The sequence below is a fragment of the Pedobacter sp. B4-66 genome, assembly GCF_018492665.1.
Classification (GTDB): domain Bacteria; phylum Bacteroidota; class Bacteroidia; order Sphingobacteriales; family Sphingobacteriaceae; genus Pedobacter.
The window spans coordinates 288358-346028 of the sequence record NZ_JAFVME010000005.1 but is presented as its reverse complement, the minus strand read 5'-3'; the positions used below and the strand labels follow the sequence as shown (position 1 = coordinate 346028).

The window sequence follows — 57671 nt, the reverse complement described above, 5'->3', positions numbered from 1 at the left end:
AGGCAGCATAAGCAGCCAAAGCACCCGCTGCTTGTCCCGCGATAACACTTTCCATCTGCGGGCTTAGCACCACAAGATTCTCTTGGTTCGGAATAAGCAAATCGCTCACAAAGAGCAGGTTAGAAGAAACGTTTTGGACTTGTTGCCCCGCAGCAATACTTGTTCTATACAGGTTGTTATCGTAAGTAAGCGCACGCCAGGGTTTGTTTACGTTTTGCACCATTATGGCCTCACTAACCTTTCCTGACCTATCTGCATTTATTAAAGCAGTAGCTTTCACCGTCCTGCCATCACTTAGCTGAACACTCCAACCACTGCCTGATCTCTTCAGCTTTAACCAGCTTGCATTCTTTATTATAGTTAAATTTTTAAGGGTGTCTGTCCACGACTTTATTGCTGAACTGACTTTCGCTTTATCACCAAAAGCCTTTTCCTGAACTTCTTTACTTTGATCTGAAACCTTTAACCTCTTGATCAGGTCGGCCTCTATTCCGGAAGATAAATTTCCACTAGGTAGTGTTGCGTCAAAGTCTTGTCCGGGTAGCAACAGAACCGTTTTTGCACCGGAAACACTGGATTGAATACTTGCCCCTACCGCATTACTTCCATCACCAATAATCAAAACGCCGGTCTTGATGGTTTGGGCATTCCCCAATTGAAGAAATAATATTGTAACGAGTGCAGTAAAGAATCCCCTTTTCATTTTGTATATTTATTTTACATGTGCAATATCCCTTAAATGAATCTATTTTCAATACAATAGCACTTAAGGATAATTAATTTAACCTATTTTAACAATTTTAGGCCGGTTTGGCAAGCTAACATGACTCAAACTATCACCTCTGTTTTTAATGCCCAGCAAGCGCATAAATATACGCTTAGGACAAGCAATGCCGCGCAAAGAATTAATAAATTAAAAGCATTAAAGCGTGGTATAGAAAAGTATGAAACTGAAGTTTATGCCGCGCTACAACAGGATCTGCGCAAAAGTCAGTTTGAAGCTGCCGTTACCGAACTGATATTTACTTACGCTGAAATTGATTTTGCAATTAGGCATTTGGGAAAATGGATGAGGCCAAGGCATGTTGGCAAAACAATAACTAACCTTTTCGCGAAAAACAGACTTTACTATGAGCCAAAGGGCGTTTGCCTGATCATTTCGCCATGGAATTACCCTTTTCAATTGCTAATGGCTCCTTTAATATCGGCAATTGCCGCCGGAAATTGCGCCATATTAAAGCCATCAGAGCTTAGTCCTGCAACTAGTGCAATTATTGCTCGGATCATTACCGAATGCTTTGAAGAACAGGAAATTTGCTGCTTTGAAGGGAATGCATCGGTTTCTACAGCGCTGCTGGAACTACCATTTGATCATATTTTCTTTACCGGCAGTACTGCTATCGGAAAAGTAGTAATGGAAGCCGCAGCGAGGAACCTGACCTCGGTAACATTGGAATTGGGAGGCAAGTCGCCCACCATAATTGACACTACTGCCAACTTAAGGAATGCAGCAGAAAAGATTGTATGGGGGAAATTGATGAATGCCGGACAAACCTGTATCGCTCCTGATTATGTTTTTATTCCTGAAACGCTGCAAACAGAGTTTATTGAGCATTACAAAGACCATGTAAACAAGATGTTTTGCAATGGAAACAATACCATCGACCATTCGGTTTACGCCAAAATCATAAACGACAGGCACTTTAAAAGACTTACCGGACTGATTGCAGATGCAACAAATAAAGGTGCTAATGTAGCCTTAGGTGGTGAAACCGACGAGGGGAATCAAACGATCAACCCTACCCTTCTTACGGGGCTAAAGGATGATTCCAGCATCATGAATGAAGAAATTTTTGGCCCGGTATTGCCGATTATCACTTATAAAAACTTAGATGAGGTAATTGATCGCATCAATAAAAAAAGTAAGCCATTAGCTTTATATATTTTTAGCGACAGCAAAGAAAACATCAGAAAAATTATAGCAAATACCAGTGCGGGAGGCACTTGTGTTAATGACGTGCTAATTCACATCTCAAACCCTAAACTTCCTTTTGGGGGTGTAAATGGAAGCGGCATGGGCAGTTGCCATGGAGAGTTTGGCTTTAAGTCATTTAGTCATGAAAGAGCCGTTGTTTTTCAATCTAAACTGGATATGACCGGAATGATTTACCCTCCATATCATGGCAAGGATTGGGTATTAAAGTGGCTGAAAAAGCTAATGTAGCTAGCCTACTTTAACGGAAGTCATTGTTAATGAGCCACCAACAGCTTTATCATTAAATAAGGAAATTTCCTCGTTGTCATTTTTTAGACCTAAGGTGTACATTAAAGGCAGGTAATGCTCTGGAGTAGGGATTGCAAGCATTGCCTCTTTGCCCAAGGACTGATAGTTCATTAATGGCTGATGTTCGTTGTTTAATATCAGGCTTTTAAACTTGTCGTTCATTTGTAAAGCCCAATCGTAGCCTCCACCATTGATCATTGCCCAACTCATCATTCTAAGATTGTGCACCATATTTCCGCTTCCAAGAATTAAAACACCTTTTTTTCTTAAAAGCTGTAATTCTTTGGCTAGTTCATAGTGATAGCGGGCATCTTTGGTATAATCGATACTCAATTGCAACACCGGGATATTTGCCTCCGGATACATTCGCCTTACAACAGTCCATGCGCCATGGTCGAGTCCCCAATCGTGATCTAAACCCACATGAGTGCTTTGTATAAGACTTGCGGTTTCGGTAGCGAGTTCCGGATTTCCAGCTGCTGGGTAATCTACATCAAAAAGCTCTTGGGGAAACCCTCCAAAATCATGAATGGTTTTAGGGAAATCCATTGCGGTAATGTGTGTGCCTTTGGTAAACCAATGGGCAGAAACTACCAACACAGCGGTTGGCAGTGGTATATTTTGAGCCATAGAGGCCCATTTAGCACTAAACTCATTGTCCTCAATCCCATTCATTGGAGATCCGTGACCTACAAATAGAACAGGCATAACGTTTTCCTGAATTGGCAACCCGCTTGTAAATGTTTTGAATTGAGATAAGTTTGTCATGATGATTAAGAATTAAACAGCCGGCCTGATTAATGCACTCGCACTAATCAGGCTGGCTTTAATTAACTATTTAGCCTGAGCAAATTCCAGGTTCAAGCCTATTTTAACGTCTTTACCAACGCCCATTCCTGTTGGATCATATTTGATGTTATAGTCTAAACGATTGATGGTTGTGGTTGCAGAAAATCCTGCTTTGGTATTTCCTTGCTGATCTTTAGCAGTTCCACCATATACAACACTGAACTTTACATCTTTAGTTACATCACGGATTGTTAATTTTCCGCTCAACTCATAGTTGTTACCTTTCAATTTTTTAAATGAAGTACTTTCGAAAGTCATGTATGGAAAAGTTTCAGCATTAAAAAAATCATCTGATTTTAAGTGCTTATCGCGAGGCTCAACACTAGTAGAAATGCTATTTACATCAACAGAAAAGCTGATTTTAGCATCAGTTAAATCCGCTTTAGCAGCTGTAACAGCACCATCAAATTTTTTGAATGATCCATCCACAAAAGAGATTCCCATGTGTTTAACTGAGAAATTCACAAATGAGTGCATTGGATCTACTGTCCACTTTGTTTGTGCGAAAGACGCAACACTGATTGAAATAGCAACCAGGAATAAAAATACCTTTTTCATAATTTTTTTAAGTTATTAATTTTACAAAACTACATCCCTTTGGCTGAACCACTCTTGATGTATGATAAGAAAGGTAATGAATAAAATTGAAATGAAGCTCATTTCAATAAAGCCATTTTTAACTTACCTTAGCTCCAAAAACGTATTCATATTAATGAACAGAATTCTTACCTTGCTACTGTGTTTAGGTGCTTTAAGTGCCTTTGCCGCAAAGCCAAAACATCAATACATAAAGATTAAAACAGATATGGGCGAATGCATAATTATGCTTTACAATGAAACGCCTCAACACCGTGACAACATGATATCTCTGGTTAAAAAAGGCGTTTATGAGGGCACTTTGTTTCATCGGATTATTAAAGATTTCATGATTCAGGGTGGTGATCCCGATTCAAAAACTGCGAAACAGGGAGATTTGCTAGGGGAGGGAACCGTTGGCTACACCGTTCCTGCTGAGTTTAGAGATAGTTTATTTCACAAAAAAGGTGCATTAGGGGCTGCAAGAGATAATAATCCAGAAAAAGCTTCTAGCGGTTCTCAATTTTACATTGTTCAGGGTAAGAAATTTAATGATCAGGAGTTGGATGCTTTAGAAGCAAATCGTCTTAATTTTAAAATACCGGTTTGGCAGAGAGAAATCTACAAAACTTTAGGCGGCACTCCTCACTTAGACAGAAACTATACCGTTTTTGGAGAGGTAGTTCAGGGTTTAGATATGGTAGATAAAATTGCCGCTGTCGATAAAGATTCAAACGATCGCCCTGTTACCGATGTGAAGATGACGGTTTCCATTTTAAAGAAACGCGCAGCAAAAAAGCTAGAAAAAGAATTGACCAAATCGATTAAAAACGACTCATTTACAATTAATTAATTCAGTACCAATATATATTTTATGAAGATTATCTCTTACAATGTTAACGGCATTCGCTCTGCATCAACTAAAAACTTTTTTGGTTGGTTGCAGTCAACTGATGCAGATATGGTTTGCTTGCAGGAAGTTAAGGCATTGCCTTCGCAGATTCCGGAAATCCTGGTTCTAATTGAGCAATTGGGGTATCACCATTACTGGTTTCCAGCAGAGAAAAAAGGCTATAGCGGAGTTGCCATCTTAACTAAAATAAAGCCAAACCATGTTGAGTATGGTTGCGGAGAAGAATGGATAGACAAAGAAGGCCGCATTTTGAGGGCTGATTTTGACGACTTCTCTTTAATGAGCCTCTACATGCCGTCAGGGTCAAGTGGAGACGACAGACAGGTTAAAAAGTATGAATTCATGCGTTTCTTTGACACATATATCGGTGAACTACGAAAAGAGTATCCTAATTTGATAATTTCTGGCGATTATAACATTTGCCATACTGCCATTGATATCCATAACCCAAAATCAAACGCAAACTCTTCAGGTTTCTTACCGGAAGAACGCGAATGGATGGAGTTGTTTTTAAATAATGGGTTCATTGATACTTTTAGGCACTTCAATAAGGATCCACATCATTATACCTGGTGGAGTTTTAGAGCAAATTCAAGAGCAAAGAACCTTGGGTGGCGTATCGATTACCACTTAGCGACTCAGCCTCTTTTGAATAAGCTGAAAAACGTCAGTATACTTCCTGACGCTGTTCATTCAGACCATTGTCCTGTTTTATTGGAACTAAATCCATAATCTATGTCAGCCCTCTTAATAACAGATATTGGCTCGCTTGTTGGCATTCACCCTAAAAACATTTCTGTTTTAAAGGGCAGTAGAATGAATACCTTGCCTGCAATAAACAATGCCTGGATATTATGTGAGGATGGATTAATAGCTGATTTTGGGAGTATGGATAACCTTGCGGCCAACTTACCTACATCATTAACCTCCATTTCTGCTAAGGGAGGTTATGTTTTCCCCTCTTGGTGCGACTCACATACGCATATTGTGTTTGCAGCATCCAGAGAGGAAGAATTTGTAATGAAGATTCAAGGCAGAAGCTATGAAGAAATAGCCGCCGTAGGGGGAGGTATTTTAAATTCTTCAAGGAAACTTCAAAACGAAACCGAGGATCATCTGTTTGAAAGTGCTTCCATGCGCTTAAAAGACATGATTAAGCAGGGAACCGGTGCTGTTGAAATTAAGAGCGGATATGGCTTAACCTTGGATAGTGAATTAAAAATGCTCAGGGTTATCAAACGACTTAAAGAGGCTTTTAAAATTCCAATTAAAGCGTCATTCCTTGCTGCACACACTTACCCCGAAGACTACAAAAACGACCATAACGGATACATTAAGCTCATTATAGACAAAATGCTTCCTAAAATAGCAGATGAAGGGTTAGCTGATTATATTGATGTTTTTTGCGAAAAGGGCTTTTTCTCAGTTGATGAGACTGAGAAATTGTTAGAAGCGGGAGCAAAATATAGCCTGCCTCCTAAAATACATGCGAATCAACTATCCATTTCGGGTGCCGTTCAGGTGGGCGTAAAACACAATGCGATCTCAGTAGATCATTTGGAGGTGACAGATGAAGATGTGATTAGCAGCTTAAGCAGTAGCAATACCATCGCGACACTACTCCCATCCTGCTCTTTGTACCTTGGTATTCCCTTTGCAAATGCCCGTGGACTAATCAATGCTGATATCCCTGTTGCTTTAGCCTCAGATTTTAATCCCGGCTCTACTCCATCAGGGAACATGAATTTGGTAGTTTCTTTAGGCTGTATTAAATTAAAGATGCTACCAGAAGAGGCAATTAATGCAGCTACTTTAAATGGTGCTGCAGCAATGCAGCTATCCGACACTATAGGAAGCATTACCGTTGGAAAAAGGGCAAATCTGTTCATCACCAGACCAATGAGTTCTTTAGCTTACCTGCCCTATAGTTTTGGGCAGACTCAAATAGAAAAAGTAGTTTTAAACGGAGAAATAGACTAATGGATGGCCTTAGAATTTACAGCAATGATGATGTTCTTAAATTGGTTAATGTTAGAACTGGAGAAACAAAGTTAGGAGAACGCGCTGGGACTGTTTCTTCTTTAGAAGATCTTAATAATTCAGAGGCTCGTTTTGTTCTGCTTGGAATTCCTGAAGATATCGGAGTAAGAGCTAATTATGGTCTGCCGGGGGCATCAACGGCCTGGAATCCTACTCTAAAGGCATTCCTAAATACACAAAGTAACCGTTTCTTAGATGGATCCGAATTAATCATTCTTGGTCATTTTGAGTTTACTGACCCAAAAAATGATAGTATTGAAGGGCGGCAGCAAAAAGTATCTGAAATAGATGAGGCGGTTTCTGCATGCATCGTTAAAATTGTATCAGCAGGTAAAATCCCTATTATAATTGGAGGAGGGCACAATAATGCTTACCCCATAATAAAGGCACTCTCAATAGCTAAAAAGCAAGCAGTTGACATCATCAATATAGACGCCCATGCTGACTTAAGAGAGCCAAACGGCAGACATAGCGGCAACAGCTTCAGTTACGCCTTAAAAGATGGTTATATGACCAAATACGGTGTCTTTGGACTACACCAGAGCTACAACAATGCGGCTATCCTAAAAGAAATAGAAACAAATGAAAAAATACGGGCTGTCTTCTTTGATGACATTCTTCTTAAGGACTCGCTTTTAAGTGCTTGGGATCAACTAATAAATGATTTTGAGACTCCAGGCTTAGAAATCGATCTAGATAGCATAGAAAACGTCCTTTCCAGCGCAGCTACACCATCAGGATTTAGCCTAAACGAGATTAGAAGACTCATTTTAGGATCATCAAAACGATTTGCTTATTTGCACATCTGCGAAGGAGCCGCTGAGATGGCCGATGGAAGAACAAGCTCGCTTACAGGTAAAAGCATTGCTTACCTAATCACTGATTTTCTGAAATCATATACTTTATGAGCCGTAATGCATAGATCCAATTGGATATCATGCTCATTAACATCCTCGATATTATCTGCAGGTTCAAAAAAGGAAATCCCCATTTTTAAAGTTGTTAATCCTTCTAAAAACCGGTCATAAAAGCCTTTCCCGTAGCCAACTCTGTAGCCTCGTTCATCAAATGCAAGCAACGGAACAAGAACCATTTCAACATCCCCATTATGTAGCTCTGCTTTTTGAGGTTCAAGAATGTTATATAAGTTTTTTTGAAGATCTTCCCTACCAGAGTAAACATAATTGCTCATTAAAGCCGTTTCAAAGTCTGCCTTTGGGACAATAATCTTAATATCAGGATGGTTGTTTCTGAGCCAATCAATGAAAAGAAATGTATCAGGTTCATTTTTCTCTGCAATAGGCAAAAAAACATGTATCGTCTTTACTCCTGAAAAATCCAGCTTAGAGAAATGAGATAACAATTGGAGGGAAAGTTCTGATACGACTGAGGAAGAGAGTGATTTTCTCTGGTTCAGTGCGATTTTTCTAAGTTCTGCCTTTTTCATCTCCTTTAATTTGCCTTTATTTCACCGAGACGCATCTTTTAAATAGCGGAAAATGCCTTCTCATTAAAAACAAAGATAAAAAAAGATGGCTTCGGGAACCACTCCGAAGCCACAATCAACCTAAACCTAAAACTAAACTATGAAAATTCTTATTTTACTCTTTCAACATAGTCACCAGTACGTGTATCAACCTTAACTTTATCGCCCTGATTGATAAACATTGGGACTTTTATTTCAACTCCGGTCTCTACAGTTGCATATTTTAATGCGTTTGTAGATGTATCACCTTTAACTGCAGGCTCAGAGTATGTTATTTCTAATTCAACATGCGAAGGTGCTTGCGCCATAATTGGCTCTTCACTTTCAAATGCGACAATTACATTCGTTCCTTCTTTTAAGAAGCGAAGGCTTTTACCAAATAACGCCTTTGGTATGTTAAATTGCTCGTAAGTAGTATTATCCATTACTACTAGTGCCTCACCATCTTCATACAAATACTGGTAATCGCTGGTTTCAACACGGCAAATCTCAACATCCTCATCAACTCGGAACCTATATTCTACAAGTTTCCCTGTTTTTACGTTCCTCATTTTGGCTTGATAAAAAGCTCGTAAGTTACCTGGTGTACGGTGTAGAAACTCTTCCACTTGCACTAATTCTCCGTTAAAACGAAGGATATTACCATTTTTTACTTCTGATGCCTTTGCCATTTTATTCTGAAATTTTGCCTATACTATCGGCTCTTTTTCGTGCCGCAAAGGTATAAACTATTTATTAATTCTACAATAGTAATTTAAAAATTTATTTTTATCGTTCTTTAACGCTCAAATCGACCGCTTTTAGCCTCTACACAAATATAATTTTTGTTATTTATAATCTGTGATTTGAACAAAATGGTTACAAAAAGAATATTCTGCTTCCTGATTAGAGCCCACAATTACAAGCCTGTTGTCTGTAAAGCGCTCTATTAACTCATGATACCATGAAACCCCTTGCTTATCCAGATTTGAGGTGGGTTCATCCAATAAAAGTATTGGTGTTTCCGTGCAACAGGCAAGAACAAGCTTAGTCCTCTGTTTCATTCCTGATGAGAAGTGCTTTAAAGCCTTGTCTTGCGACTTCTTTAGTCCAAGCAGCTCCAACACCATTTCTTCATCAAAATCCTTGTGAAGCTGCTTAAACTTGAAATGGAAATCTATAGTTTCCTGTAGTGTGAATTCTTCAATCAGATCTAAGTAAGGAGCGGCAAAACTAACATGTTGATATATTTTCTCTACCGCTATACTCTTTTCTTGATCATAAGTAATAATACCTTCAGATGGGGATAAATTACCTAATATAACACTCAATAACGTGGATTTTCCAGAACCATTTGGGCCTAAAATTGCGTATTTACCGCCAGAATTGAATTGATAGTTTATTCCTTTAAAAATCCACTCCTGGTTAAATCTTCGCCCAATGTCCTGTAAAGTAATGGTCATTGATGATCAATTAGCTCCCAGAGCCAAAGCCCTTCATCACACCTCTATTAGAGTTTCTGATAAAATCTACAATTTCGTCACGGATTTCTGTAGGCTTAAATTCTGCTTCAATCATATCTAACGCTTTTGTAACGTTATTATGTTTCACAAATAATACCCTGTAAATCTCCTGTATTTCATTAATTTTTTCAGAAGAGAAACCTCTTCTTCTTAAACCAACAGAGTTAATACCTGCGTACGAAAGTGGCTCTCTTGCTGCTTTAACGTAAGGAGGAACATCTTTTCTTACCAATGAACCACCGGTAACAAAGGCATGAGCGCCAACTTTTACAAATTGATGAATAGCTACCAATCCTGCTAACACAACATAATTACCAATTGTGATGTGACCTGCAAGGGTTGTACTGTTCGAAAAAATGCAATAATCCCCTACTTCGCAGTCATGGGCTATATGTGAATATGCTTGTATAAGACAGTTACTGCCGATTACAGTCTTCCATTTATCTTTTGTTCCTCTGTTAATGGTAACACACTCTCTGATGGTAGTATTATCTCCAATTTCAGCTGTAGTTACCTCTCCTGCAAACTTTAAGTCCTGAGGAACTCCGGAGATTACAGAGCCAGGAAAAACCCGGCAATTCTTTCCAATACGAGCGCCATCCATGATGACAACGTTAGATCCGATCCAGGTTCCTTCACCGATCTCAACATCCTTATGTATTACTGCAAAAGGTTCAATTACCACATTATCGGCAATTTTTGCCTGTGGGTGTATATACGCTAGGGGTTGTATCATGCTACGGGTTCGCTATCTTTTACTTTTACAATTTGTGCCATCATCTCTGCTTCCACAACTACTTTGCCTCCAACCATTCCGACGCCTTTCATCTGGGCAATTCCCCTTCTGATCGGTTCCATCAAATCGCATCTGAAAACAATAGTATCGCCTGGCGATACCTGAGCCCTAAAGCGGACGTTATCTATTTTTAAAAACAAAGTAAGGTAATTTCTTGGATCTGGAACTGTACTCAATACCAAAATACCTCCGGTTTGAGCCATTGCCTCAATCTGAATTACACCTGGAAAAACTGGTGCTCCAGGAAAATGTCCTTTAAAAAACTCTTCGTTCATTGTTACATTCTTAACACCAACTACGTGTGTTTTAGAAAGTTCCAATATTTTATCGATAAACAAAAAGGGTTGTCTATGTGGTAAAATATCCATAATCTGAACCACATCATAAAGTGGTTTTACCGATGGATCATAAACGTGCTGTACCTTTTTATTTTTTTCTTTTTTGATTGCTGCTTTGATCTTTTTAGCAAATGCAACATTTGCTGCGTGACCAGGACGAGCTGCCATAATATGACCTTTCAAGTGTACCCCGACAAGCGCTAAATCACCAATCATATCTAATAATTTATGTCTGGCAGGCTCGTTTTGATACCTTAACTCCATATTGTTTAATATCCCTTGTGGAGCAACTTCAATTGCTTTTCTATTAAATATTGTAGCTAAATGATCAAGTTCTTCTTTCGTAACTTCCTTATCTACAATAACAATAGCATTATTTAAATCACCACCTTTAATCAGGTTATTTTGCAATTGATATTCAAGTTCATGTAAGAAACAAAAAGTTCTGCATGAAGCAATTTCTTTTTTAAATTCAGCAATGCTTGAAATGCCAGCATGCTGACTCCCCAAAACTGGTGAATTATAATCGATCATACAGGTAAACCTATAATCATCAAGAGGCATAGCAACAATCTCTACTTTTCTATCAGGTTCAGCATATGTTATGTTGTGTGGTATTTGGAAATACTCACGATCTACATCCTGTTGCTGTATTCCTGCGGCTTCAAGTGCATCCAAAAACAGGATTGCACTCCCGTCCATAATTGGCGTTTCAGGACCGTCCACCTTCATAAGGACGTTATCCAGATCCATACCAACAAGTGAGGCCATAACGTGCTCAACGGTACTTACACTAGCTCCATTCTGAGAAATAGTTGTTCCTCTGGCTGTGTCAGTAACATTATCACAATCTGCATCAACTATTGGGCTTCCGGGTAAATCAATTCTTTGGAATTTAAATCCATGATTTTCAGGCGCCGGACAAAAAGTTAATGTAACATTTGCTCCAGTATGCAGGCCTACCCCTTTTACGGAAACTTCGTTTTTTATGGTCTTTTGTTTAACGTTCATTATTATCTTGTATTGTACTTTTTTGTTCAATTAAGGCTCTTAATTGCGAAATAGTTGTTTCTAAAGCTGCTATTCTTTTTTCGACAGAAGGCAGTTGCTTAAATATTACTGATGCACGCATCCAGTCCCTTAATGGCTGAGCAGGACTGCCATGCCATTGTTTATTTTCTTCCGTTGTGCTAAAATTAATTCCTGCCTGAGCACCTATCTGCGTCCCTTTTGCCAGGGAAAGATGCCCTGCGATACCAACCTGGCCACCAACTACCGACTTTTCGCCGAGTTTAGTACTTCCAGAAATACCTGTTTGTGCAGCTACAACACTATGTTCGCCAACATCAACGTTGTGCGCAATTTGAATTAGATTGTCAAGCTTAACCCCTTTTCTTATAAAAGTTGAGCCCATTGTTGCCCTATCAATTGTTGTATTAGCGCCAATTTCTACATCATCTTCAATAACAACATTACCAATTTGGGCAATTTTTGAATATGTTCCGTCTGGTTGTGGAGCAAACCCAAAACCATCACTTCCTACGACGGTATTCGCATGTATAAAAACACGATCACCAATAACAGTTCTATTATAAATCTTTACCCCAGGAAAAATAGTACATCCGGTTCCAATTTTGGTATCCGGGCCTACATAAACCTGAGCTAATATTTTCGAATTATCTCCTATTTCAACGTTCTCTGCGATATAAGAAAAAGCGGCAACAAAAACATTCTTGCCTAGTTTTGCGGTGGGATGAACGAAAGACGGCTGCTCAATTCCTGAAGAATCACCCAACTGACTAATTACCTCATTATATCGATCTAACAGGACAGAAAATGCACTATAGGGGTCTGCAACCTTAATCAAGGTACTTTTCACTGCCTGTGATGGCATGAAATCTTGACTAACAATGACTACAGAAGCATTGGTAGAATATAAATAATTCTCATATTTAGGATTAGACAAAAAGCACAAAGATCCAGGCTTACCATCTTCTATTTTAGAAAGCTCTTCGACTTTTGCATTTTCGTCGCCCTCAATGGTGCCATTTATAAATTCGCTTATCTGCTTGGCAGTAAATTGCATTTTACAAAGTTATATGTTAAATTGATATGAACAAATAAACCTATTTAGGTTATTATAATTCCCTCTTAGATTTAAGAAACTAAAAACGGGATTAAAAATTAATTATTTTGTTAAAGTATGCTAAATTATCCTTGGATAGCATAATATGTGCTTTTTCACTGTTTTGTCTAAAGATTCTAAGTTAGATAAATCTGATGCTTTTGCAATATCAATTATGATATTGTTTTTCAATAGTATATTAATATTGCTGTGTCCTGCATCATAAGCCCTGTTTCTCACTACGTCTGTAAAGACAAAATAAGACACTTCATCCTCAGTAAGCTTTAAAAATTCTGCAGTGTTTTCCTTAAGTACATCTACTCTGGACTGATCAGGAGCATCGTTTGTAATCTCTACTTTATAGAGATTTCTATTGGTAAGCATTTTACATAACTGTGCCAATATCCTGTCAGGATGGTCACGCCAAACTTTTATTGAAGCAAATATGTCCTGATCGTCAAGCTGAGTAAACATGGATAAATGAATGTCCGCAGAAAAGAAATCCTCTTCAGTAACATCATTCTTTAAAAAATGCTGAAGAGCTGGGGTAGCAAAAAGAGTTTCCCCTTTAACTGCCAGTTCCTTTGCGCGTTTTAAAATTTTAACCAGCACCATCTCTCCTGCAATAACAGTTTTATGCAAATAAACCTGCCAATACATCAGTCTTCTGGATATCAAGAAATTCTCAATAGAATAAATACCCTTTTCCTCAATTACCAGGTTGTCATCCAGCACATTAAACATCTTAATGATCCGGTCAAAACTAATTACCCCTTCACTTACCCCTGTAAAAAAGCTATCCCTGTTCAGATAATCCATTCTGTCCAGATCTAACTGACCAGAAACAAGTTGAGCAAGAAAATTCTTATGATATTTCCCTTTAAAAATATTAATTGCAGGGGTTAACCGGCCATCAAACTCGGCGTTTAGCTTCTCCATAATTAACATGGAAATATCCTCATGCTTTATTCCATGAACCAGCGAATATTCGAGTGCATGTGAAAAAGGACCATGTCCGATGTCATGTAGTAAGATTGCAATTGTGGCAGCCTCTTCTTCTTCCCTGTTAATCTCATGCCCCTTGCTTCTCAGAATTTCAATAGCCAATCCCATCAGATGCATTGCTCCTAAAGCATGGTGAAAACGGGTGTGTAATGCTCCCGGATATACCAAATGGGTCATTCCCAATTGCTTTATATACCTCAACCGTTGAAAATACGGATGAGATATCAGATCAAATACTATTTCTGAAGGAATGTTTATGAATCCATATACCGGATCATTTATTATTTTCTTTTTGTTCAATCCTTAAAAATAAATTATACGGTACAAAAATTGCTATTTTTATCCATAGTAAGAAAGACGCGCTCTCTTTTTGACAAATTAAATTCACATTATATAAATACGATAATGCAGGAAACCAAGATTCTATGGGCCGACGATGAGATAAACTTATTAAAACCACATATATTACTTTTAAACGAAAAAGGATATCACGTTACCACTTACACCAATGGTAATGATGCCCTTGAAGCATTTGGTAAAGAACACTTTGACCTTGTTTTTCTTGATGAAAACATGCCTGGAATGAGCGGTCTTGAAACGCTTACAGCAATAAAAAATATTAGAAACGATGTCCCTGTTGTACTAATTACCAAAAGTGAAGAAGAAAACTTAATGGAGGATGCTATTGGGTCTAAAATAGATGATTACCTTATTAAGCCGGTTAACCCTAAGCAGGTTTTATTAACCATAAAGAAAATAATAGACAACAAGCGCCTGGTAAGTGAGAGGACATCTATGGCCTATCAACAAGACTTCAGACGTTTAGGCATGACATTGAATGACAAACTGAGCTATGAAGAATGGGTAGATGTTTATAAAAAACTAGTATTCTGGGAGCTTGAGCTAGAAAAACTTGATGACCCACAGATGCATGAAATTCTAACCATGCAAAAGTCAGAAGCCAACATGCAGTTCTCAAAATTCATCGAAGATCATTATCTGGGTTGGGTTAACGGAAAAGGTAAAGCTCCGTTGTTATCAAATGAACTCTTAAAGAAAAAAGCGTTCCCTCTGCTAAGCAACAATGTACCTGTCTTTTTTATCCTTATTGATAACTTACGTTATGATCAATGGAGAATTATCAATCCCCTAATTACTGAGCACTTCCGTTTGGATGAAGAGGATACCTATTCAAGTATATTGCCTACAGCAACTCAATATGCACGTAATTCTATATTTTCAGGCTTAATGCCTTTAGAGATGGAAAAACGTTTCCCCGGGTTATGGCAAAATGATGATGATGAGGGCGGAAAAAACATGCATGAAGGCGCCTTTTTAGCTGACCAAATTAAACGCAGTCTACGTAAAGATTGTAAGTTCAGCTATAACAAGATACTAACTTATGATGACGGAAAAGCATTAAACGAGCAGGTTAACAACTTGCTTCAAAACGAATTTAACGCCATTGTATATAACTTCGTTGATATGCTATCACATGCCCGTACAGATATGCAGATGATTCGTGAGTTAGCTAACGACGACGCGGCTTACAGGTCACTAACCTTGTCATGGTTTGAACATTCACCACTAATGGATCTTTTGAAAAAAATAGCCCAGAAGAACGTTAAGGTAGTCATTACAACAGATCACGGAACCATTAGAGTAAAGCACCCAAGCAAAGTTATTGGCGATAGAAACACGAATACAAATCTTCGCTACAAGCAAGGGCGTAATCTTAACTTCAATGCAAAAGAGGTTTTTCTAATTAAAAACCCTCATGAAGCTCAATTACCAAAAATCAACATCAGTTCAAATTATATCTTTGCTAAAGAAGACCGTTATTTTGTTTACCAAAATAACTATAACCAGTTTGTAAACTATTATAATGAAACCTTCCAACACGGAGGTATTTCTTTAGAAGAGATGATCATACCAATTGCCACATACAGTTCAAAATAACAATGAATATTAATGTAAACAGCTTGTCTGATTTAGATCAAGCCGCTATTTCCCTTTTAGATTTTGCCGGAGCTGAAAAGATATTTGTTTTCGAAGGAGATATGGGGGCTGGAAAAACTACTTTTATTAAGGTTTTAGCTAAAGCCTTAGGTATAAAGGAACTGGTTTCCAGCCCAACCTTCTCTATTGTAAACGAATATGAAGGAGAAGGCAATACTTTTTACCATTTCGATTTCTATCGCATTAAAAACCTTCAGGAAGCATACGACATTGGATACGAAGAATACTTTTATTCTGGAAACATCTGCTTTATTGAATGGCCTGAAAAAGTTGAGGAGTTATTGCCAGAGCATTACATAAAAATTGAGATCAAAATGTTAAGCGAAAACGAGAGGCTACTGTCCATCAATAAAATATAAAATGGCAAACCCTAGTTTTTAGGTTATTTTTCTTAATTTCAAGCTAAAATATCACATAACAAATATGGCTACAGGATTACGCGAAGGTATGGCCTCCATTGCTCAAAAAGGGCTTTTACAACCCAAAGAAACAATGTCAGAAACCAGTCAGAAAAGCAATAGTTTGTATATTGGCATTCCAAAAGAAATCTCATTTCAGGAAAACCGAATTGCCCTAACCCCATTATCCGTGGCCCTTTTGGTCAACAATGGCCATAAGGTTGTTATAGAAACCGGCGCCGGGGTAGGGTCAAACTTTTCCGATAACGACTATAGCGAGCAGGGCGCAATCATCGCTTTTAACAAAAAAGATGTTTTTAATGCTGATATCCTGGTAAAAATAGCTCCACCAACTTTAGAGGAAGTTGCCCTAATGCATAAAGGGCAAACTTTAATATCCGCACTTCAAATGGGCGGATTAAAAGAAACCTATCTCAAGGCCCTTCTTAATAAGAAAATCAATGCCATTTGCTTCGAGAACCTAAGGGATGAAGGAAACATTCTAAGCGTAGTACGTGCAATGAGCGAAATTGTTGGTGCAACTTCAATTTTTATTGCTGCAGAATACCTCAGTAACGTAACAGGAGGAAAAGGCCTCATGCTTGGTGGCTTTACCGGTGTACCGCCAACTGAGATTGTAATTCTTGGAGCAGGAACCGTCGGCGAATATGCTGCACGTACAGCCCTTGCACTAGGCGCAGAAGTAAAAGTGTTCGACAGCTCTATTTATCGTCTTAGAAGGCTCCAAAACAACCTGGGAAGTCGGGTTTTCACTTCAGTTATGCAACCAATTGTTCTTGGAAAAGCAATTACCACTTGTGATGTTGTCATTGGAGCAATCAGAGCAAAGCATGGAAGAAGCCCTTGCATAGTAATGGAAGAAATGGTAACCAGAATGAAGCCCAATTCCGTTGTAATCGACGTAAGCATTGATCAGGGCGGGTGTTTTGAAACATCTGAAGTAACTAATCATAAAGATCCGGTATTTAGAAAACATGATGTAATCCATTATTGTGTCCCTAATATTGCTTCACGTGTACCTAGAACAGCCTCTTATGCCCTTACAAATATATTTACCCCAATTCTTGTGGACATAGGCGATATGGGTGGATTAATGAATGTAGTATGGAGTAAACCCGGCATCAGAGAAGCACTATACATCTATCAAGGTCATTTAACGAACAAAGATCTTGCAAACATGTACAACCTTCCATACAAAGACATTGAACTGCTAGTGGTCTCAAATCAATAGCCCAGAGAATGAAAAAATACCTGTGTCTATTGCTGCTCATCCCATTATTTACATCGGCACAAAAAACAACTGGCAATCCTTATGGGCTACAGGTGATCAATTCCTATGAAGATTATCGCTCATCGTATATCGATGATCCTAATAATCAGCTCATAGAAATCAAAAAGGCAATACCAAATATTGCACTCGATATCAGGTATGCTACCAGAAATAATTTCATGAATCAGGTAATGTACAGAGAGGCTCGCGCCTTTGCCAGAAAACCTGTTGTAGCGCAACTAAAGAGAGTACAATCAGCCCTTAACAAAAAGGGCTACGGGTTGAAAATATTCGATGGATACCGTCCTTACACCATTACGCAAGCCTTCTACAAAAAAGCTAAGAATAAAAATTTTGTAGCAAATCCTAAAAAAGGCTCTAAACACAATCGTGGTTGCGCTATAGACCTAACGCTAATCAATTTAAAAACCGGGAAGGAACTACAAATGCCTACGCCATACGATAGCTTTGCTCCTGAAGCCTCCCCATCCTACTCAAATCTGCCGCCTGCCGTAATAAAAAACAGAGCCTTACTGATAACCACAATGCAATCTTACGGATTCCGAGTGCTAAGTAACGAATGGTGGCATTTTGATTTCATTGGATGGAAAAAATATCCACTAATGGACATCCCTTTTGAAAAGCTATAACCTAATAATTCTCATGAATATAGCTAATAATTTTACCCATTTCATTTCTTACCGCAGTTGCAGATGAGACAAAATTATTATTCATAAAAGAGAACAAATACACTTTATTTTTCTTGGTTACAACATATCCACTCTGACAATGAATGTTTGATAGGGTTCCTGTTTTTCCAAAAACAAAAGGTTCATTCGTTTTGGGGTAAGCATTTTTCAAGGTCCCGCTCTTCCCTCCTGCCGGAAGCATTGCAAACAACCTCTTTTGGTCATTCACCTCTTTATAAATTAGCCTGAGAAGCGTTATAATGTCCCTAGGCGTAACCAAATTATACCTCGACAGCCCAGAACCATCAATCCACACTGGCTTATCCTGTAGCTCTTTTAAATAGTTCTCTTTGATGTATTCAATTGCCTTTTCAGCACTCAAACCTCCACCAATCTGATTACAATAAACCAGAAGTAACTGCTCTGCTATAAAATTATCACTCGGCACCATCATCTCTTTAAAAACTGAGTCGGCTTTTAAAGAATATACTGTCTTGGCATTTATTGGCATTTTCATACTAATTAACCCAACCTCTTTATTAAGTGTATCAGACAATAAGGCTAGTGTTGTAGACAAGCTAACTTTATACGGAACCTCTTGTGTATAACCCTCTGGCACTTTTATAGCGGGATAATTAAATCTGTTTGTATTGAAATCCCTTTTTATAAAAAAGGAGGTCTCTTTTGCTGAAGAATCCGGTGTAACACAATCGGCAAACAACCGAGGCGAAACAGTCAGCACACCCTTCTTTTCCTTAGTCTCAAGCAAGTTTCCCATTATTGGAAACTCATTAATCTCTGACTGATAATAATCATTGTAATCGTCCCATTGCCAGCCTTTTCCATAGAAATCACCAGAATATCTTCCCGGCGCAAAATAAAGTTGCTTATTTGTTGTCTTTAAAAAACCAAAAGCTCTTGTTCCCTTAAATTTTGCATATAAAAAAGAGGGGTCTCCTGTCCCCCAAAATATAAGGGAGTCTCCCCGTTCAATATACCGCAAAGCAGGAATTGAATCGGGTGTCATTTTTAATCCTCCATAAAAGGTAAATAATTTGGTATTTGATGCCGGGGTAAAGTACTTATCTGCATTATTTTCAAACACCATTCTATCAGTAGACATATCGTATAAAGCAAACCCCACATAGTGCTTCTTTAACACCTCAGACTCTTTAAAAAGGCCATTTACCTTTCTTGACATACGACGATCAACAGCGCAACTACTTAAAAAAAGGCCAGCAGAAACAGCTAATAAAAGAAATAAGCCATTAATTTTAAATTGAGATCTACACATACTGACTACTAATTTATTAAATTAGTTCAATGAATCCGCTTATGCGTGCTGTTAATTTCTTTTTCTTAAAAGTTATTCTAATTCCCATAACAATTGGAATTTGCACTCCATATGCTTCAAAAGCCCAGCAATTTAGCTTTAATGGTTCCAGAACAAAAAGTGCCGTTAACTTTACCCTCATTCGCAACCTAATTATCATCCCTTTGTACATCAATAACAAGGGACCTTATAATTTCATTTTGGATACCGGTGTTGGCCCTTTAGTGATTACAGATACAACTATTGTTAAAGAATTAAATCTTAAAGATCTTCGCCCAATCAAAATAAGCGGACTTGGAAAAGGAATGGAAATAGATGCATTTCTTTCCAACCAAATTTCTGCCCAGATTGGCAAAGCAAGCATCGATCATATACCAACGGCGATACTAAAATCCGATATTTTAGGCCTCTCAAATTACATGGGAACCAGAATTTATGGCCTTTTAGGTTATTACTTCTTCAATAGCTTTACTGTCGAAATAAATTACTCTTCCAAAAGGGTAATTTTTAATTTACCAGGAACCAAAAAGAAAATAAAGGGAGAAATCATTCCTTTGCAAATCATCAACAGCAAACCATACATAAACGTCGAGTTAGATATTAAAGAACTAGGCTCCATCAACGCAAAAGTTGTTGTTGATAATGGGGCTAGCCATGCCATTTCATTAGAAACCCTAGACGAAAAGCCTTTCCCCATACCTCCCAATGCCATCCCTGCAAATCTTGGAATCGGGCTAGGCGGGCCAATTAGCGGAAATGTAGGTCGTGTCCCTAAAATGAGGATCGGAAATTTTGAATTAAACGATGTCATTTCCTCTTACCCAATATATGATGATGTAGCTGCGAAAACGCTTATTTTAAATAGAAATGGGAACCTGGGCGCTGAAATCCTAAGTAGGTTCAACACTACATTCGACTATACAAATGAAATCATGTACCTTAAAAGAAATCAGTTCTTTACTCGCCCATTTGAACACGATATGTCGGGTATTGAAGTCTATGTCGAAGAAGAACCGGAAAAGCGTTACTTTATCAGCAGAATTGAGCCTAATTCTCCCGCCCAATCGGCCGATATCCACGAAGGTGATGAAATTATATCCATCAATTTCACTAATACCAAAACATTAAATCTTAACGATATTACAAAAACATTACGCTCTGGAGATGGCCGTGGTATTTTCCTCTCTATCAACAGGAACGGAGAACTACTCATCAAGCTTATAAAATTGAAGAAACGGATATAAATATTTATTTTTACCCTTTCCATATGGATAAGAAACATCTTCTTTTAGCAAATGAAGCCCCAATTTATATATCAGGAACAAGTACCAATATGATAAAGATACCCCATTTAACAACACTACTAAGCTTAATCCTACTCCTTACATCTTACGGCTGCAATACCCCTAAAGAAGAGAAAAAAGTCATAAAAAAACTCTCCTTTGATTCGATCATCGGCATTCGATATCAGGAAGTAAAACGCCGGTTTAGCAATGGTCTTTCCTTTAATGAAATGGGGTTTCAACAAGAACCGTCATGGATTATTCAGTTCAAATCAAACGATACCGTGATGGCCTATAGCCCTCAAAAGAAAAAGATGCAACCCTTTTTCCTTATGTTTGATCATGGTGACGTGTATAATTTCGCAAATGAATATTTTCGTATAAAAAAGATAAGTAAGGATAGTCTTGTATTTCAAAGGCTTCACCTTCAAAAAAAGGAGATTTCGAAAGACATAAGATCTGATGTCAACATCACCTACTACTCGGATAATTACCTGAAAAATGTATTAAAAACTACTGCTGAAGAGTTACAAAAACCATCAAAAGCTGACACCATTTACGTCCAATGGCTCTCTGCTCGTTCCAACCGTAATCCGCAAAATTTAGATAGTGCTTTTGCAGGCAGACAACCCGTAGAATTTACACCTGTGAGCAAGCTCATCAAGGTAAAAAAAATAACGACAATTGATCCTTTTATGGGTAGAACGTTATCCTACGATTATTTATTTCCATACTATCGTATCGACATTGACAAGGCTTACAAGGACTTCGCTTATGAATTTAATGTCTTAGTAAATGCTAATGGAAAAATGTATTTAACTACATTCGGTAATGTTCTACCCGAACACAAAGAGGCACGAAAAAAGTCGTTAGAAGCAATTATTAGTGTTTATCTTCAAAATCTACTGGCAGTTACGCCAGGCAAAACACTTGGAATACCCCATTCTAGCGAAATTAAATTGGTTGTTCAGGGAAAAAAGACCAATAAATGATGCTTTTCTCATTTTTTATACGTCAAAAAACAAATCATTTGCATTTTAATAAAAAAATAATATGTACATTGCACACTTAATTTTTTAATAAATAATACAATGCAAGAAGGAACAGTAAAATTTTTTAATGTAACTAAAGGTTTCGGATTCATCATTCCAGCAAACGGAGATAGCGAAATTTTTGTACATTCAACAGGCCTTATCGATGAAATTCGTGAAAACGACAAAGTTGAATACGATGTTGAAAGCGGTAAAAAAGGGTTGAATGCGATTAATGTTAAAGTAATCTAGATTATTAAAAACATAAATTGTACAGCATCGCAGATAACCTGCGATGCTTTTTTGTTTTTATAGCAATTATTTATTCTCTGATTTAATAGTCTCAAAAGCCAATTCAGGCTCGTTTGTGGTAATAAACTCTACCTTATTTTTAAGCAGCCATTTTATGTCATCAGCATTATTAACTGTCCAGGCATTGATAGTTAAACCCAACTCTTTAGCTTTTACAAACCATTCCCCTTTTTGGTAAACACTATAGTGATAATCAGCTCCATAAAATCCATCTGCTTTAAGTTTTTCTAGTGAAACATCTCCGTTTAAATAAGCCACTTTAGCTTTAGAATCCAACACCAAAATACGCTTCAAAATATCATAACTAAAACTAATATAATCAACCCATTCTTTAGCTTTTAATTTCTTAACCATAGCAACCACATGATCAGTCATTTCCAGATCTCTTTTTGGATCTGCCTTCGAAGGCTTTATCTCCAGAATCAACTTCATTTTCTTCTGTTTTATCCCCTCTTTTAAATATGCCTCTAGAGTAGGGATATGCTCCCCATTAGGGTGCTGCTTGGTTAAAAGCTCCTTGTATGTCACTTCCGCAATGTGAAGCCCGTAAAAGTCAGCATCATGGTTAATTACCAAAACACTATCAGAGGTCATATGAACATCAAACTCAGAACCAAAGCATCCTAATCTAGCCGCTTCTTTAAGTGAAGCAATAGAATTCTCAGGCAAATTATTCTTTTTCCAGGCTCCTCGATGAGCAATAACAGGGTTCTTATTCCAGGAAGACCCTTTAATATTTGTTTTGGGTTGAGGATCAAAACTTTTCGTAAATAACGTCATAAGAGTGATGACTAAAATTGATGATTTCATAAAAATACTTTTTCTAAAAATACTCGTTAAATGTTTATGTAAACGTTTTCTTAAAGTTATTTTCTAACTTTATTACCCATTCCACTGTTTTAATGAATAATAATTACGACATTTTAATAGCTAAAGTTAATGAGTTTACGCAAAAGTTTTATCTAAACAAGCTTTTACGGGGATGCATTTATGCCCTTACGCTACTCCTCATATTCTATCTTTTTCTCTTTCTCTTTGTTTACTATACAAACCCGGGGGTAGCCACAAAAACCACACTTTTCTTCTCCTTTTTAGCCCTTTCTGCAGCTGTAATATCATTTCTTATCATAAAACCCGCACTTTCATATTTCAAACTAAGTAAGAACTTAAGTATTGAAGAAGCAGCTACATTAATTGGTGATCACTTTTTTAATGTAAAAGATAAGTTACTAAATACCCTTCAATTACAAGCCCTTGCCAATCAACATCCAAATAACAATCAATTAATTTTAGCAGGTATAGATCAGAAAATAACTGAACTTAGACCGATTCCATTTGCCAGCGCAATCAAGCTTAAAGACAATAAAAAATACATTAAATATGTTTTCATCCCGCTTTCAATCATTTTTCTTATCGGCATAATTGCCCCAGCAATTATAAAGGAGGGAACTAGCAGCTTTGTTCAATACAATAAAGAAATTCTGCCTAAGGCTCCTTTTAATTTTGTAATGCTAAACAAGAGCTTAATAGTTCCGCAGGGCGATGATTTAACCATAAATCTTAAAATAACAGGAAATCAACTCCCTCAGGAAGTATATGTTTCAGATGCGGCCAATACCTACAAACTAGAAAAAGAAAGCGCTGGCCGCTTTATATACACCTTCAAAAACCTTCAAAAGAACAAAACAATCCAGTTCTCTGGAGGAGGCTTCAATTCCCTCTCCTACACAATAGAAGTTAAACCTCGTCCTTCGGTATTAAATATCACAGCTAAACTCCAATACCCGGCCTATCTGAACAAAAAGGAAGAGATTATACAAAATGCAGGAGATTTACTTTTACCGGAGGGAACCACGGTAACCTGGTCATTAAATACAGAGAACAGTAATAATCTGAGCTTTATTATTGGCAACAAACAATACCCGCTAACCTCAGAGAACAACAGCTTTAGCTTCACTAAAAAATTGCAGGAAAATACCGGATATCAAATTGTCCCTAAAAACAGCTTTATAAACAGCAAAGACTCCCTATCCCATCAAATAAACATTATTAAAGATGAATTCCCTAATATCTCAATCGTAGAAACCCCGGACTCTATAAGCAGTAAGGCGCTGTATTTTTCAGGAAACATATCAGATGATCACGGATTTAGTGCTTTAAAATTCCAATACAACATCAAAGAAAATGGTGTACTAAAAAGCACTGTAACCAAATCCTTGCCCCTCAAGAAAAACCAACTTGAAAATGCTTTTTTCTTTCTTTGGAATTTAAATGAAACCCCTCTAAAACCAGGACAAGCCCTCGAATATTATTTTGAGGTAGCAGATAATGATGCCGTTAACGGCCCTAAAAAAACGAAATCAGCTATAAAGATATTCGCAGTCCCTACACAACAACAAGTTGCAGAAAAGCTAAATCAGGGGAGTACAGAACTTAAACAGAAAATGGAAAAAGCCATTAAACTGGCTTCTGAGGTTGAAAAAGAAAGTAAAAAGCTCGGTGAAACCCTTTTAGATAAAAAACAACTCAATTTCGACGATAAAAAACAGATTGAGCAGCTATTAGATAAGCAGCAGCAGCTCGAAAAGGCGGTAGACGAGGTCAAGTCCTTAAATGAAAAGAACACGCTTCAGAAAGAAGAAAACAACGCTCTGAAGGACGAATTAATTGAGAAACAGAAGAAAATAGATGATCTGTTTAATAATGTTCTTAATGAAAAAACCAAAGAGTTGCTCCAAAAGCTTCAAAGCCTAATGGAGGAAAACAACAAGGATCAAACCCAAAACGAACTGTCCAAAATGCAAATGGACAATAAGTCATTAAAGAATGAACTTGATAGAATTCTGGAGCTCTATAAACAGCTCGAATTTGAACAGAATTTAAAAAACAATACTGATAGGCTAAATGATCTTGCTAAAGAACAAAAGGAGCTGTCTAAGAAAAGTTCTGAAAAAGACGCCTCATCTGATAAATTAAATGAAGAGCAGAAAATGCTATCTAACGAATTTGATGACATAAAAAAAGAGCTTAAAAAGCTAGATGATAAAAATCAGCAAATGGAGCGCCCTAATCCATTTAAAAATCCAGAAAAAGAAACATCAGAGATTAAGCAACAACAAAAAGATAGCGAGAACAAATTAGACCAGAATAACAAAAAAGACGCCTCTAAGAGCCAACAAAAGGCTGCTGAGCAAATGGAGAAGTTAGCGAAGGAGATGGAAGAGATGCAGCAGGAATCAGCAGAAATGGAAAGCAACCTAAACATTCAAGAACTGCGTCAGCTATTAAAAAACCTACTAAACACTTCTTTTGACCAGGAAAAGGTAATGCTGAATCTAAAAAGCATGAACAGCAATGATCCTCTTTATACGCAAAACGTTCAGAAACAACGCAGTATTAAAGACAACATGAAGACCATTGCCGATAGTTTATTCTCCCTCAGCAAAAGAGTGCCACAGATCGAAACTGCTGTTAACGAAGAGATGCAAAAGATCAATTTCAACATTGATAAGAGTCTCGAAAACCTTGGTGAAAGAAATACAGGTCTCGCCAACAAAAACCAGCAATACACCATGACTTCAATCAATAACCTTACGCTAATGCTAAATGAAGCGCTCGATCAGGTGCAAAACATGAAGAAAAATGGAAAATCTAGTGGGAGCGGAAAATCTAGCGGAAAGGGCAGTATGCAACAACTTCAGCAGATGCAAAAACAGCTTAATAACAGCATGCAAAAGGCTCGAGAGGAACTCCAAAAGAATGGAAACAAAGGCACCGTACCTAAAGGACAAATGAGCCAAGAGTTTGCTAAAATGGCGCAGCAACAGCAAATGATCAGAGAAGCTCTTCAAAAGATAAATCAAGACCAGAATAAAGACGGTAAAAACGGCCTTGGAAACCTCAATCAAATGATTCAGGACATGAAGGCGACTGAAAGTGATTTAGTGAATAAAAAAATAGAGCAGGAAACCCTTAATCGTCAAAAAAGCATCCTTACAAAATTACTTGATGCAGAAAATGCCGAGCGCGAGCAAGACCAAGATTCAAAAAGAGAAGCGAAATCAGCTAAAGACTTCCCTCCATCCTACAAACAAATGCTCGAGAAATTTAAAAAAACTCAGCAATCAGAAACAGAATGGCTTCAGAAACTACCCCCTGATTTAAACTTCTTTTACAAAAAGAAAATAACTGAGTATTTTAAATTGCTAAATTTGCCCCAATAATTTATGATCTGATGAGCAAAGCGAGCGTTAATTTTTTTACTGAAGACACCAATTATACCGTTAAAAAAAAGACAATCATTAAGAATTGGCTTAAGTCTGCTGTTGAAGCAGAAGGGTATCAGTTAAAGGAATTAAATTTTATCCTCTGCTCAGACGAATATTTATTGCGTATAAACCAGGATTATCTTAATCATGACACTTATACTGACGTGATCACTTTTGATAACTCTGAAGAGCTTAAAACGATTGTAGGCGACATATTTATAAGCATTGAGCGAATAAAGGAAAACGCAGCAACATTTAAGCACACTGTCGAACAAGAATTGTGTAGGGTAATGATTCATGGAACCCTTCACCTTTTAGGATACAAAGACAAAGGCAAAGCAGCAAAAACAAAGATGACCGATCGTGAAGATCACTACCTCGCTCTTCTAGCGAATTCTTAAGATTCATTCTAAATTATATTTTGATCAAATCGCCGGATTCTTCGGTCAAAAACGAGCACCAAATCTTCATTTTTCACTAAAAAACGTAAAGGCCATTTTAGGCCATTTTTAAGCCCTTTAAGGCGCTTTGATGCTTTTCTGATAAAGACATTGGAACTGCTACAATTATTGCAGCCAAAGCAAGCTATAAATGTCATTTTTTAGGGCTATTTGTCTGCAAAATCTGTTTTAAATTTTATTCCTTAAGCATTATGCAACTTTTCTGTTACATTAAGTACTAAGACTTATGTTTGTTGGAGATCAAAATCCTTTATATTAAATAGGACCAACTACATACCAAATAATTATTGCTTACTTTTGTAGTAATTTCTTATCTCTAATATCGTTAAACACAGACTTTGAGCACACTTATTGCAGCCGAAAATTTAGGCCATGCTTATCACGACGAATGGCTATTTAAAAACTTAACCCTTGGAATCCAAAGTGGGCAACGCGTTGCGTTGGTAGGTATTAACGGTGCTGGAAAAAGCACCTTGTTAAAACTTCTTGCCGAAAGATTTTCTCCATTGGAAGGAAAAATTGTAAAGAATAAATCCGTAAAAATCGGATTTCTTGATCAGGAGCCCTCATTTCCTGACGGTTATTCCATTAGTGACTTTATTTTTTCACTAGAAAATAAACAACAACAGCTCATAAAAGAATATGAAGAGCTAATTGAAGACCCTAACCCAGACGAAAAAACATTAAATCGCCTGTACGAAGAGTTAAGCGAACACAATGCATGGGAATATGAGCATGAGATAAAAACAATCTTAAGCCGAATGGGCATTAATCATTTGCAACAGCAGATATCTACCCTATCCGGTGGACAGAAAAAGCGCTTAGCGTTAGCGAAACTACTTATAGAAGATCCTGAGATCTATGTATTAGATGAGCCTACCAATCACTTGGATATAGATACAATTGAATGGTTAGAGAAATTGCTTACCTCAGGGAACAAAACAATCCTTTTGGTTACGCATGATCGTTACTTCCTGGATAATGTATGTAACACAATCGTTGAGCTAGATAGAGGTAAAATATATAACTACAATGGCAACTATGCTTACTTCCTTGAAAAGAAATTTGAAAGAGAAGCTGCCGACGAAAGCACTTTTCAAAAGAACAAAAATCTTTTAAAGAAAGAATTAGAGTGGATGAGGAGGATGCCACAGGCCCGCGGAACTAAATCTCAAGCTAGAATTGACGCATTTTACGACTTAGACAGCAAAACCAAGCAAAGAACTGACAATCAAAGCATTACTTTAAATGTAAAAATGGCACGTCAGGGAAACAAAATTCTTGAGTTAGATCATATCGGTCAGTCATTTGATGATAAAAAAATCATAAACGATTTCAGTTATACTTTTAAACGCGCAGATAGAATTGGCTTGGCCGGTAAAAATGGAACAGGAAAATCTACATTATTAAATATCATCACCGGTTTTCTTAAACCTGAAAAAGGTAAAGTTAGCACAGGAGAAACTACTGTTTATGGTTACTATAAACAAGGGGGTTTAGCCTTCAATGAAAAAGAACGTGTTATTGATATTGTAAAATCTGATGCCGAATATATTAAAATGGCAGACGGACAAACGATCTCCGCTTCCGCACTTTTAACCTTATTCCTCTTCCCGCCGAAGAAACAACATGGCATGGTTGAGAAATTAAGCGGGGGCGAAAAAAAACGTTTGCACCTGATGAAAGTCTTAATGCAAAACCCAAATTTCCTAATTTTGGATGAGCCAACAAACGATCTTGATATCGACACGTTAAATGTGCTTGAAGAATTTCTTGAGAACTTCCCTGGTGTATTAATTCTTGTTTCCCATGATAGATACTTGCTAGATAAGATGAGCGAGCAATTATTCATTATGGAAGGAAACGGAGAGGTAACCATTTATAATGGAAACTATTCAGAATACAGACTGAGTCTTGATGCTGCAAAAGAAAAACCAGAAGTAAAAAAGAAAGAAACTCAAATCTCTACTCCTACCCCAGTTGCTCAAAAAAAATTAAGCTACAAGGAGCAGAAAGAATTGGAAGATCTTGAATCAAGGATTCCTCAAATTGAATCTGAAGTTGAAAAGCTAACTCAATCCCTTTTAGAAATTGACAGCGCTAATTATATCGAAATTCAAGCTGTAACCAAATCTATTGAAAGCTTAAACAGTGAAATGGATGTTGTAATGGAGAGATGGTTAACGCTTTCTGAAAAATAAAAAATGACGATGAAAAGGATAAATGAAATCTGTTTTTTAAAATTGAACACCGTCGAAATAGCTTCGCCGAATGCTAAATCATTGTGTGCAAACAGCGGTTCCACGCATGATTCAAAAATCAAAAGAACTTATTCAACACAGGGATCAATTATCTCAAACACCCCTAAAAAGACCTTTTTAAACGCTATTTTAAAATTAAACACACGTACTAGAGCCGATTTAACGCGCCCTAACGAATCTTTAATTAATATCTTTGTAAACACGTTCCACGTGAAACAATCGCTCCAGAGAGCTCAGAGTTTCACGTGGAACACACAAAATATACTAAGCTATGTTTAATGAATATGATGTAATTGTTGTCGGTGCAGGACACGCAGGTTGTGAAGCTGCAGCAGCAGCAGCAAACCTTGGCTCCTCTGTTTTATTGATTACAATGAACATGGAAACCATCGCACAAATGAGTTGCAATCCCGCAATGGGTGGAGTAGCAAAAGGACAAATCGTTAGAGAAATTGACGCGATGGGTGGCTACTCTGGCATCATCAGCGACAAGACAACTCTTCAATTTCGTATGCTAAACCTTTCAAAAGGTCCGGCTATGTGGAGCCCAAGAACTCAAAATGATCGCAAAAGATTTGCAGAAGAATGGCGCTTAGCTTTAGAGCGCACTCCAAATGTAGACTTCTGGCAAGACATGGTTAGCAGTCTAATTATTAAAAACAACACTGTAATCGGAGTTAAAACTTCACTAGGAGTTGAGATAAAAAGCAAGTCAGTTGTGCTTACAAATGGCACATTTTTAAATGGGGTTATCCATGTTGGAGAGAAGAAATTTGGTGGTGGTCGCACAGGAGAAAAGGCAGCAACCGGAATAACTGAACAACTTACAGAGTTAGGATTTGAAGCCGGCAGAATGAAAACTGGTACCCCACCCCGCATAGATGGCCGCTCTTTAAATTACAGTGTAATGGAAGAACAGTGGGGCGACGAAAACCCTGGCCGCTTCTCCTATACCAATGTAGCCAGGCCAACCGAACAACGCTGTTGCTGGATTACATATACCAACTCAGAAGTTCATGAGACCTTAAAAGAAGGATTCGAAAAGTCTCCAATGTTTACAGGACGCATCAAAGGATTAGGTCCTAGATATTGTCCTTCAATTGAAGATAAAATCAATAGGTTTGCTGAGCGCGAAAGACATCAAATATTTGTAGAGCCTGAGGGATGGAATACCTGTGAGATATACGTTAATGGATTCTCTACTTCCTTACCTGAAGATGTACAGTATAAAGCACTAACCAAGATACCTGGATTTGAAAATGCCAAGATGTTCAGACCTGGATATGCCATAGAATACGACTACTTTCCACCTACCCAATTGTCGTTAACTCTTGAGACTAAATTGATCCATAATCTGTTCTTTGCAGGCCAAATAAATGGCACTACAGGATATGAAGAGGCTGCTAGTCAGGGTTTTATAGCCGGAATCAATGCACATCAGAAGGTAAAAGACAAACATGAACTTATCATGAAACGTTCTGAATCCTATATTGGTGTTTTAATAGATGACCTTGTAACTAAAGGAACCGAAGAGCCTTATAGAATGTTCACTTCAAGAGCAGAACACAGACTTTTGCTTAGACAAGATAATGCAGACATCAGACTCTCCCCTATTGGTCACAGTCTTGGTTTAATAAACGACGAGCGCTTAGATCTTGTAAAGAAAAAAGTAGCAAACTCTGACGCAATTGTCGAATTCTCTAAAAAACAGGCAATTGACATGGTTCAAGCTAATGCCCTTTTAGAAGAATTAGGCACAAGTACTCTAAATCAGACGGTTAAGGTATTTAACCTATTAAGTCGCCCACAAGTTGGCATAAATGACATAAGAACTGTTAATCCTAACTTCAATGAGTTCTTAGATCAGTTCGATAAAGAAACCATTGAGCAAGCTGAAATAAAAATCAAGTACGAAAGCTATTTTGAAAAAGAACAGGAAATTGTAAATAAAATGCAAAAGATGGAAGACAAAGACATCAATCCAAATTTTGACTATTCACAATTAGTATCTTTATCAAAAGAGGCCAGAGAAAAATTATTGAAGATAAAACCAAGAACTCTTGGTCAGGCATCCCGAATTTCAGGAGTTTCGCCATCCGATATATCAGTTCTAATGGTTCATATCAGCAAATAAGACGTAACTAACTGTATAATAATAATTTAAATACCAATAGAGTGTCTTAAAAACAGACTTATTTTAAGGCGATTTAAGACACTTTTAAAAAGTTTTAATAATATCCATTAAAAAAAGGTTCAATTTCAATACAACTCATATAAATGGCTAATAACACCAACATAGTTTTAATAAGAAATTTCACAGCTCTATTTTTACTAATTGCCTTAATTTATAGCTGTGCAAGTATTCAACAGCCCCAGGGAGGTCCAAGAGACACTACCCCACCTAAGGTTTTAAAAATGGAACCAAAAGATCTGACTACAAATTTCACAGCCAAAAAAGTTGTCATTGAATTTGACGAATATTTTAAGATACAGAATGAGTTTAAAGAGTTTTCTGTTTCACCGGAAATGCCTAAACCTCCAGTTTTAAAAACGAAAGGAAAAAAATTAGAAATCACCTTTCCAGATAGTCTGGAAAAAAATACCACCTATACTTTAAATTTCGGAAAAGCTATTGCTGACGTGAACGAATCCAATCCGGTTAAAAATTTAACTTATGTATTCTCTACAGGTCCAAAGCTGGATTCATTATCGATCAAAGGGAAAGTTACAAATTCATTAACAGGAGAGCCGGAGCTAGATGCAGTTGCTTTCATCCTTCCACTAAACAGAGATACGCTTTTTGGTAAAGGAAAACCCTCAATATATACATTAACAGATAGTAGCGGTTATTATAGCTTAAATAATTTAAGAAGTGATACCTACAAATTGTACGTTTTAAAAGAGAAAAATGGCGATAAAATCTATCAACAAGGTACAGAAGATATTGGTTTTATAAAGGACTCTATAGTTCTAACCAAAAAAATGGATAGTGTGAATGTAAAGTTATTTAGAGAAGATGCAACAGCATTTAGAATCTTAGACAAGCGTTTAAATCCTGATGGAAGTATAACATTTACCTTTAACCAAAAGCTAAAAAACCCCGAAGTTGTGGTAATAGATCCCCCTGCTTTAGATGCACCAAAAAAATTCAAATTTAGCAAAAACAACGATTCATTAAAAATTTGGCTTACCGATTTAAGCTTTGATTCAACCAAAATAAGTATAAAAGAAAACGGTAAATTACTTCAAACATCAACGCTTACAAGGGGTAAAAAAGAAACCTATACCAGAACATTAACAGCAATAAATAACCTTGATAATCGTGCATTACCTCCAGGCAGAACATTAAAATTCACTTTCAACTTTCCGATAGAAAGTTTTGATGCCAGTAAGATAACCCTATTAGAAGACTCTGTAGATAACAAAAATTTCACTGTAACTAAAGATAGTCTAGATCATCTCTCTTTCTATTTCAGGCATGCCTGGAAGCAAAAAACTATCTATGATATTAAGTTTGCTCCTGGTGCATTTACAGCCATTTTTAAGACTCAAAATAAAGAAATAAAGACAACTTTGGAGCTTGGTAAAAAAGACGATTATGGAACGTTAAAAGTTAAGATTGTACCTCCTGAAAAACAGAAAAGCTATATTCTAGACATTATCGATGGCAACAAAAATCTAGTAAACACTATAGTGGTAAAACAAGATACTACAGTAACTTTCAGCAATTACAAAGGCGGAAAATATTTCATAAGGATAACTTACGACACCAATAAAAATGGTGTATGGGACACAGGTAACGTGCCCCTTGGCTTACAACCTGAAAAGATATGGAATGAGCCTAAAGAACTATCCATAAGGCCAAACTGGGAAAGAAATGAAACAATTACTATTCCTAAAGAATAAACTATCTGAACCAGTCAGAATACATAATGTAATTATCTGGCAACTTGTTTAATAAAGCCCTTTGCTCATCAGTAATGGGCTTTATTTTTTTTGCAGGAGTTCCGGCATAAATAAAGCCACTTTCGCAATGAGTATTCTCCAAAACAACCGCTCCGGCAGCAATAATGGTATAATCTTCAACGATAGCATTGTCCATTATAATAGCACCCATACCAACCAATATATGGTCGTACAAAGTACAACCATGAACGATTGCATTGTGTCCAACGGATACTCTATTTCCTATTTTTGTAGCTGCTTTTAAATACGTAGCGTGAATAACAGCACCATCCTGAATGTTGCTGTCATTACCAATAGTAATACTATTTACATCTCCTCTAATCACTGCATTAAACCAAACAGAGCAATTTTTACCCATAACCACATCTCCTACTATAGTGGCATTTGGAGCAATAAAACAATTTTCATCCCACTTAGGATGTACGTCTTTAACTGGTAATATAACTGGCATAATTAAAAAATTGTATCGGTTAATTGTTCTAAATGTTTAGGATAATCAGTGGTAAAATGAAGTCCTCTACTCTCCTTTCTAGCCATTGCCGATTTTATAACAATAAAAGCAACTTGAATAACATTTCTCAGCTCGCAAAGTTTTACAGAAACCTTGTTTCCTTTATAGAAATCTTCAGTTTCCTGATACAACAAATACAGGCGTCTCATAGCCCGTTCTAACCTGAAATCAGAACGAACAATACCCACATAATCACTCATCAATTTCTGAGTTTCTCTCAAATTATGAGTAACCAATATATCCTCATTTGACTGTGTAACTCCATGATCATTCCATTCCGGAATATTATCAGGAATCACATTATCCTTAAAATGAGCTACCGCATGTTCAAATATACGATGTGCAAAAACAGGAGCTTCCAGTAACGAATTAGAAGCCAATCTATTGGCACCATGTAAACCTGTAGAAGAACACTCTCCACAAGCATATAAATTCTTTATAGTCGATCTTCCAAACTCATCAACCAATATACCACCACACATGTAATGAGCAGCTGGAGTAACCGGTATAATATCCTTTGTCATATCTATACCTATAGATAAACATTTAGCATATATATTAGGGAAATGAGCCAAAATATCAGCCTTTTTTCTATTTCTAATGTCAAGATAAACGAAATCCTCGCCCGATTTTTTCATTTCAGCATCTATAGCTCTCGCCACAATATCCCTCGGTGCTAATGATCCACGCTTATCATATTCGTACATAAATTCATCACCATTCTTCCTTCTAAGTACTCCTCCAAAACCACGAACAGCCTCTGAAATTAAGAAGGCAGGATACTCCCCAGGGTTGTATAAAGCTGTTGGATGGAACTGAATAAACTCCATATTCCTAACTTTTCCTTTTGCTCTATAAACCATCGCCATTCCATCACCCGTTGCAATAACTGGATTTGTTGTGCTAGAATAGATGTGTCCGGCACCACCAGAAGCCATGATAGTCACATTTGCCAGTATCTTTTCCACATCGTTAAGCTCTGTATTAAAGGCATATATACCATAACAGTTAATATCTTCACTACCTTTATCAACATGTATACCCTGATGATGTTGGGTAATTAACTCTAAACAGAAGTAATGTGTTAATATCTCTATGTTATCATTCTGATGAATCTGCTTTAATAACACACTTTCGATTTCATAGCCTGTTACATCTTTATAGTGCAAAACACGGTGTTCAGAATGCCCACCCTCTTTAGCTAAATCATATACGCCGGCACCATCCCTATCAAAATTTGTCCCATAGTCAATGATCTCTTGTATACGCTGAGGCCCCTCAGTAACAACTACTTCTACAATATGTTTATCACATAAACCGTCGCCGGCAATCAGAGTATCTTCTATATGTTTCTCAAAAGAATCATCTTTATCAACAACTACAGCAACTCCACCCTGGGCATATTTTGTATTGGATTCGTCCTCATTTGACTTAGTTACAATTAATACCTTACCATGTTTAGCTGCCTTCAATGCAAAGCTCAAACCAGCAATACCCGATCCTATGACCAAAAAATCTACTTTTCTCATTAAAATGTGTTATTTCCACTACTTTGTTAACAACGTTGATATAATTGTTAACTACTTGTCTAAATAAATAGAACAATTTTATTTGAATGTTTAAAGCTAAGCTAAAATGATAATTCGACACAATATTTTAACTTATTTTTAAGCATAAACACTAGGGTTATTAACTTTTTATTCACCAACTAACAATAAACATATTCGTATTGATAAGTTTTAGCTTCAATTAATATATCGTTGTAAATCAGTCTATATTTTTGTTAAAAATGTAATATAAATGTTAATAAGTTATTAATAAGTCATAAAAACGCATTTTTTTGAAGTACTTTTAAACAATACTAACACACTAATAAACAATAGAAATCTATTTATATTAAATAATTATAATTTATTGAAGTGTTGAAAGCTCCGTACATTTACAAAAGTTCCAAAACAGATAATTAAAATTTATCCTGTTCTTTGTACTTCATTAAAAAACGAAACATTAAAAAGAAAATATCAACTCATTAAAATGGACACCTTAGAGGAAATTAACAGAAAAGGTTTTGTAGATGAAAAGATCGATCCCACACTTGACCTTTTTGAGGAAATTGAAAAATTAAAAAAGGAAAAGAATGCGATAATATTGGCTCATTACTACCAGGAGCCTGATATTCAGGATATAGCAGACTATATTGGAGATAGTTTAGGACTTTCTCAGGAAGCTGCTAAAACTGAGGCAGATATCATTGTTTTTGCCGGGGTACATTTTATGGCAGAGACTGCTAAAATTCTTTCTCCTAGTAAAAAAGTTTTATTACCAGATGTAAAGGCAGGTTGCTCATTAGCAGATAGTTGTCCACCGCATTTATTTAAGAAATTTAAAGAAAAATACCCTGATCACCTGGTTATTACCTACGTAAACTGTACAGCAGAACTGAAGGCATTGAGTGACATCGTTTGTACGTCCACAAATGCCGTTCAAATTGTTGAAAGTTTACCAAAAGATCAGAAAATTATCTTCGGACCAGATAAAAATCTAGGTGCCTGGGTAGCAAAAAAGACCGGAAGAGACCTTGTGTTGTGGAATGGAGCGTGTATGGTGCACGAAATATTTTCAAGAGAGAAAATAACCAAGCTAAAAGAGCGCCATCCTAATGCAAAATTTATTGCGCACCCGGAATGTGAAGAAGCTGTGCTAAAAATGGCTGATTATATTGGCTCTACAACAGGATTATTAAAATATTCTATCAATAGCGACGCTCAGGAATTCATTGTAGCAACAGAAAGTGGTATTATTCATCAAATGGAGAAGGCAAACCCTACAAAAACCTTCATTCCCGCACCACCAAACAACAATTGTGCATGCAATGATTGTCCTTATATGAAAAGAAACACTTTAGAAAAACTTTATTTGTGCTTAAAAAATGAAAGTCCTGAGGTAACAGTGCCGGAAGATATCATTGTAAGGGCAAGAAAACCTATTGAAAGAATGCTTGAGATTTCTGCAAATTTGGGCTTGTAAGAGCGCAAATTTTGCTGAAAATTAATGTTGATAACTATGTTAATTTACTGTAAAACAACAATATAATGTTTGAGAATAAAGAAAGAACTGATATTTCAGAGTTGGGAGAATTTGGGCTGATTAAGCATTTAACAGATACTTTCAAAATAAGACATGAGAGCAGTATAAAAGGCATTGGAGACGATGCTGCAGTATTAAATTTTAAAGATAAACAAGTACTGATTTCTACAGATCTTTTGCTTGAAGGAATACATTTTGATTTGGCTTACGTGCCCCTGATGCATTTAGGATATAAAGCCGTACAAGTGAACCTAAGCGACATTTACGCTATGAATGGTATCGCAACTCAGGTGACAGTTTCTGTTGGCTTGTCGAGCAAATTTCCATTAGAGGCAGTAGAAGAAATTTATAAAGGAATTGAACTTGCCTGCAATAAATTCAATATTGATCTTATTGGTGGTGATACTTCTGCAAGTAAACAGGGATTGGTGATTAGTGTAACGAGTATTGGTTATGCTGATAAAGACGATGTTGTTTATAGAAATGGAGCCGGTGAAGGCGATCTTTTATGTGTTTCAGGAGATTTAGGAGGTGCTTACGTTGGTATGCAAATCTTAGAAAGAGAGAAGCTAATTTTCTTGGAAAATCCTAATATTCAACCAGATTTAGAAGGTAAAGATTACATTATTGAACGTCAGTTAAAACCTGAAGGAAGAAGAGATATTGTTGATCTTTTAGCCCAAATGGAAATAAAACCAACATCAATGATTGATGTATCTGATGGCTTAGCTTCCGAAATACTACACCTCTGTCAACAATCAGAAAAAGGATGTAACCTTTACGAAGAAAAAATTCCAATTGATCCAATGACTTATGAAACAGCACGTGAATTAGGCTTAGATCCTACGGTTTGTGCTTTAAGTGGTGGCGAAGATTATGAATTGCTATTTACTATTAAACAAGAAGACTATCCTAAGTTAAAAAACGATGTGGATATTACCATTATTGGCCACATTACAGATAAAAATTCAGGTTGTAAAATGATCTCTAAATCCAATGTTGTGCACGAATTAAAAGCACAAGGATGGAATGCATTTAAATTATAAGCTATCTTCCTCTTCGGATAAGGTAGCATCCAGAAATTTGGTGTCAATCTGCTTAGTAGCTTTGGCACCTAATTTCTTGATTTTCTCAGAAGTAGTAGAAAGATTTCCTGAACCTGTAGAAAGTTTATTTAAAGCCTTATCATAAGCATCCTGGCTTTGCTTAATATTTTTTCCAATACCCTCCATATCAGTTAAAAAGCCAACGAATTTATCATACATATTACCACTTAAACGAGCAATTTCAAGTACATTTCTATTCTGTCTTTCCTGTTTCCAAATACTTGCAATTGTACGTAAAGTAGCCAACAAAGTAGAAGGACTTACAATCACCACTTTTCTGTCCCAGGCATAATTAAAAAGCTCTGCATCTTGTTGAACAGCAATACCAAAAGAAGATTCTATAGGTATAAAAAGCAATACAAAATCAGGAGAATTGATCTGATAAAGTTCATGGTAATTCTTAGCAGATAAGCCTTGTATATGAGTTTTAATAGAAATAAGATGCTGTTTTAAATGCAGTTCTTTATCTTCATCAGTCTCCGAAGTAACCAAACGCTCATAAGCCAATAACGATACCTTAGAATCGATTATTATATGTTTATCGTCCGGAAGGTCAATAATAACATCCGGTTGCATCCTACCCCCATCAGAAGAGCTTAAACTAGTTTGTATCCTGTACTCTCTATCCTTTACTAAACCAGATCTTTCCAGAACACGTTCAAGTATTACCTCGCCCCAGTTTCCTTGCTTTTTATTATCACCTTTAAGCGCCTTGGTTAAATTATTAGCATCTTCCTGAATTTGCTTGGTCTGATCCATTAATTGAGAGATCACGCCCTTTAAAATATTTCTCTCGTCAGATTCAGATTTGTAAACCTTATCAACTTTCTCTTCAAAAGCCTTGATGTTTTCTTTAAATGGGTTTAAAATAATATCAAGATTGGTGCGGTTCTGTTCAGTAAATCTTGCTGTTTTTTCTTCAAGAACTTTATTGGCTATATTTTCAAATTCCAGTTTAAATCTTTGTTGCAGTTCGGCAATATATTTATCCTGTTCAATCTGTTTTTCGCGTTGTGCAATAAGTGATTCTTCAGCTTTAATAACTTTGCTGTGCTCATTCATATAATTGAGTCGAAGATCATTCAGTTCATCTTCCATTTTCAACTTTTCTTCCTTTAACCAATTCAATGATTTTTGGTGTTCAAGTTCCTTTAGCTCTAAAAGAGCAATGTGATTTTGATTAGCCGCCGGTTTTTTAAATAATAAAAAAATGAGGGCTACTAAGATGACAACTAATAATACTATTCCTGTTATTTCCATACTAATATTGTTATCAAAAGTGACCATAATAACTTTAAAATGCAAAAATAAATAGTAATTTATTTATTGGATTATAGAGAATCTAGAACAAGCCTGGCGGCATCTTCTCCGGTTTGAGTACCCATGGCAATTCCCATTCCATTACACCTTACAGCACAGAAAACATTGGGTTTTACAGCTTTAATTATAGGATCAATCGAAGATCCAAAGGCCATTATACCACTCCAGCTTTGTTCTATTTCAAAAGAATGATCAGGTAAAATTACTTCCGATAATAATTTTATCAAGACATTTTGAACAAATTCAGTATTACCAAATTCTGTAGTTTCTTCTGCTTTAAAATCGAGGTTTCTACCCCCACCTAGAAGCACTCTACCATCTATATTTCTAAAATAATAATAACCTTTATCGTAATGAAAAGTGCCTTTTATTTTTAAATCCTTTATAGGTTTAGTAATAATTACCTGCCCTCTTCCAGGGACAATATCTAATGATGGAAGCAAGTCTTTTATAAAGGCATTATTACATAGAAGCACTCTTTTACAACTAAAATTACCATCAGGAGTAATAATTATTTGCCTATCTTCTTCTTCTTTCAACTCAGTTACTAAGCAAGAATTAAAAGCAACTATACCCATTTCCCTTGCCTTACCAAGCAGGCCAAGCATCATTTTTCCGGGATCAATTTGAGCCTCTAGAGTATTTTCTAAAAGCACATCAACGCCTTTAAAGCCAAATTCAGCAATTCTATGAGGTGCAGTTTTAAAAACATCCTCTTTACCTGATATTTCTTTTAAAATATTGTTGTAATGCCCAATTTTACGCACACACAATGAAGATAATTCATTTTCTAATGGCTTAAATAATTCATAACCACCATAATTATGGTACGAGATAGAGCTGTCTCCTAATAGTTTACGGAGCTTTAACAAACCATTCCATCGTTTATCAATTAAATTATATAAACCAGTAGTTCCTATAATTTTCTCCTGCTCTATCAGTTCAGAAACACTTCCAAAACAAGCAAAGCCTGCATTCTTTGTGCTTGCTCCTGAAGGTAGAAAGCCTCTTTCCAATACAGCAACACTTAAATTTGGTGATTCAGTTTTTAAGCAAATAGCCGCATTAAGGCCCACAATTCCGCTTCCTATGATGATGATATCATAATTAAAGAAGTGCTTTTTTTCCCAATAAGAAATGAATGCAGACATAATATAAAATTATGTTATTTTTTGATTTTCAGGTCAATTGGGAACAGTTTTTGATTAAAAACAATTAGTAAACAAAACTAAAATAATGGGAATTTATTTGTTTTTAATAATCCCGGTTCTAATATTAAGCATGTTCGTACAGTGGAGATTTAGAAGTAAATTTTCAAAATATGCGGAAACGCAATTGAATTCGGGATTTTCGGGAAAGGAAGTAGCAGAGAAGATGCTGCACGACAACGGGATATTTGATGTGAGGGTGATGAGTACCGATGGACAATTGTCAGATCATTATAATCCATCAGATAAAACAGTTAACCTAAGTACAGATGTTTATTATGGGCGTAGTGTTGCAGCAGCAGCAGTTGCCGCTCATGAGTGTGGCCATGCTTTACAGCAGGCTAAATCATACAGCTGGTTAAACCTTAGAACCAGTATGGTTCCTTTGGTAAGTATCACTTCTAACCTCTTACAATGGGTATTGATATTGGGAGTTTTGCTAATAGCATTTACTTTTAATCCTTTTGTTTTAACCATTGGCGTGGCAGGATTAACGCTAATTACCATTTTTAGTGTAATCACACTACCAGTGGAGTTTGATGCTAGCAGAAGAGCGCTAATGTGGCTTAAAAACAATAAAGAGGTGCTTTATACATCCGAAGAAAATATTCAGGCGAAAGATGCACTTTGGTGGGCCGCCATGACTTATGTGGTAGCAGCATTAGGTGCTATGACTAATCTAATCTATTTTGTTTCCGTACTATTTGGCAGACAAAAAGGTTAATTTAATCTGTAATCAGCAATTAAACTAAATTTAGGAATACTAACAGTAAATTCAGTATCATCAACCAAACGAGCCATTAAATAGCTTCCGGCCATCGTACCCATGTCAGTAGTTAAATTGCACCCTGAAACGTATGAATGACTCTTTCCAGGCTGAATTACAGGCTGTAAACCGACAACACCCTCGCCTTCTACTTCTCTTTGAGTACCGCTGGAATCAAAAATCAACCATTGGCGTCTTTTAAGCTGTATTGCGTAATCTGAGAGGTTTTCAATAGTGATTCGATAAGCAAAAACGTAGTGATCATTTCCAGGATTTGAATATTCATCCTGATACACTGTTTCTACCGAAATTTTAACACCTTCTGTTATTGCTGTAACCATTACAATTTTATTTACACTAATTGTTTTTCAAAAATCAAGCCATTTCCCCAACAGGGACAACGTTATGATATTTATCTGCCACTTCATCTAAGATACTATGGATAGTTTCTATGTTATCTTCTTTGACTAACAGCATTCTATAAGGTTTAAAATCCGGTAAACCCTTAAAATAATTGGCATAGTGGCGTCTCATTTCGAATACACCCACTTTAGGCCCTTTCCATGCAATTGACTTCTCAAAATGAGTTCTGCAAACATTTACGCGTTCTTCAACACTTGGTCCTGCTAATATTTCACCTGTATTAAAAAAGTGTCTTATTTCCCTGAATATCCAAGGATAACCAATAGCAGCACGGCCAATCATGATCCCGTCAATCTCATATTCCAATCTCCAGTCTGCTGCTTTTTGTATGCTGTCCACATCACCATTACCAAATATTGGTATTTTTATACGTGGATTTCTTTTAATTTGTCTGATAAGTGACCAGTCTGCCTCACCTTTGTACAGCTGAGCCCTGGTTCTACCATGGATAGTTAAAGCTTGAATACCAATATCTTGCAATCTTTCTGCAACCTCTTCAACATTTTTGGTATTGTCGTCCCAGCCCAATCTGGTTTTAACCGTTACAGGCAAATGTGTAGCTTTTACTACAGCTTCTGTCATTTTAACCATCTTGTCGATATCCTGAAGCAAACTAGCTCCCGCACCTCTGCAAGCAACGTTTTTAACCGGACAACCATAATTAATGTCCATCAGATCAGGCTTAGCCAGAGTAGCAATTTCAGTAGCCTCTCTCATGTGCTCAATCTCACTTCCAAATATTTGTATCCCAATAGGACGCTCATACTCGAAAATATCAAGCTTAGCCCTGCTTTTTGCAGCGTCTCTGATTAATCCTTCCGACGAAATAAATTCGGTATACATCATGTCTACCCCGCTTTGTTTACAAACAAAACGAAAAGGAGGATCGCTCACATCTTCCATCGGTGCAAGCAATAAAGGGAACTCTCCCAGGTCAATATTTCCTATCTTTACAGACATTTTTCTATCTTCAATGCAAATTTCAAGCTGCAAAGGTACAAATAATCAAAATAATGAGTTTCATACAAAAGCAACAAGACGAAAATAGTCCTTATACGCAGCTACTTATGCTCTTGGGATACGCAGTAGCAGGTATTTTTATTTTTTTACTTATTGGACTTGCCATTATAGTTGCCATGTATGGATTTGGAGCGCTTACCAATCCGGTAATACTTTCAGGTGGCGAAGAAAAATACCGACCTGCATTGCAAATTCTGCTAATAGCGCAATCAGTAGGATTGTTTTTAGCTCCTCCTTTGTTTTTAGCTATAACCGAAAAAAAGAAAATAAATGTGTTTTATGGCTTTAAAAAAACAGAGGCAAGCCTGTTGTTTTTAGTCTTTTTAATTATGATGGTTTCGATGCCGTTTATGGAATGGACAGCGGTAATTAATCAGAAAATGACACTTCCTGATTTCCTACAGTCTATAGAAAGCTGGATGAGACAGAAAGAGGATGAGGCTATGCGAACCACATTATTACTCTTAAAAATGCAACATATCAACGAGTTGATAGCTAATCTTTTTCTAATAGCCTTATTACCAGGCATAGCCGAAGAATTGATGTTCAGAGGGGCCGTGCAACGCTCCTTCGGAAGAATTTTTAATAATCCACATGCTGCAATCTGGGCTTCTGCATTTCTTTTTAGTGCTATTCACTTACAGTTTTATGGCTTTTTACCACGCTTATTATTGGGTGCAGGCTTCGGATACATCTATTATTTTAGTGGCAGTTTATGGTATGCAATGCTGGCTCACTTTTTAAATAATGCTTATGCAGTATGTGCAGCATGGTATATGCAAAAAAACAATATACCTTTGTCTGAAGCAGACAATACAAGTCATTTTGCCTGGTACGGATACCTGTTTAGTTTTATTTTAACAATTCTGGTATTCAACTATTTTAAAACTAAAACTTCAAAATCATATGAACAGCAACTGGATTAAAGTTTACGAAACAGAAGACCAATTTCAGGCAGAAATTCTTAAACAAGGACTAATGGCAATAGATATAGATGCAGTGGTTTTAAACAAAAAGGATTCATCTTACACGTCGTTTGGCATATTATCAGTCCTTGTACATCCAGATCATCTGGACCAGGCGAAGCAATACATTTTAGAAAACAATATTTAATGAAAACCAGAGCAATAACCGCTTTCTTTTTTACTATCGTGATGCTGGGTTCCATCTTTTTAGGTGGTTACACATTTACTATTTTTTATCTGTTATTGAGCCTTGCAGCCTTACTGGAATTCTTTAAACTGATTAAAACTGCCGGAATAAGACCACATAGAAATATTGCTCTTTTTGCTGCCACATTAATCTTTTTAATGACTGCAGGATACCATTATCTACAGTTTGAAACCAAATACATGTTGCTTTTAGTGCCGTTGTTATTTTCGGTATTTATTAGCGAACTGTATAAAAAGGCAAAAATCCCTTTTGCCAATATATCTTACACTTTTGTAGGCTTTGTGTACGTTACAACGCCGTTTTGTTTCTTTTATTCGCTTGGTTTTTTGGTTAACAGCCCCGAATATAGCTTCCATTTACCCCTGGCCTTTTTGCTGATGCTTTGGGCAAACGATACAGGCGCGTACCTGTTTGGTATGAAATTCGGAAAAACACGTCTTTTTGAACGCCATTCTCCTAAAAAATCATGGGAAGGTTTCTTTGGAGGAATGTTTACAGCCGTATTGGCCTCGTACCTTATCTCATTACAATTTACAGAAATAAGCAGCTGGATTTGGGCCGGAATGGCACTTTTAATCGCAAGTTTCGGTACGCTTGGAGATCTTGTTGAGTCTATGCTGAAACGAAGCCTTGACGTTAAGGATTCGGGTACATTTTTACCAGGCCATGGTGGTCTACTAGACAGATTTGATGGTCTCTTGATTGCCGCTCCGGTAGTTTACACTTACCTGTACCTGATAGTTCGTTAATTATTTCTTGGTTGCCATTAATACCGTGCTTAAAAGCGGTTTAAACGTATTGGAATATAATTTCATAATGTCAAAATATTAAAACTATATCAAGTCCGTGTATTTATCGGAAAAACATGGACTCGACATGGACTCAACATGGACTTTGACCGAAGACTGGTCGAACAGTTTTGAGTAGCAGAATACACTTCAAAAAGATGTGATTTTAAAATAGAATTAGCGCTTAGGATTTCTTAACGGTTGAAGCAAATACTCCAACCCATTCAATTTAATTTCATAAAGCGTACCAAGCATTTCGCCAAGTTTTCCCGGAGGAAAACCTTTTGTATGAAACCAAACCAGATAGGTTTCTGGCAAATCGCACAAAATACGCCCTTTATATTTGCCAAATGGCATCTGCATGGTTACCAGATCTTTCAGTATTTGGGGATTCATTTAGCTTTAAATTAATTGACCACCATTTCGAGCATTTCTACTGCTTCATCAACTGTGTTAAGGTTGTCAAAGGCAATTCTGAGGCTGTCTTTAACTTCTTTCAAGTTGCACAATCGAGGGTGAACCTGCGCAAAGTGCAATATTTTATTGAACATTGTTGAATCAAAGAATGATGATTGCTTGTCAGTAATGAAATAACCACGTAAAGTTCCCTTTTTAAAGGTTATCTTCTCGAAAGCTAGTTTTTTGGCTACCCATTGCAATCTTAGCACATTAAGCATAGTTTTAACAGGCTTTGGAACAGGCCCAAATCTGTCTTTTAAACTTAGCTCAAAGGCTTTTAACTGCGTTTCGTTTTCTATTTTAGATAGTTCAGTATATAAATTATACCTTTCGGTAATGTTGGTTACATAATCATCCGGGATGTACAATTCCAAATCGGTGTCTATCTGCGTAAAAGTAACAAATGCACGTTCAGGTTCATCCTTAAATAAGCCTTTAAATTCGTCGGCTTTTAGCTCCTGAATGGCTTCGTCAAGGATTTTATGGTACATTTCGAATCCTATCTCGGCGATAAAGCCACTTTGCTCCGCTCCTAGCAGGTTTCCACTACCCCGGATGTCTAAATCCCTCATGGCGATGTTAAAGCCGCTCCCAAGGTCCGAAAACTCTTCTATTGCACTTAGCCTTTTGCGCGCTTCGGAAGTTAACGTAGAAAGCGGTGGACTAAGCAGGTAACAGAAAGCCTTTTTGTTGGATCTACCTACCCTGCCACGCATTTGGTGCAGGTCGCTTAGTCCAAACATATGGGCGTGGTTAATGATGATTGTATTAGCGTTTGGAATATCCAAACCAGCCTCAATAATTGTTGTGGCTACCAATACATCTTTTTCACCGTTAATGAAATCGAGCATTACATCTTCGAGAGCATCGCCATCAAGTTGCCCGTGGGCAATACCGATGCGTGCTTTTGGAACCAGTTTTTGTATTAAACCACCCAATTGAGGAAGATCGTTTACACGGTTATGGATAAAGAATACCTGTCCACCACGATCAAGTTCATATTGAACAGATTCCTGGATTAATTTATCGTTAAAAACGTGTAATTCTGTATTTACGGCCTGCCTGTTTGGTGGCGGAGTGCTCATGATTGAAAGATCCCTCGCTCCCATTAACGAGAAGTGCAGGGTACGTGGAATCGGTGTTGCAGTAAGGGTTAGGGTGTCTACATTTACCCTTAGCGCCTTCAGTTTTTCTTTTGATGTAACGCCGAATTTCTGTTCCTCATCGATAATCATGATGCCCAGATCCTTGAATTTTACATCATTGCTAAGCAAGCGATGTGTGCCGATAATGATGTCGACTTTTCCTTCTGCTACATTAGCAAGCGTCTCTTTTATCTGCTTGTTGGTTTTAAAGCGGTTGATGTAATCGACAGTGCAAGGAAAGTCTTTTAAGCGGCCTGAGAAGGTTTTAAAATGTTGCAGGGCTAAAATGGTGGTTGGCACTAAAACAGCAGCTTGTTTGCCGTTTGCAACGGCTTTAAAGGCAGCACGTATAGCGATCTCTGTTTTACCAAAACCTACGTCGCCGCATACAAGCCTATCCATTGGATGTGGGGCTTCCATATCCTTTTTAACGTCGCTGGTGGCCTTTTCCTGATCTGGGGTATCTTCGTAAATGAAAGATGCCTCCAGTTCTGTTTCCAGATAACCATCTGGTGAAAATGCAGTACCTACCTGCGATTTTCTTAAGGCATAAAGCTTAATCAGATCGCGGGCTATATCTTTAACTTTTTTTTTGGTAGTCTTTTTAAGCTTGTCCCATGCTTCGGTACCAAGCTTGTTCATTTTAGGCGCTGTGCCATCTTTTCCGCTATATTTTGCAATGCGGTTTAAGGAGTTGATGTTTACATACAGCAGATCGTTGTCTGCATATACCAAACGGATCATTTCCTGAGTTTTTCCGTTTACTTCTACCTTTTCTAAACCGGCATACTTGCCTATTCCATGGTCTATATGGGTTACAAAATCGCCGGGCTTTAAATCTCTAAGTTCTTTTAAAGTGATAGCCTGACTGCGTTGATAACCCCTTTTAAGCTTGTATTTGTAGAAACGATCGAAAATCTGGTGGTCTGTATAAAAGGCCACATGTTGTTGTGCATCTACAAATCCTTCTCTTAAAGGAATGTTTACCGGGGTAAACTTTGCCGTTTTGTCTATGTCGTCTAGTATGGCGTATAAACGTTCGGTTTGCTTGGTTGAGGAGCTAAATATGAAGTTATGGATGCCTTGCTTTTCATTCTCTTTAATGTTATGAATAAGCAGGCTAAAATCTTTATTAAAGGATGGCTGAGGTTTGGTTTCGAACTGAAAAGTCTGCTCTGTTTTGTAGAAGAACTGCTTTCCAAACTCTACTAAAAGGAAATCCTGAAGCATATCTGCTGTCATTTTCTCATCAGTAAAGGCGAATTTAGGCTCTATCCAGTCTTGGTTTTCCTGTTTTTCTTTTACCAGTAAAGCTTTCCAAAGTTCAACAGCTTTTTTATAGCCGGATTTGATGATGTCGAGGGTAAACTCTACATCCTTAAACCAGAGCTGAGTGTCGTTTTCTATATAATCAAGCAAGCTAATGTTGCTTTCTGTTAGGTATTTAGATTGAACATTTGGGATGATGGTAAGGCTTTTTACATCCTCTACTGATAGTTGACTTTCTATTTCGAAAGTACGGATGCTTTCAATTTCATCACCAAAAAACTCTATTCGGTAAGGCAAATCGTGTGAGAAAGAGAAAATATCTACTATACCACCGCGGATTGAAAACTGACCGGGCTCATAAACAAACTCGGTGCGGTTAAACTCATAATCGATTAGAAACTCGTTGATGAAATCGATGCCTAGCTTAGCTCCCAGACTGATTTCAAGGGTGTTTTTCTCGAGAACAGAGCGGTTTATTACTTTTTCTGCGAGGGCTTCGGGGTATGTAACTACTATTTTTCCATATTCAGAATGGTGGTTTAGTTCGTTTAATACTTCGGCCCTGGCAAGTACATTTGCGGTATCTACCTGTGTAAATTCGAAAGCTTTTCGGAAAGAAGATGGAAATAAAAGGACTTCTTTATCCAGAATGCTTTCCAGATCGGCCAGAAAATAAGACGCCTCTTCCCTATCCGGTAACACAAATAATATTGGTTTGTGGAGCAGAAAATAGGTAGCTATTGCAATTGTTGCATCGGCAGAACCAACTAGTCCTTTTAGTTGAAGTTTATTACCTTTGCCCGAGTTAAGGGCCTTTGCCAATGCTACAACGCGTTCATCTGTTTTGTATCGATTAATTAAGTCGCGGATGTTCACAACACAAATGTAAGATTTATGATTAGCTTTAGATGTAACAATGTGTCTATTAATCAATCTAAAGTAAAAAGAGGATAACATGAAAATGCTGAGCCGCATACCATTAGAACTCATTTTTTGGATATCGGCTTTAGTGTTGCTAGCTTTAGCAAAACCAGAATTGTATGGACATGAACATCATTTTACCCTTTGTCCGCTGGCAAACATGGGGATAGATTGGTGTCCGGGATGTGGAATTGGAAGAGCGTTAACGCAGTTGTTTCATGGTAATGTTGCAGAGAGCATTAAGCTCCATTGGTTTGGAATACCCGCCCTGCTGATTATTGTATACAGGATTGTTGTGCTGATAAAATTAAGTGTTAAATTTTTAAAATATAAGGAGGAAGGATATGTTTGATTCACCATTTATGTCGTTACCGGGTATCACGCCTCAGGAATATTCGTACTTGCAGACTGCAACTACTGGATTTAGTGAACAACAGTTGAGAGGGTTTTTGATGATTTACGGAAGCAAAAGAAGAAATCCGGATGATATGGTGCTTTATTGCATTTTAGGGTTCTTTGTTCCGGGATTACCAAGGTTTTTGGTGAACCAGATTGGTATGGGGGTGTTGTATTTCTTTACGATCGGATTGTGCTTTATAGGAACTATAATTGATTTAGTAAACCATAAGAATCTTGCTTTTGAGTACAATCAGCGTATGGTATTTGAAAGTTTGCAAATGGTTAAAATGGGAAATATTCAGTAATTTCTTCATAGATAGATTAACGCCGTAGCAATTATTGTAAATTTACATTTTATGAGATTAGCGATTTTAATAAAGCATCTGGAAGCGTTTGCTCCTTTAAATTATCAGGAAGATTATGATAATTCGGGACTACTGATTGGGCATCCTGATCAGGATATACATGGGGCTCTGGTTGCACTTGATTGTACAGAGGCCATTGTGGATGAAGCGATTGCTCAGAATTGTAATTTGATAATCACGCATCATCCAATAGTTTTTAAAGGGCTTAAAAAGCTTACGGGTAAAAACTATGTGGAGCGGGTTGTATTGAAAGCAATTAGGCATAATATTGCATTGTATGCTATTCATACTAATCTTGATCATGTGAAATATGGCGTTAATGGAGTAATCAGTCAGCGCCTTGGACTAAAAAACATCAAGATTTTGAGTCCTAAAGGATCTCTTTTGAAAAAACTAGTGACATTTTGTCCGACTGCTCAGGCTTCGGTGCTAAGATCTGCATTGTTTGAGGCAGGAGCGGGTCAAATTAGTGACTACAGCGAGTGTAGTTTTAATACTGAAGGCACCGGAACATTTAAAGGAGGCGATGATACCAATGCATTTGTAGGCGAAAAGGGTGTTCAGCATCATGAACCTGAAATAAGAATTGAAACGGTATTTTTAGCTCAGGACGAGAGAAAAGTGCTTTTAGCCTTGTTTGAAAATCATCCTTATGAGGAAGTTGCCTACGATATTTACGCCCTGGAAAACCGTTTAGAAACGGTTGGAGCAGGAATGATTGGCTGGCTTGAAGATGAAATGGACGGAAAAGACTTTCTGAATTTGGTTAAGGACAGGATGGATGCGGTAGTGATTAGACACACTAAATTGCTGCCTAAACGGATTAGAAAGGTTGCGGTTTGCGGTGGATCAGGCAGTTTTCTGCTTAAGGACGCCATTGCTGCAGGAGCTGATGCTTTTGTAACGGCCGATTTTAAATACCATGAGTTTTTTGATGCAGATGAAAAATTGGTTATCGCTGATATCGGACACTTTGAGAGTGAACAATTTACATCTAATTTGTTGATAGATATTATTCAAGAAAAATTTCCTAACTTTGCAATCCGTTTAACGGAGCATAAAACAAACCCCATAAATTATTTCATTTAATGGAACAAACTGTAGAGCAAAAGCTAAAAGCTTTATACGAATTACAAACCTTACATACTAAGATCGATAAAATACGTCAGATACGTGGTGAATTACCAATGGAAGTAGCTGACCTTGAAGATGAGGTTGAAGGACTGGAAACACGTATACAAAAATTCAAAAGTGAATTGGATGATACTGAAGATGCCATTGTAACGCGTAAAAATATGATCAAGGAAGCTCAAGGCCTGATCAAAAAATACGAGACCCAGTTAAAAGATGTTAAAAACAATCGTGAGTACGACGCTTTAACTAAAGAGGTTGAGATTCAGACTCTTGAAATTCAGGTTTGCGAGAAAAAAATCAGAGAGTTTGGTTTTGACATTACTTCAAAAACTGACGTTTATGAAAAAGCGCTTGCTGATTTAGAGTCAAGGAAAAAAGATCTTGAGATAAAAAGAGGGGAATTACAAACAATCACCGCTGAAACTGAAAAAGAAGAGCAGTCGTTGAATAAAAAAGCTGAAAAGGCTGAAACTCAAATCGAGGAGAGACTTTTAACAGCTTATAAGAGATTAAGAGGTAATGCTAATAACGGCCTTGCTGTTGTTACCATTGATCGTGATTCATGTTCAGGTTGTTTCAACCAGATTCCACCTCAACGTCAATTAGATATCCGTCAACGCAAAAAAATCATTGTTTGCGAGCATTGCGGAAGAATCTTAGTTGATGAAGCGCTTACTCAGGAAGAATTGCCAGCTTAAGCGAGCAAAAAAGAATATCGAGTAAAAAGATTTATTAAAAGGCCGGAATTATGTTCTGGTCTTTTTTTATTCATTGTCCCGTCCAAAAATAGGTTGATTAGAACGTAGTCTTGGCCTTTAGGTTTGTCATGGGTAGTTTATTTCAAGATGAGGTTTGGTATACCGTTTTGTGGAAGAATTTTTGCTTAAAGAAATGCAGCAAAATAAAGGCGTTTCTTGCATTAAAGACGGAAACCTTGTTGGGGGCGGGGGTCTTTATCAAAAGGCGATACAGGAACTTATTCTGCGTTAATTTTGCATTACAGATTGGGAAGATCTATGAAACGAAGGGGAACTTCCCAAAAGCAAAAGCCGGCATTAAAAATGAATAGATGAAAGTGTTGATTAAGCTTACGGGCTAAAAACGATAGACAAAAGCGTTGATGTGCATTCCTGCGCCCACTGATGCAAATACTGCATATTCACCTTTCTTTACTTTATAGCCTTCCACTTTTTCCTTAAGAACAAGATCCAAAAGGGTAGGTATGGTAGCTACTGAGCTATTGCCTAACCAGGAAATGGTCATAGGAACAAGGTTTTCGGGTACGTTATCCAGATTGTAAAGCTTAAATAGGCGCTTCATGATGGCGGTATCCATTTTTCCGTTTGCTTGATGTATGAAAACAGTCTTGATGTCACTAATGTCTATTCCTGCCTTATCTATAGCCTTTTTCACCACCTGAGGAACATTTATAACAGCAAACTCATAAAGCTTGCGGCCGTTCATTTTAAGGTATGTATTGCCATTAGATTCGTTAGGATTATTGCTTTTGCCCATTACCAGTAATGAAGCATAATCAACCGCAAAAGTTTGAGTTTTATGGGCAATGATTCCTAAAGGGTTTTCTGAATCCTGAGCTTCAAAAATAACGGCTGCAGCGCCATCAGAAAAGATCATGCTGTCGCGATCGTGAGGGTCAGTTATTCTTGATAGTGTTTCTGCGCCAATAACCATTACTTTTTTAGCGTCACCACTTTGAATTAGATAATTGGCTTGTATTGCACCTTGTACCCAGCCCGGGCAACCAAAAACGATGTCGTATGCAACACAGTCAGGGTTTTTGATGTGAAGTGTTTGCTTTACTTTGGCCGCCAAAGAAGGAAGAATATCCATTCTGTTGCTGCCGCTTCTTACGTCTCCGAAATTATGACAGAAGATGATGTGATCTAATGATTCTTTGTCTATTCTGGCATCATCAATCGCGCGTTGAGCTGCTATTGCAGCGATGTCGCTATTTACAATATTATCATCTACATAACGTCTTTCCAGGATCTCTGTGATCTCTGCAAATTTGTTTATTACTTCGTTGATGTCTTTTTCTAAAGCCACCCCATTATCGTAAAATGTAGAGTTCAAAAAAGAGGCGCCAGTAATGACGTTTTCGGGAATATAGCTACCTGTACCTGTAATAACCGAGTGTAAGTTTGTTTTATTGCTCATTATGAACCGCAGACTGTTTTGGTATACAGTATAAAAATAGAACTATTATATTAGAAATAAAAATTTTAAGCGAAATCTTCAATTAAAAATACAAATAATTCTTTTGGTCCATGAGCTCCGAGAACCAAAGTTTTTTCAATATCTGCTGTTCTGCTTGGTCCTGTAATGGTGCTGATCATTGATGGAATTTGATTGCCATACTTATCTTTAATAAGCTTAAATGCGTCTTTAAGATCCATTACAAGTTGTCCGGTTCTGGCAATAACAATGTGGTGATGAGGGAAGATACTTAACCTGCGGCCGGCTGCATTTTGGTTGGAAACCATAACTGATCCATTACGCGCTATTAGTGCTTCGCAGAGTGTAATTCCGACCTCTGCAAGGTCAAAATCTTTGTCTGTTTTATAAAAGGGGAATTCGTATTCTGATAATAGTTCTTGCAATTCGGGCTCCCAGCAGTAAATTTTACGCCAGTTAAAACGGTCTGCAAGCTGAAGGATGTTTTCAATAAACTCTATTCCGTTTTCACAGTAAATGAAGTTTCCTGAAACGGCAGTAAGTTGTTCTGCAAATAATACCTCGGGGTACTCTGTATTTTCAGTGTATAGTGGGGTATCTTCTAGGTTTGGATAAGGGTTGTCTCTTTTTTCAAGAAGCGCCTTCCTTATCTTTTTCAGCATTAACTCTTTGGAGGAAATATTTTCTTGCATAAAAAAGGGATTTGCAGCCATTTCGTTATTGCGAAATGGCTGCCCCATAAATATTGTAATTAAGACTCTGTATTAGCTGGCGTGATAGAAGCTGATGGATCAGTTGTTTCACCAACACCTTCATGTAAAAGGCCTTCTGCAGCAGGCTTTTGATCGCCTGTACCGTTTACAAACTCGTCGTAAGTAGTACGGTTGTCAAAAGGACGTTTTCCTAAGATTTCTTCTAAATCTGCCTGGAAAAGAATCTCTTTTTCTATTAGTTTCTGAGCAAGCTTTTCTAAGCCATCTCTTTTATCTATAAGCAATTGTTTTGTTCTTTCGTAAACCTCTGAAATTAGTATACGAACTTCGTTATCAATCATTTCAGATGTTTTCTCTGAGTATGGTTTATTGAAGTTGTACTCATTTTGAGGGTCGTGGAATGAAACATTACCGATGGTGCTGTTCATGCCGTAGATAGTAACCATTGCGTAAGATAGCTTGGTAATTCTCTCAAGGTCATTTTGTGCTCCTGTAGAGATTTTACCGAATACAATGTCTTCAGCTACTCTACCACCCATTGTCATACACATGCCGTCAGTTAATTGCTCAGTAGTGTATAAAAACTGCTCTTTAGGTAAGTATTGTGCATATCCTAAAGCGGCAACACCACGAGGAACAATAGATACTTTTACAAGTGGATCTGCATGCTCCAGGTACCAACCTGCAATTGCGTGACCAGCTTCGTGATAAGCAACTATTCTTTTTTCTTCTGGAGAGATGATTTTGTTTTTCTTCTCTAAACCACCAATAACACGGTCAATTGCATCCTGGAAGTCTTGCATGTCAACGCTTTCTTTATTGCGACGGGCAGCGATAAGGGCAGCCTCATTACAAACGTTGGCAATTTCAGCTCCTGCAAAGCCCGGAGTTTGAGCAGAAAGTTTTTTAGCATCAACTTCCTGAGATGTTTTAATAGGGGTAAGGTGAACTTTGAAAATCTGCTCACGACCAACTAAATCTGGTTTATCGATTGAGATTTGTCTGTCAAACCTTCCTGGTCTTAACAATGCCGCGTCTAACACATCCGGTCTGTTGGTAGCTGCAAGAATAATAATTCCCGAATCAGTACCGAAACCATCCATTTCAACCAATAATTGATTTAAGGTGTTTTCGCGCTCATCATTACCACCCATCATACTGTTTTTACCACGGGCACGGCCAATGGCATCTACCTCATCAATAAAGATGATACAAGGTGCTTTGTCTTTAGCTTGTTTAAACAAATCACGAACACGTGATGCTCCAACACCCACAAACATTTCAACGAAATCAGAACCTGAAAGTGAGAAGAATGGAACTTGTGCTTCGCCGGCAACAGCTTTAGCCAATAATGTTTTACCAGTACCTGGTGAGCCAACTAGTAGTGCCCCTTTAGGTATTTTACCACCCAGGTTGGTGTATTTTTTCGGGTTTTTAAGGAAATCTACAATTTCCATTACCTCTTGTTTTGCTTCTTCAAGGCCTGCAACATCATTAAACGTTACATTTACCTGGCTTTCTTTATCGAAAAGGGTTGCTTTAGATTTTCCGATATTGAAAATCTGACCGCCACCACCACCAGCTCCACCGCCCATGCGGCGCATAATGAAGATCCAGAAGCCTATGAATAATAGGACAGGGATAATTACAGTGAAGAACCATGAGTTAAATGAGCTTTGTCTGGTTTCTTTTTCTGCTAAAATCTGCTGATCTGGAGGAAGGTTTTTCTGCGAATCTTTTAATTGTGTATCAAGCGCATCCATTGATCCGGCAGTAAAATAAGCCAAAGGGCCATTATTTGGACCGAAATTACTTTTACTTTGGTATTCTTTATACTTCGGCTGATCTATTTTGTCCTTTTTAATATATACTTCAACCTTTACAAGGTCTTCGTGTTTGTAGGCGATCAGTTTTTGTACATCACCAGTCAACAACATTTCTTTTTCGAACTGTGGATAGGTAATTTTCTTGCTGTTATCGGTGCTAAATAGGAACTGTAGTAATATCAGGCCTAAAATAATTGCTGCATAAACCCAAAATATATTGAATTTGGAACCTTTTTGAGGCTTCTTCGGAATATTTGGAATTCTCTTTATTAATTTGGGTTTTGTATTCGGGTTCTCTTTCATCGTTATATCAAAAAATGTGGAAGTAAATGATTATGCGCTTTTATAGGAGGTTGCCTGGGCATCGCCCCATAGGTCTTCTATCCCGTAAAAGTCTCGCTTTTCAGTTTTAAATATGTGGACTACAACATCAAAATAATCCAGGATTATCCATTCAGCAGCTTCTTGTCCCTCTTTGCGCCACGGATTAGTTTGGGTATTTTTATAGATTTCTTCTTCTACACTGTCGGCAATAGCCTTAACCTGAGTGGCTGAAGTTGCACTGCAGATGATAAAGTAGTCAGAAACGGAACTGTTTAAATCTCTTAGGTCCAGGCGGACAATATCATTGCCTTTTTTTTCCTGTATGCCATGTACGGCTATTTCTGAGAGGTATGTAGAAAGGTTTACAATTTTCTTTTTTACCATTAAAATGTTTTAATTTTGATAAACAAATATACAATCAACACTTGCAAAATAACACTTTTTCAACATTATTTGTTGGTCAAAATCTTATCAGATTATCAGCGGTTGATTCTACTAATAACTTTTTAAAGATGATGGTGTCAAATTCCGAGCCATTACCCGAAGGGACTGTTATTATGGCAGATAACCAATTTGCGGGCAGAGGGCAACAGGAAAACGCCTGGTATAGTGAGCCTGGACTAAACCTTACTTTCAGTATATTTTTGAAGCCTGCATTTCTACCTATAAACAAGCAGTTTATGCTAAATATTGCTGTTAGTAATGCGATTAACAAGGCATTAGGGCACTTTGTGAGGGATGGAGTGAAGGTGAAATGGCCTAATGATATTTACTATAAAGGCCGTAAAATTGGGGGTGTTTTAATAGAAAATAGTATCTCCGGGACAGCATTTAAATCAAGCATTGTTGGCATAGGATTGAACGTTAATCAGCAAAAATTTGATGTTGAAAAGACTAATGTAGCAACTTCGTTATATGAAATTTTACAGCACGATGTTAATTTAATTGAGCTATTAGCAGAAGTTTGTGGTTGTATTGAAAGTGAATACCTCAAATTGAAAACAGGAAATTACAATAGCCTGATGAAATATTACCTTGAAAACCTGTACAAATTTAACAAATTGGGTTTATACAGACAGAATGGCGAGGTTTTTGAAGCTACATTAACCGGAATTACGGAGGCAGGACAATTAATTCTTTTTACCTCCGGTAAGGAAAGAATATATAACTTTAAAGAGGTCGAATTTTTAAAGGATTAGAAAAAATAAAAAAACAATTACAGATGAAAAGAATAAGTTTGGTATTATCATTAGTCTTATTTACAGTTTTAGGAGCGGTGGCTCAAATTGAGAGACCTGTTACCTGGGCATATGTTGCAAAGAAAGTGAGCAAAACAGAAGCCGTACTTTATATTAAAGCGAATATTGAAGATGGGTGGCACATTTATTCTCAGCATGTAAAGCCGGGTGGACCAAGTAAAACAGAATTTACTTTTACGCCTTCAAAGGATTTTACCCTGGTTGGAAAAACGACAGAGCCAAAACCAATAAATTATTACGATGAGAATTTTAAAATGAATGTTAGCTATTTCGGAAATGGAGTAATTTTTCAGCAAAAAATTAAATTGAATACAGGGGCTACTACTGTTAAGGGTAAAGTAGAATTTATGGTTTGTAACGACAAGCAATGTTTACCTCCTGAGGAAGTAAGTTTCAGTATTCCGGTAAAGTAATCGGATAGAGATAAAAGGAAGGGCGTTTTGAGTTTTCAAAATGCCCTTTTTTTGTTTAAGGCGTTTTAAAAGATTATTAGCTCATGGTAAAATTAATGCTTAGGGGCTACAACACAACCTTTAAATAAAAAATTATAAGTAATTTCACGCCCTCATCATGAAAACGAATGTTTTTGTGGTGTTTAAAACAGGAAATAGGAATGCGGATGAAAAAAATACTTTTAACACTGAGCTTGTTCTTTCTTTTTGTTATAACATTTACGGGGCATGGATTTGCCGCTACTCAGAGTCAGGATTCGACCGGAACAGATGATCTGGTGTTTACTGAAGTTGGATCTGCACAGGATAGTGCAGCAAACAACATTGTAAAGGATACTGTAAAAAAAGATACCATAGAACAGGGCGCTACAGTACAAAAAGTACAGGATAAACCTGTTGCAGCAGTTTCATCTGATGAGGCTGATCATAAAAAAACACTTTGGCAAACTTTTATTGCCGGTCTTGTTGGAGGTTTTTTAGCCTTTTTGATGCCATGTATATTCCCGATGGTACCGCTTACTATTAGTTATTTTACTAAAAGGGCGGGTAGTAAAACCAAAGGAATTGGTCAGGCGCTTATT

The 57671-nt window shown here is 37.2% G+C and carries 54 protein-coding genes (2 of these 54 only partly in view); 30 read left to right on the top strand and 24 right to left on the bottom strand.

All coding sequences use genetic code 11. The features are described from left to right. Positions 1–703: the 5' portion of an FAD-dependent oxidoreductase gene (locus J1905_RS10925; protein WP_214227291.1), read on the bottom strand. It extends 503 nt beyond the left edge of the window; the window shows 703 of its 1206 coding nt (coding positions 1–703); it begins with the start codon at positions 701–703; its stop codon lies beyond the left edge, outside the window. A 120-nt stretch (positions 704–823) separates the two neighbouring features. On the opposite strand from J1905_RS10925, the gene J1905_RS10920 reads away from it, so the two are divergent. Further along, the gene (locus J1905_RS10920) at positions 824–2224 is read left to right on the top strand and encodes an aldehyde dehydrogenase family protein (RefSeq protein ID WP_214227290.1); all 1401 of its coding nucleotides are present in this window, start codon (positions 824–826) and stop codon (positions 2222–2224) included. Here the strand turns inward: J1905_RS10920 and ygiD are convergent, their stop codons facing one another. Beyond that, entirely contained in the window at positions 2225–3052 is an 828-nt protein-coding gene (gene ygiD / locus J1905_RS10915) for a 4,5-DOPA-extradiol-dioxygenase (protein WP_214227289.1), read from the bottom strand. 66 nt (positions 3053–3118) lie between these two features. Then, positions 3119–3691 (bottom strand): YceI family protein, encoded by a 573-nt coding sequence (locus tag J1905_RS10910; protein ID WP_214227288.1) that lies wholly within the window; start codon positions 3689–3691, stop codon positions 3119–3121. Positions 3692–3845: 154 nt separating this feature from the next. Here J1905_RS10910 and J1905_RS10905 point away from each other — a divergent pair, with 154 nt between their 5' ends. Genes J1905_RS10905 through J1905_RS10890 form a run of 4 tightly spaced genes read left to right on the top strand, consistent with a single transcriptional unit; the run spans position 3846 to position 7570 of the window. After that, positions 3846–4562, top strand: a complete 717-nt coding sequence (locus J1905_RS10905) for a peptidylprolyl isomerase (protein WP_214227287.1) — start codon at positions 3846–3848, stop codon at positions 4560–4562. 21 nt (positions 4563–4583) lie between these two features. After that, positions 4584–5354 carry an exodeoxyribonuclease III gene (locus J1905_RS10900; protein WP_214227286.1) on the top strand — a complete coding sequence of 257 codons (771 nt, stop codon included), beginning with the start codon at positions 4584–4586 and terminating at the stop codon, positions 5352–5354. Positions 5355–5357: 3 nt separating this feature from the next. Continuing rightward, a complete protein-coding gene (gene hutI, locus J1905_RS10895; RefSeq protein WP_214227285.1) occupies positions 5358–6602 on the top strand; it encodes an imidazolonepropionase in 1245 nt (414 codons plus the stop codon). Next, the gene (locus J1905_RS10890; protein ID WP_214227284.1) at positions 6602–7570 is read left to right on the top strand and encodes a formimidoylglutamase; all 969 of its coding nucleotides are present in this window, start codon (positions 6602–6604) and stop codon (positions 7568–7570) included. Before hutI ends, J1905_RS10890 begins: the two co-directional genes overlap by 1 nt. On the opposite strand, the gene J1905_RS10885 is transcribed toward J1905_RS10890, so the two are convergent. The 7 genes from J1905_RS10885 to J1905_RS10855 all read right to left on the bottom strand — a co-directional run bounded on the left by J1905_RS10885 (position 7531) and on the right by J1905_RS10855 (position 14214). After that, complete coding sequence (locus J1905_RS10885; protein WP_214227283.1) at positions 7531–8109, bottom strand: 5-formyltetrahydrofolate cyclo-ligase; 579 nt, start codon at positions 8107–8109, stop codon at positions 7531–7533. The genes J1905_RS10890 and J1905_RS10885 overlap by 40 nt on opposite strands. Before the next feature lie 149 nt (positions 8110–8258). Further along, on the bottom strand, positions 8259–8819 hold the full coding sequence (gene efp, locus J1905_RS10880; RefSeq protein ID WP_214227282.1) for an elongation factor P: 561 nt from the start codon (positions 8817–8819) through the stop codon (positions 8259–8261). Between the two features lie 156 nt (positions 8820–8975). After that, positions 8976–9590, bottom strand: a complete 615-nt coding sequence (locus tag J1905_RS10875; protein WP_214227281.1) for an ABC transporter ATP-binding protein — start codon at positions 9588–9590, stop codon at positions 8976–8978. Between the two features lie 10 nt (positions 9591–9600). After that, entirely contained in the window at positions 9601–10386 is a 786-nt protein-coding gene (lpxA, locus tag J1905_RS10870) for an acyl-ACP--UDP-N-acetylglucosamine O-acyltransferase (RefSeq protein WP_048908154.1), read from the bottom strand. Next, positions 10383–11795, bottom strand: coding sequence for a bifunctional UDP-3-O-[3-hydroxymyristoyl] N-acetylglucosamine deacetylase/3-hydroxyacyl-ACP dehydratase (locus tag J1905_RS10865; RefSeq protein ID WP_214227280.1), 1413 nt, complete (start codon positions 11793–11795; stop codon positions 10383–10385). The genes lpxA and J1905_RS10865 overlap by 4 nt, the downstream gene beginning before the upstream one ends. Further along, the gene (lpxD, locus tag J1905_RS10860) at positions 11785–12870 is read right to left on the bottom strand and encodes a UDP-3-O-(3-hydroxymyristoyl)glucosamine N-acyltransferase (protein ID WP_214227279.1); all 1086 of its coding nucleotides are present in this window, start codon (positions 12868–12870) and stop codon (positions 11785–11787) included. Before lpxD ends, J1905_RS10865 begins: the two co-directional genes overlap by 11 nt. A gap of 120 nt (positions 12871–12990) precedes the next feature. Further along, entirely contained in the window at positions 12991–14214 is a 1224-nt protein-coding gene (locus tag J1905_RS10855; protein ID WP_214227278.1) for an HD domain-containing protein, read from the bottom strand. Positions 14215–14319: 105 nt separating this feature from the next. On the opposite strand from J1905_RS10855, the gene porX reads away from it, so the two are divergent. From porX to J1905_RS10835, 4 genes are all read left to right on the top strand, one after another. After that, positions 14320–15873, top strand: coding sequence for a T9SS response regulator signal transducer PorX (gene porX, locus J1905_RS10850; RefSeq protein ID WP_214227277.1), 1554 nt, complete (start codon positions 14320–14322; stop codon positions 15871–15873). Positions 15874–15875: 2 nt separating this feature from the next. Continuing rightward, complete coding sequence (tsaE, locus tag J1905_RS10845; protein WP_214227276.1) at positions 15876–16292, top strand: tRNA (adenosine(37)-N6)-threonylcarbamoyltransferase complex ATPase subunit type 1 TsaE; 417 nt, start codon at positions 15876–15878, stop codon at positions 16290–16292. A gap of 64 nt (positions 16293–16356) precedes the next feature. Beyond that, positions 16357–17583: an alanine dehydrogenase gene (locus tag J1905_RS10840; protein WP_173089613.1), complete on the top strand. Its 1227-nt coding sequence runs from the start codon at positions 16357–16359 to the stop codon at positions 17581–17583. A gap of 8 nt (positions 17584–17591) precedes the next feature. Then, on the top strand, positions 17592–18272 hold the full coding sequence (locus J1905_RS10835; RefSeq protein WP_214227275.1) for a M15 family metallopeptidase: 681 nt from the start codon (positions 17592–17594) through the stop codon (positions 18270–18272). Between the two features lies 1 nt (position 18273). Here the strand turns inward: J1905_RS10835 and J1905_RS10830 are convergent, their stop codons facing one another. After that, a complete protein-coding gene (locus J1905_RS10830) occupies positions 18274–19605 on the bottom strand; it encodes a D-alanyl-D-alanine carboxypeptidase/D-alanyl-D-alanine-endopeptidase (RefSeq protein WP_214227274.1) in 1332 nt (443 codons plus the stop codon). A 29-nt stretch (positions 19606–19634) separates the two neighbouring features. On the opposite strand from J1905_RS10830, the gene J1905_RS10825 reads away from it, so the two are divergent. The 3 genes from J1905_RS10825 to J1905_RS10815 all read left to right on the top strand — a co-directional run bounded on the left by J1905_RS10825 (position 19635) and on the right by J1905_RS10815 (position 22210). After that, the gene (locus tag J1905_RS10825; RefSeq protein WP_214227273.1) at positions 19635–20888 is read left to right on the top strand and encodes an aspartyl protease family protein; all 1254 of its coding nucleotides are present in this window, start codon (positions 19635–19637) and stop codon (positions 20886–20888) included. Between the two features lie 23 nt (positions 20889–20911). Beyond that, on the top strand, positions 20912–21919 hold the full coding sequence (locus tag J1905_RS10820; protein WP_250318075.1) for a hypothetical protein: 1008 nt from the start codon (positions 20912–20914) through the stop codon (positions 21917–21919). Positions 21920–22018: 99 nt separating this feature from the next. Continuing rightward, positions 22019–22210: a cold-shock protein gene (locus J1905_RS10815; RefSeq protein WP_008241764.1), complete on the top strand. Its 192-nt coding sequence runs from the start codon at positions 22019–22021 to the stop codon at positions 22208–22210. Between the two features lie 66 nt (positions 22211–22276). Here the strand turns inward: J1905_RS10815 and J1905_RS10810 are convergent, their stop codons facing one another. Next, positions 22277–23080, bottom strand: coding sequence for a glycerophosphodiester phosphodiesterase (locus tag J1905_RS10810; protein ID WP_214227272.1), 804 nt, complete (start codon positions 23078–23080; stop codon positions 22277–22279). 92 nt (positions 23081–23172) lie between these two features. Here J1905_RS10810 and J1905_RS10805 point away from each other — a divergent pair, with 92 nt between their 5' ends. The 5 genes from J1905_RS10805 (at position 23173) to J1905_RS10785 (ending at position 33166) form a co-directional block, all read left to right on the top strand. Continuing rightward, positions 23173–26493 carry a coiled-coil domain-containing protein gene (locus tag J1905_RS10805; protein WP_214227271.1) on the top strand — a complete coding sequence of 1107 codons (3321 nt, stop codon included), beginning with the start codon at positions 23173–23175 and terminating at the stop codon, positions 26491–26493. Between the two features lie 11 nt (positions 26494–26504). Continuing rightward, positions 26505–26939: an rRNA maturation RNase YbeY gene (ybeY, locus tag J1905_RS10800; RefSeq protein WP_214227270.1), complete on the top strand. Its 435-nt coding sequence runs from the start codon at positions 26505–26507 to the stop codon at positions 26937–26939. 398 nt (positions 26940–27337) lie between these two features. Next, complete coding sequence (locus J1905_RS10795) at positions 27338–29200, top strand: ABC-F family ATP-binding cassette domain-containing protein (RefSeq protein ID WP_214227269.1); 1863 nt, start codon at positions 27338–27340, stop codon at positions 29198–29200. 331 nt (positions 29201–29531) lie between these two features. Beyond that, positions 29532–31394, top strand: coding sequence for a tRNA uridine-5-carboxymethylaminomethyl(34) synthesis enzyme MnmG (gene mnmG, locus J1905_RS10790; protein ID WP_214227268.1), 1863 nt, complete (start codon positions 29532–29534; stop codon positions 31392–31394). Between the two features lie 143 nt (positions 31395–31537). Next, positions 31538–33166 carry an Ig-like domain-containing protein gene (locus tag J1905_RS10785; RefSeq protein WP_214227267.1) on the top strand — a complete coding sequence of 543 codons (1629 nt, stop codon included), beginning with the start codon at positions 31538–31540 and terminating at the stop codon, positions 33164–33166. Between the two features lies 1 nt (position 33167). Here the strand turns inward: J1905_RS10785 and J1905_RS10780 are convergent, their stop codons facing one another. Beyond that, the gene (locus J1905_RS10780) at positions 33168–33677 is read right to left on the bottom strand and encodes a gamma carbonic anhydrase family protein (protein WP_214227266.1); all 510 of its coding nucleotides are present in this window, start codon (positions 33675–33677) and stop codon (positions 33168–33170) included. Positions 33678–33679: 2 nt separating this feature from the next. Then, positions 33680–35266: an L-aspartate oxidase gene (nadB, locus tag J1905_RS10775; protein ID WP_214227265.1), complete on the bottom strand. Its 1587-nt coding sequence runs from the start codon at positions 35264–35266 to the stop codon at positions 33680–33682. Between the two features lie 505 nt (positions 35267–35771). Between nadB and nadA the strand changes: the two genes are divergently transcribed. After that, positions 35772–36764, top strand: a complete 993-nt coding sequence (gene nadA, locus J1905_RS10770) for a quinolinate synthase NadA (protein ID WP_173089626.1) — start codon at positions 35772–35774, stop codon at positions 36762–36764. Between the two features lie 65 nt (positions 36765–36829). Beyond that, the gene (gene thiL, locus J1905_RS10765; protein WP_173089627.1) at positions 36830–37870 is read left to right on the top strand and encodes a thiamine-phosphate kinase; all 1041 of its coding nucleotides are present in this window, start codon (positions 36830–36832) and stop codon (positions 37868–37870) included. Here the strand turns inward: thiL and J1905_RS10760 are convergent. After that, positions 37865–39190: a DNA recombination protein RmuC gene (locus tag J1905_RS10760; RefSeq protein ID WP_214227264.1), complete on the bottom strand. Its 1326-nt coding sequence runs from the start codon at positions 39188–39190 to the stop codon at positions 37865–37867. The two genes, thiL and J1905_RS10760, sit on opposite strands and share 6 nt — an antisense overlap. A 71-nt stretch (positions 39191–39261) precedes the next feature. Beyond that, positions 39262–40401, bottom strand: coding sequence for an NAD(P)/FAD-dependent oxidoreductase (locus J1905_RS10755; protein ID WP_214227263.1), 1140 nt, complete (start codon positions 40399–40401; stop codon positions 39262–39264). A gap of 85 nt (positions 40402–40486) precedes the next feature. On the opposite strand from J1905_RS10755, the gene J1905_RS10750 reads away from it, so the two are divergent. Further along, positions 40487–41182 carry a zinc metallopeptidase gene (locus J1905_RS10750; RefSeq protein WP_214227262.1) on the top strand — a complete coding sequence of 232 codons (696 nt, stop codon included), beginning with the start codon at positions 40487–40489 and terminating at the stop codon, positions 41180–41182. Here J1905_RS10750 and apaG read toward each other — a convergent pair. Then, entirely contained in the window at positions 41179–41565 is a 387-nt protein-coding gene (gene apaG, locus J1905_RS10745; RefSeq protein WP_214227261.1) for a Co2+/Mg2+ efflux facilitator ApaG/CorD, read from the bottom strand. The two genes, J1905_RS10750 and apaG, sit on opposite strands and share 4 nt — an antisense overlap. Before the next feature lie 34 nt (positions 41566–41599). Beyond that, entirely contained in the window at positions 41600–42607 is a 1008-nt protein-coding gene (gene dusB / locus J1905_RS10740) for a tRNA dihydrouridine synthase DusB (protein ID WP_214227260.1), read from the bottom strand. 53 nt (positions 42608–42660) lie between these two features. Between dusB and J1905_RS10735 the strand changes: the two genes are divergently transcribed. From J1905_RS10735 to J1905_RS10725, 3 genes are read left to right on the top strand one after another with little or no spacing between them, the layout of a single operon-like run. Beyond that, on the top strand, positions 42661–43593 hold the full coding sequence (locus tag J1905_RS10735; RefSeq protein ID WP_214227259.1) for a CPBP family intramembrane glutamic endopeptidase: 933 nt from the start codon (positions 42661–42663) through the stop codon (positions 43591–43593). Then, positions 43574–43780 (top strand): putative signal transducing protein, encoded by a 207-nt coding sequence (locus J1905_RS10730; RefSeq protein WP_173089634.1) that lies wholly within the window; start codon positions 43574–43576, stop codon positions 43778–43780. The genes J1905_RS10735 and J1905_RS10730 overlap by 20 nt, the downstream gene beginning before the upstream one ends. Further along, positions 43780–44589 (top strand): phosphatidate cytidylyltransferase, encoded by an 810-nt coding sequence (locus J1905_RS10725; protein ID WP_214227258.1) that lies wholly within the window; start codon positions 43780–43782, stop codon positions 44587–44589. The genes J1905_RS10730 and J1905_RS10725 overlap by 1 nt, the downstream gene beginning before the upstream one ends. A gap of 216 nt (positions 44590–44805) precedes the next feature. Here the strand turns inward: J1905_RS10725 and J1905_RS10720 are convergent, their stop codons facing one another. Next, entirely contained in the window at positions 44806–45024 is a 219-nt protein-coding gene (locus J1905_RS10720; protein WP_214227257.1) for a DUF3820 family protein, read from the bottom strand. A gap of 11 nt (positions 45025–45035) precedes the next feature. Next, positions 45036–48377 (bottom strand): transcription-repair coupling factor, encoded by a 3342-nt coding sequence (gene mfd, locus J1905_RS10715; protein ID WP_214227256.1) that lies wholly within the window; start codon positions 48375–48377, stop codon positions 45036–45038. A gap of 79 nt (positions 48378–48456) precedes the next feature. On the opposite strand from mfd, the gene J1905_RS10710 reads away from it, so the two are divergent. The 4 genes from J1905_RS10710 to J1905_RS10695 are packed head-to-tail and all read left to right on the top strand — an operon-like array spanning position 48457 to position 51018. After that, positions 48457–48774 (top strand): DUF2752 domain-containing protein, encoded by a 318-nt coding sequence (locus tag J1905_RS10710; RefSeq protein ID WP_214227255.1) that lies wholly within the window; start codon positions 48457–48459, stop codon positions 48772–48774. Next, positions 48767–49126, top strand: a complete 360-nt coding sequence (locus J1905_RS10705) for a TM2 domain-containing protein (protein ID WP_214227254.1) — start codon at positions 48767–48769, stop codon at positions 49124–49126. Before J1905_RS10710 ends, J1905_RS10705 begins: the two co-directional genes overlap by 8 nt. Before the next feature lie 51 nt (positions 49127–49177). Beyond that, the gene (locus J1905_RS10700) at positions 49178–50275 is read left to right on the top strand and encodes a Nif3-like dinuclear metal center hexameric protein (RefSeq protein ID WP_214227253.1); all 1098 of its coding nucleotides are present in this window, start codon (positions 49178–49180) and stop codon (positions 50273–50275) included. Further along, positions 50275–51018, top strand: a complete 744-nt coding sequence (locus J1905_RS10695) for a zinc ribbon domain-containing protein (RefSeq protein ID WP_214227252.1) — start codon at positions 50275–50277, stop codon at positions 51016–51018. The genes J1905_RS10700 and J1905_RS10695 overlap by 1 nt, the downstream gene beginning before the upstream one ends. A 397-nt stretch (positions 51019–51415) precedes the next feature. Here J1905_RS10695 and J1905_RS10690 read toward each other — a convergent pair whose 3' ends face one another. From J1905_RS10690 to rsfS, 4 genes are all read right to left on the bottom strand, one after another. Continuing rightward, positions 51416–52498 (bottom strand): 3-oxoacyl-ACP synthase III family protein, encoded by a 1083-nt coding sequence (locus tag J1905_RS10690; protein ID WP_214227251.1) that lies wholly within the window; start codon positions 52496–52498, stop codon positions 51416–51418. A gap of 65 nt (positions 52499–52563) precedes the next feature. Further along, on the bottom strand, positions 52564–53208 hold the full coding sequence (locus J1905_RS10685) for a LutC/YkgG family protein (protein ID WP_173089644.1): 645 nt from the start codon (positions 53206–53208) through the stop codon (positions 52564–52566). Between the two features lie 59 nt (positions 53209–53267). Continuing rightward, complete coding sequence (gene ftsH / locus J1905_RS10680) at positions 53268–55358, bottom strand: ATP-dependent zinc metalloprotease FtsH (protein WP_214227250.1); 2091 nt, start codon at positions 55356–55358, stop codon at positions 53268–53270. A 30-nt stretch (positions 55359–55388) separates the two neighbouring features. Continuing rightward, on the bottom strand, positions 55389–55763 hold the full coding sequence (rsfS, locus tag J1905_RS10675; protein ID WP_173089646.1) for a ribosome silencing factor: 375 nt from the start codon (positions 55761–55763) through the stop codon (positions 55389–55391). Positions 55764–55804: 41 nt separating this feature from the next. On the opposite strand from rsfS, the gene J1905_RS10670 reads away from it, so the two are divergent. The 3 genes from J1905_RS10670 to J1905_RS10660 form a co-directional block, all read left to right on the top strand. Next, positions 55805–56578, top strand: coding sequence for a biotin--[acetyl-CoA-carboxylase] ligase (locus J1905_RS10670; protein ID WP_214227249.1), 774 nt, complete (start codon positions 55805–55807; stop codon positions 56576–56578). A gap of 23 nt (positions 56579–56601) precedes the next feature. Further along, positions 56602–57051, top strand: a complete 450-nt coding sequence (locus J1905_RS10665; protein WP_214227248.1) for a protein-disulfide reductase DsbD N-terminal domain-containing protein — start codon at positions 56602–56604, stop codon at positions 57049–57051. Between the two features lie 206 nt (positions 57052–57257). Continuing rightward, positions 57258–57671 carry the 5' portion of a protein-disulfide reductase DsbD family protein gene (locus tag J1905_RS10660; protein WP_214227247.1) on the top strand. Its footprint extends 1305 nt past the window's final position, so only the first 414 of its 1719 coding nucleotides appear in the window; it begins with the start codon at positions 57258–57260; the stop codon falls past the right edge of the window.

Coding starts and splice junctions, on each gene's coding strand:
- J1905_RS10920 (WP_214227290.1), top strand. CDS start 824: ATGACTCAAACTATCACCTCTGTTTTTAATGCCCAGCAAGCGCATAAA.
- ygiD (WP_214227289.1), bottom strand. CDS start 3,052: ATGACAAACTTATCTCAATTCAAAACATTTACAAGCGGGTTGCCAATT.
- J1905_RS10910 (WP_214227288.1), bottom strand. CDS start 3,691: ATGAAAAAGGTATTTTTATTCCTGGTTGCTATTTCAATCAGTGTTGCG.
- J1905_RS10905 (WP_214227287.1), top strand. CDS start 3,846: ATGAACAGAATTCTTACCTTGCTACTGTGTTTAGGTGCTTTAAGTGCC.
- J1905_RS10900 (WP_214227286.1), top strand. CDS start 4,584: ATGAAGATTATCTCTTACAATGTTAACGGCATTCGCTCTGCATCAACT.
- hutI (WP_214227285.1), top strand. CDS start 5,358: ATGTCAGCCCTCTTAATAACAGATATTGGCTCGCTTGTTGGCATTCAC.
- J1905_RS10890 (WP_214227284.1), top strand. CDS start 6,602: ATGGATGGCCTTAGAATTTACAGCAATGATGATGTTCTTAAATTGGTT.
- J1905_RS10885 (WP_214227283.1), bottom strand. CDS start 8,109: ATGAAAAAGGCAGAACTTAGAAAAATCGCACTGAACCAGAGAAAATCA.
- efp (WP_214227282.1), bottom strand. CDS start 8,819: ATGGCAAAGGCATCAGAAGTAAAAAATGGTAATATCCTTCGTTTTAAC.
- J1905_RS10875 (WP_214227281.1), bottom strand. CDS start 9,590: ATGACCATTACTTTACAGGACATTGGGCGAAGATTTAACCAGGAGTGG.
- lpxA (WP_048908154.1), bottom strand. CDS start 10,386: ATGATACAACCCCTAGCGTATATACACCCACAGGCAAAAATTGCCGAT.
- J1905_RS10865 (WP_214227280.1), bottom strand. CDS start 11,795: ATGAACGTTAAACAAAAGACCATAAAAAACGAAGTTTCCGTAAAAGGG.
- lpxD (WP_214227279.1), bottom strand. CDS start 12,870: ATGCAATTTACTGCCAAGCAGATAAGCGAATTTATAAATGGCACCATT.
- porX (WP_214227277.1), top strand. CDS start 14,320: ATGCAGGAAACCAAGATTCTATGGGCCGACGATGAGATAAACTTATTA.
- tsaE (WP_214227276.1), top strand. CDS start 15,876: ATGAATATTAATGTAAACAGCTTGTCTGATTTAGATCAAGCCGCTATT.
- J1905_RS10840 (WP_173089613.1), top strand. CDS start 16,357: ATGGCTACAGGATTACGCGAAGGTATGGCCTCCATTGCTCAAAAAGGG.
- J1905_RS10835 (WP_214227275.1), top strand. CDS start 17,592: ATGAAAAAATACCTGTGTCTATTGCTGCTCATCCCATTATTTACATCG.
- J1905_RS10830 (WP_214227274.1), bottom strand. CDS start 19,605: ATGTGTAGATCTCAATTTAAAATTAATGGCTTATTTCTTTTATTAGCT.
- J1905_RS10825 (WP_214227273.1), top strand. CDS start 19,635: ATGAATCCGCTTATGCGTGCTGTTAATTTCTTTTTCTTAAAAGTTATT.
- J1905_RS10820 (WP_250318075.1), top strand. CDS start 20,912: ATGGATAAGAAACATCTTCTTTTAGCAAATGAAGCCCCAATTTATATA.
- J1905_RS10815 (WP_008241764.1), top strand. CDS start 22,019: ATGCAAGAAGGAACAGTAAAATTTTTTAATGTAACTAAAGGTTTCGGA.
- J1905_RS10810 (WP_214227272.1), bottom strand. CDS start 23,080: ATGAAATCATCAATTTTAGTCATCACTCTTATGACGTTATTTACGAAA.
- J1905_RS10805 (WP_214227271.1), top strand. CDS start 23,173: ATGAATAATAATTACGACATTTTAATAGCTAAAGTTAATGAGTTTACG.
- ybeY (WP_214227270.1), top strand. CDS start 26,505: ATGAGCAAAGCGAGCGTTAATTTTTTTACTGAAGACACCAATTATACC.
- mnmG (WP_214227268.1), top strand. CDS start 29,532: ATGTTTAATGAATATGATGTAATTGTTGTCGGTGCAGGACACGCAGGT.
- J1905_RS10785 (WP_214227267.1), top strand. CDS start 31,538: ATGGCTAATAACACCAACATAGTTTTAATAAGAAATTTCACAGCTCTA.
- J1905_RS10780 (WP_214227266.1), bottom strand. CDS start 33,677: ATGCCAGTTATATTACCAGTTAAAGACGTACATCCTAAGTGGGATGAA.
- nadB (WP_214227265.1), bottom strand. CDS start 35,266: ATGAGAAAAGTAGATTTTTTGGTCATAGGATCGGGTATTGCTGGTTTG.
- nadA (WP_173089626.1), top strand. CDS start 35,772: ATGGACACCTTAGAGGAAATTAACAGAAAAGGTTTTGTAGATGAAAAG.
- thiL (WP_173089627.1), top strand. CDS start 36,830: ATGTTTGAGAATAAAGAAAGAACTGATATTTCAGAGTTGGGAGAATTT.
- J1905_RS10760 (WP_214227264.1), bottom strand. CDS start 39,190: ATGGAAATAACAGGAATAGTATTATTAGTTGTCATCTTAGTAGCCCTC.
- J1905_RS10755 (WP_214227263.1), bottom strand. CDS start 40,401: ATGTCTGCATTCATTTCTTATTGGGAAAAAAAGCACTTCTTTAATTAT.
- J1905_RS10750 (WP_214227262.1), top strand. CDS start 40,487: ATGGGAATTTATTTGTTTTTAATAATCCCGGTTCTAATATTAAGCATG.
- apaG (WP_214227261.1), bottom strand. CDS start 41,565: ATGGTTACAGCAATAACAGAAGGTGTTAAAATTTCGGTAGAAACAGTG.
- dusB (WP_214227260.1), bottom strand. CDS start 42,607: ATGTCTGTAAAGATAGGAAATATTGACCTGGGAGAGTTCCCTTTATTG.
- J1905_RS10735 (WP_214227259.1), top strand. CDS start 42,661: ATGAGTTTCATACAAAAGCAACAAGACGAAAATAGTCCTTATACGCAG.
- J1905_RS10730 (WP_173089634.1), top strand. CDS start 43,574: ATGAACAGCAACTGGATTAAAGTTTACGAAACAGAAGACCAATTTCAG.
- J1905_RS10725 (WP_214227258.1), top strand. CDS start 43,780: ATGAAAACCAGAGCAATAACCGCTTTCTTTTTTACTATCGTGATGCTG.
- J1905_RS10720 (WP_214227257.1), bottom strand. CDS start 45,024: ATGAATCCCCAAATACTGAAAGATCTGGTAACCATGCAGATGCCATTT.
- J1905_RS10710 (WP_214227255.1), top strand. CDS start 48,457: ATGAAAATGCTGAGCCGCATACCATTAGAACTCATTTTTTGGATATCG.
- J1905_RS10705 (WP_214227254.1), top strand. CDS start 48,767: ATGTTTGATTCACCATTTATGTCGTTACCGGGTATCACGCCTCAGGAA.
- J1905_RS10700 (WP_214227253.1), top strand. CDS start 49,178: ATGAGATTAGCGATTTTAATAAAGCATCTGGAAGCGTTTGCTCCTTTA.
- J1905_RS10695 (WP_214227252.1), top strand. CDS start 50,275: ATGGAACAAACTGTAGAGCAAAAGCTAAAAGCTTTATACGAATTACAA.
- J1905_RS10690 (WP_214227251.1), bottom strand. CDS start 52,498: ATGAGCAATAAAACAAACTTACACTCGGTTATTACAGGTACAGGTAGC.
- J1905_RS10685 (WP_173089644.1), bottom strand. CDS start 53,208: ATGCAAGAAAATATTTCCTCCAAAGAGTTAATGCTGAAAAAGATAAGG.
- ftsH (WP_214227250.1), bottom strand. CDS start 55,358: ATGAAAGAGAACCCGAATACAAAACCCAAATTAATAAAGAGAATTCCA.
- rsfS (WP_173089646.1), bottom strand. CDS start 55,763: ATGGTAAAAAAGAAAATTGTAAACCTTTCTACATACCTCTCAGAAATA.
- J1905_RS10665 (WP_214227248.1), top strand. CDS start 56,602: ATGAAAAGAATAAGTTTGGTATTATCATTAGTCTTATTTACAGTTTTA.